At 63.1% G+C, this 55,224-nt stretch carries 54 protein-coding genes, 1 tRNA gene, 1 other RNA gene and 1 pseudogene (1 of these 57 only partly in view); 31 read left to right on the top strand and 26 right to left on the bottom strand.

Annotated features, from left to right (window positions below; genetic code table 11):
• Together ACTJKM_RS14575 and recR are read right to left on the bottom strand one after the other, a co-directional pair.
• Positions 1–623: the 5' portion of a lytic murein transglycosylase gene (locus ACTJKM_RS14575; protein WP_058326184.1), read on the bottom strand. 616 nt of this gene lie to the left of the window's left edge; 623 of the gene's 1,239 nt are visible here — the first part of the coding sequence; the start codon lies at positions 621–623; its stop codon lies off the left edge, out of view.
• A 42-nt stretch (positions 624–665) separates the two neighbouring features.
• Positions 666–1,271, bottom strand: a complete 606-nt coding sequence (gene recR, locus ACTJKM_RS14570; protein ID WP_057247812.1) for a recombination mediator RecR — start codon at positions 1,269–1,271, stop codon at positions 666–668.
• A gap of 140 nt (positions 1,272–1,411) precedes the next feature.
• Here recR and ACTJKM_RS14565 point away from each other — a divergent pair, with 140 nt between their 5' ends.
• Positions 1,412–3,238 (top strand): patatin-like phospholipase family protein, encoded by a 1,827-nt coding sequence (locus ACTJKM_RS14565; protein WP_058326183.1) that lies wholly within the window; start codon positions 1,412–1,414, stop codon positions 3,236–3,238.
• 64 nt (positions 3,239–3,302) lie between these two features.
• On the opposite strand, the gene ACTJKM_RS14560 is transcribed toward ACTJKM_RS14565, so the two are convergent.
• The 3 genes from ACTJKM_RS14560 to ffs form a co-directional block, all read right to left on the bottom strand.
• Positions 3,303–3,626, bottom strand: coding sequence for a YbaB/EbfC family nucleoid-associated protein (locus ACTJKM_RS14560; protein ID WP_057247810.1), 324 nt, complete (start codon positions 3,624–3,626; stop codon positions 3,303–3,305).
• Positions 3,627–3,665: 39 nt separating this feature from the next.
• Positions 3,666–5,534: a DNA polymerase III subunit gamma/tau gene (locus tag ACTJKM_RS14555; RefSeq protein WP_057247809.1), complete on the bottom strand. Its 1,869-nt coding sequence runs from the start codon at positions 5,532–5,534 to the stop codon at positions 3,666–3,668.
• A 45-nt stretch (positions 5,535–5,579) separates the two neighbouring features.
• Positions 5,580–5,677: signal recognition particle sRNA small type (gene ffs, locus ACTJKM_RS14550), an RNA gene on the bottom strand.
• A 64-nt stretch (positions 5,678–5,741) separates the two neighbouring features.
• Here ffs and ACTJKM_RS14545 point away from each other — a divergent pair.
• The 4 genes from ACTJKM_RS14545 to ACTJKM_RS14530 all read left to right on the top strand — a co-directional run bounded on the left by ACTJKM_RS14545 (position 5,742) and on the right by ACTJKM_RS14530 (position 8,353).
• Positions 5,742–6,191, top strand: coding sequence for an HIT family protein (locus ACTJKM_RS14545; protein ID WP_058324514.1), 450 nt, complete (start codon positions 5,742–5,744; stop codon positions 6,189–6,191).
• A gap of 2 nt (positions 6,192–6,193) precedes the next feature.
• Positions 6,194–7,174 carry an NAD(+) diphosphatase gene (gene nudC, locus ACTJKM_RS14540; RefSeq protein ID WP_440637151.1) on the top strand — a complete coding sequence of 327 codons (981 nt, stop codon included), beginning with the start codon at positions 6,194–6,196 and terminating at the stop codon, positions 7,172–7,174.
• A gap of 28 nt (positions 7,175–7,202) precedes the next feature.
• Positions 7,203–7,910 (top strand): helix-turn-helix transcriptional regulator, encoded by a 708-nt coding sequence (locus ACTJKM_RS14535; RefSeq protein WP_058326182.1) that lies wholly within the window; start codon positions 7,203–7,205, stop codon positions 7,908–7,910.
• Between the two features lie 74 nt (positions 7,911–7,984).
• Complete coding sequence (locus ACTJKM_RS14530) at positions 7,985–8,353, top strand: VOC family protein (protein ID WP_058324513.1); 369 nt, start codon at positions 7,985–7,987, stop codon at positions 8,351–8,353.
• 162 nt (positions 8,354–8,515) lie between these two features.
• On the opposite strand, the gene ACTJKM_RS14525 is transcribed toward ACTJKM_RS14530, so the two are convergent.
• The 3 genes from ACTJKM_RS14525 to ACTJKM_RS14515 form a co-directional block, all read right to left on the bottom strand.
• Positions 8,516–8,653 carry a DUF1127 domain-containing protein gene (locus ACTJKM_RS14525; protein ID WP_064817013.1) on the bottom strand — a complete coding sequence of 46 codons (138 nt, stop codon included), beginning with the start codon at positions 8,651–8,653 and terminating at the stop codon, positions 8,516–8,518.
• Positions 8,654–9,137: 484 nt separating this feature from the next.
• Complete coding sequence (locus tag ACTJKM_RS14520) at positions 9,138–9,992, bottom strand: prephenate dehydratase (protein ID WP_057247803.1); 855 nt, start codon at positions 9,990–9,992, stop codon at positions 9,138–9,140.
• Positions 9,993–10,011: 19 nt separating this feature from the next.
• The gene (locus tag ACTJKM_RS14515; RefSeq protein WP_057247802.1) at positions 10,012–10,770 is read right to left on the bottom strand and encodes a 3-deoxy-manno-octulosonate cytidylyltransferase; all 759 of its coding nucleotides are present in this window, start codon (positions 10,768–10,770) and stop codon (positions 10,012–10,014) included.
• Between the two features lie 156 nt (positions 10,771–10,926).
• Between ACTJKM_RS14515 and ACTJKM_RS14510 the strand changes: the two genes are divergently transcribed.
• On the top strand, positions 10,927–11,628 hold the full coding sequence (locus tag ACTJKM_RS14510) for a c-type cytochrome (RefSeq protein ID WP_057247801.1): 702 nt from the start codon (positions 10,927–10,929) through the stop codon (positions 11,626–11,628).
• A 149-nt stretch (positions 11,629–11,777) separates the two neighbouring features.
• Here the strand turns inward: ACTJKM_RS14510 and ACTJKM_RS14505 are convergent, their stop codons facing one another.
• Positions 11,778–12,722: an AEC family transporter gene (locus ACTJKM_RS14505; RefSeq protein ID WP_057247800.1), complete on the bottom strand. Its 945-nt coding sequence runs from the start codon at positions 12,720–12,722 to the stop codon at positions 11,778–11,780.
• Between the two features lie 131 nt (positions 12,723–12,853).
• On the opposite strand from ACTJKM_RS14505, the gene ACTJKM_RS14500 reads away from it, so the two are divergent.
• The 4 genes and pseudogenes from ACTJKM_RS14500 to ACTJKM_RS14485 all read left to right on the top strand — a co-directional run bounded on the left by ACTJKM_RS14500 (position 12,854) and on the right by ACTJKM_RS14485 (position 16,477).
• Entirely contained in the window at positions 12,854–13,135 is a 282-nt protein-coding gene (locus ACTJKM_RS14500) for a BON domain-containing protein (RefSeq protein ID WP_057247799.1), read from the top strand.
• Positions 13,136–13,383: 248 nt separating this feature from the next.
• Positions 13,384–14,567, top strand: a pseudogene (gene cml, locus ACTJKM_RS14495) (CmlA/FloR family chloramphenicol efflux MFS transporter).
• 126 nt (positions 14,568–14,693) lie between these two features.
• On the top strand, positions 14,694–15,500 hold the full coding sequence (locus ACTJKM_RS14490; RefSeq protein WP_058326180.1) for a MerR family transcriptional regulator: 807 nt from the start codon (positions 14,694–14,696) through the stop codon (positions 15,498–15,500).
• Between the two features lie 47 nt (positions 15,501–15,547).
• Complete coding sequence (locus ACTJKM_RS14485) at positions 15,548–16,477, top strand: hypothetical protein (protein ID WP_058326179.1); 930 nt, start codon at positions 15,548–15,550, stop codon at positions 16,475–16,477.
• Positions 16,478–16,594: 117 nt separating this feature from the next.
• On the opposite strand, the gene ACTJKM_RS14480 is transcribed toward ACTJKM_RS14485, so the two are convergent.
• From ACTJKM_RS14480 to ACTJKM_RS14470, 3 genes are read right to left on the bottom strand one after another with little or no spacing between them, the layout of a single operon-like run.
• Positions 16,595–17,218, bottom strand: coding sequence for a dihydrofolate reductase family protein (locus ACTJKM_RS14480; RefSeq protein WP_057247795.1), 624 nt, complete (start codon positions 17,216–17,218; stop codon positions 16,595–16,597).
• Positions 17,219–17,230: 12 nt separating this feature from the next.
• Positions 17,231–17,707, bottom strand: coding sequence for an SRPBCC family protein (locus tag ACTJKM_RS14475; protein ID WP_057247794.1), 477 nt, complete (start codon positions 17,705–17,707; stop codon positions 17,231–17,233).
• Between the two features lies 1 nt (position 17,708).
• Complete coding sequence (locus ACTJKM_RS14470) at positions 17,709–18,041, bottom strand: ArsR/SmtB family transcription factor (protein ID WP_057247793.1); 333 nt, start codon at positions 18,039–18,041, stop codon at positions 17,709–17,711.
• A 198-nt stretch (positions 18,042–18,239) separates the two neighbouring features.
• Between ACTJKM_RS14470 and ACTJKM_RS14465 the strand changes: the two genes are divergently transcribed.
• Positions 18,240–18,662 (top strand): DUF6636 domain-containing protein, encoded by a 423-nt coding sequence (locus ACTJKM_RS14465; protein WP_113399017.1) that lies wholly within the window; start codon positions 18,240–18,242, stop codon positions 18,660–18,662.
• A gap of 150 nt (positions 18,663–18,812) precedes the next feature.
• Here the strand turns inward: ACTJKM_RS14465 and ACTJKM_RS14460 are convergent, their stop codons facing one another.
• Positions 18,813–19,166: a MerR family transcriptional regulator gene (locus tag ACTJKM_RS14460; RefSeq protein WP_057247792.1), complete on the bottom strand. Its 354-nt coding sequence runs from the start codon at positions 19,164–19,166 to the stop codon at positions 18,813–18,815.
• Between the two features lie 92 nt (positions 19,167–19,258).
• On the opposite strand from ACTJKM_RS14460, the gene ACTJKM_RS14455 reads away from it, so the two are divergent.
• Positions 19,259–20,074, top strand: a complete 816-nt coding sequence (locus tag ACTJKM_RS14455; protein ID WP_058326177.1) for an aminotransferase class IV family protein — start codon at positions 19,259–19,261, stop codon at positions 20,072–20,074.
• A gap of 49 nt (positions 20,075–20,123) precedes the next feature.
• Here ACTJKM_RS14455 and ACTJKM_RS14450 read toward each other — a convergent pair whose 3' ends face one another.
• The 4 genes from ACTJKM_RS14450 to ACTJKM_RS14435 all read right to left on the bottom strand — a co-directional run bounded on the left by ACTJKM_RS14450 (position 20,124) and on the right by ACTJKM_RS14435 (position 22,422).
• Positions 20,124–20,762, bottom strand: a complete 639-nt coding sequence (locus ACTJKM_RS14450; RefSeq protein WP_058326176.1) for a class I SAM-dependent methyltransferase — start codon at positions 20,760–20,762, stop codon at positions 20,124–20,126.
• A 140-nt stretch (positions 20,763–20,902) separates the two neighbouring features.
• Positions 20,903–21,760, bottom strand: coding sequence for a sigma-70 family RNA polymerase sigma factor (locus ACTJKM_RS14445; protein WP_113512238.1), 858 nt, complete (start codon positions 21,758–21,760; stop codon positions 20,903–20,905).
• 126 nt (positions 21,761–21,886) lie between these two features.
• A complete protein-coding gene (locus ACTJKM_RS14440; RefSeq protein WP_057247789.1) occupies positions 21,887–22,192 on the bottom strand; it encodes a putative quinol monooxygenase in 306 nt (101 codons plus the stop codon).
• Positions 22,193–22,332: 140 nt separating this feature from the next.
• Positions 22,333–22,422, bottom strand: a tRNA-Ser gene (locus ACTJKM_RS14435).
• Positions 22,423–22,803: 381 nt separating this feature from the next.
• Here ACTJKM_RS14435 and ACTJKM_RS14430 point away from each other — a divergent pair.
• The 3 genes from ACTJKM_RS14430 to ACTJKM_RS14420 all read left to right on the top strand — a co-directional run bounded on the left by ACTJKM_RS14430 (position 22,804) and on the right by ACTJKM_RS14420 (position 25,330).
• Complete coding sequence (locus ACTJKM_RS14430; protein ID WP_057247788.1) at positions 22,804–23,121, top strand: hypothetical protein; 318 nt, start codon at positions 22,804–22,806, stop codon at positions 23,119–23,121.
• A 42-nt stretch (positions 23,122–23,163) separates the two neighbouring features.
• Positions 23,164–23,817 carry a peptide-methionine (S)-S-oxide reductase MsrA gene (gene msrA / locus ACTJKM_RS14425; RefSeq protein WP_058326263.1) on the top strand — a complete coding sequence of 218 codons (654 nt, stop codon included), beginning with the start codon at positions 23,164–23,166 and terminating at the stop codon, positions 23,815–23,817.
• Positions 23,818–24,337: 520 nt separating this feature from the next.
• Entirely contained in the window at positions 24,338–25,330 is a 993-nt protein-coding gene (locus ACTJKM_RS14420) for a BMP family lipoprotein (protein ID WP_057247787.1), read from the top strand.
• 80 nt (positions 25,331–25,410) lie between these two features.
• On the opposite strand, the gene ACTJKM_RS14415 is transcribed toward ACTJKM_RS14420, so the two are convergent.
• Both ACTJKM_RS14415 and ACTJKM_RS14410 read right to left on the bottom strand, forming a co-directional pair.
• Positions 25,411–25,620 (bottom strand): SlyX family protein, encoded by a 210-nt coding sequence (locus ACTJKM_RS14415; protein ID WP_057248228.1) that lies wholly within the window; start codon positions 25,618–25,620, stop codon positions 25,411–25,413.
• A 102-nt stretch (positions 25,621–25,722) separates the two neighbouring features.
• Entirely contained in the window at positions 25,723–26,460 is a 738-nt protein-coding gene (locus tag ACTJKM_RS14410) for a sulfate transporter family protein (RefSeq protein WP_058326173.1), read from the bottom strand.
• A 204-nt stretch (positions 26,461–26,664) separates the two neighbouring features.
• Between ACTJKM_RS14410 and ACTJKM_RS14405 the strand changes: the two genes are divergently transcribed.
• From ACTJKM_RS14405 to ACTJKM_RS14395, 3 genes are read left to right on the top strand one after another with little or no spacing between them, the layout of a single operon-like run.
• On the top strand, positions 26,665–28,026 hold the full coding sequence (locus ACTJKM_RS14405; RefSeq protein WP_058326262.1) for an amidase: 1,362 nt from the start codon (positions 26,665–26,667) through the stop codon (positions 28,024–28,026).
• Entirely contained in the window at positions 28,023–28,934 is a 912-nt protein-coding gene (locus tag ACTJKM_RS14400; protein ID WP_058326172.1) for an ROK family protein, read from the top strand. The genes ACTJKM_RS14405 and ACTJKM_RS14400 overlap by 4 nt, the downstream gene beginning before the upstream one ends.
• On the top strand, positions 28,931–29,656 hold the full coding sequence (locus tag ACTJKM_RS14395) for a copper homeostasis protein CutC (RefSeq protein WP_440660549.1): 726 nt from the start codon (positions 28,931–28,933) through the stop codon (positions 29,654–29,656). Before ACTJKM_RS14400 ends, ACTJKM_RS14395 begins: the two co-directional genes overlap by 4 nt.
• A 73-nt stretch (positions 29,657–29,729) precedes the next feature.
• On the opposite strand, the gene nagA is transcribed toward ACTJKM_RS14395, so the two are convergent.
• Genes nagA through ACTJKM_RS14375 form a run of 4 tightly spaced genes read right to left on the bottom strand, consistent with a single transcriptional unit; the run spans position 29,730 to position 33,583 of the window.
• A complete protein-coding gene (gene nagA, locus ACTJKM_RS14390) occupies positions 29,730–30,890 on the bottom strand; it encodes an N-acetylglucosamine-6-phosphate deacetylase (protein ID WP_058326170.1) in 1,161 nt (386 codons plus the stop codon).
• Positions 30,887–31,909 (bottom strand): SIS domain-containing protein, encoded by a 1,023-nt coding sequence (locus tag ACTJKM_RS14385; RefSeq protein WP_058326169.1) that lies wholly within the window; start codon positions 31,907–31,909, stop codon positions 30,887–30,889. Before ACTJKM_RS14385 ends, nagA begins: the two co-directional genes overlap by 4 nt.
• A 28-nt stretch (positions 31,910–31,937) precedes the next feature.
• The gene (locus ACTJKM_RS14380) at positions 31,938–32,702 is read right to left on the bottom strand and encodes a GntR family transcriptional regulator (RefSeq protein WP_058326168.1); all 765 of its coding nucleotides are present in this window, start codon (positions 32,700–32,702) and stop codon (positions 31,938–31,940) included.
• Positions 32,699–33,583 carry an N-acetylglucosamine kinase gene (locus ACTJKM_RS14375; RefSeq protein WP_058326167.1) on the bottom strand — a complete coding sequence of 295 codons (885 nt, stop codon included), beginning with the start codon at positions 33,581–33,583 and terminating at the stop codon, positions 32,699–32,701. Before ACTJKM_RS14375 ends, ACTJKM_RS14380 begins: the two co-directional genes overlap by 4 nt.
• Before the next feature lie 199 nt (positions 33,584–33,782).
• On the opposite strand from ACTJKM_RS14375, the gene ACTJKM_RS14370 reads away from it, so the two are divergent.
• The 9 genes from ACTJKM_RS14370 (at position 33,783) to ACTJKM_RS14330 (ending at position 45,575) form a co-directional block, all read left to right on the top strand.
• Positions 33,783–34,679 carry an N-acetylmuramic acid 6-phosphate etherase gene (locus tag ACTJKM_RS14370; protein WP_058326166.1) on the top strand — a complete coding sequence of 299 codons (897 nt, stop codon included), beginning with the start codon at positions 33,783–33,785 and terminating at the stop codon, positions 34,677–34,679.
• Between the two features lie 57 nt (positions 34,680–34,736).
• Positions 34,737–35,996, top strand: coding sequence for an ABC transporter substrate-binding protein (locus ACTJKM_RS14365; RefSeq protein ID WP_058324494.1), 1,260 nt, complete (start codon positions 34,737–34,739; stop codon positions 35,994–35,996).
• Positions 35,997–36,362: 366 nt separating this feature from the next.
• Positions 36,363–37,313, top strand: coding sequence for a carbohydrate ABC transporter permease (locus ACTJKM_RS14360; RefSeq protein ID WP_057248225.1), 951 nt, complete (start codon positions 36,363–36,365; stop codon positions 37,311–37,313).
• 11 nt (positions 37,314–37,324) lie between these two features.
• On the top strand, positions 37,325–38,164 hold the full coding sequence (locus ACTJKM_RS14355; protein WP_057247778.1) for a carbohydrate ABC transporter permease: 840 nt from the start codon (positions 37,325–37,327) through the stop codon (positions 38,162–38,164).
• Positions 38,161–39,225, top strand: a complete 1,065-nt coding sequence (locus tag ACTJKM_RS14350; protein ID WP_058326165.1) for a Gfo/Idh/MocA family protein — start codon at positions 38,161–38,163, stop codon at positions 39,223–39,225. Before ACTJKM_RS14355 ends, ACTJKM_RS14350 begins: the two co-directional genes overlap by 4 nt.
• Positions 39,226–39,238: 13 nt before the next feature.
• Positions 39,239–40,240: an ABC transporter ATP-binding protein gene (locus tag ACTJKM_RS14345; RefSeq protein ID WP_058326164.1), complete on the top strand. Its 1,002-nt coding sequence runs from the start codon at positions 39,239–39,241 to the stop codon at positions 40,238–40,240.
• A 258-nt stretch (positions 40,241–40,498) separates the two neighbouring features.
• Complete coding sequence (locus tag ACTJKM_RS14340; protein ID WP_057247775.1) at positions 40,499–41,719, top strand: efflux RND transporter periplasmic adaptor subunit; 1,221 nt, start codon at positions 40,499–40,501, stop codon at positions 41,717–41,719.
• 9 nt (positions 41,720–41,728) lie between these two features.
• On the top strand, positions 41,729–44,869 hold the full coding sequence (locus ACTJKM_RS14335) for an efflux RND transporter permease subunit (RefSeq protein ID WP_058326163.1): 3,141 nt from the start codon (positions 41,729–41,731) through the stop codon (positions 44,867–44,869).
• Between the two features lie 61 nt (positions 44,870–44,930).
• A complete protein-coding gene (locus ACTJKM_RS14330) occupies positions 44,931–45,575 on the top strand; it encodes a TetR family transcriptional regulator (RefSeq protein WP_058324490.1) in 645 nt (214 codons plus the stop codon).
• Positions 45,576–45,627: 52 nt separating this feature from the next.
• Here ACTJKM_RS14330 and purU read toward each other — a convergent pair whose 3' ends face one another.
• Positions 45,628–46,482, bottom strand: a complete 855-nt coding sequence (purU, locus tag ACTJKM_RS14325) for a formyltetrahydrofolate deformylase (RefSeq protein WP_058326162.1) — start codon at positions 46,480–46,482, stop codon at positions 45,628–45,630.
• A gap of 238 nt (positions 46,483–46,720) precedes the next feature.
• Positions 46,721–49,729 (bottom strand): DNA polymerase I, encoded by a 3,009-nt coding sequence (gene polA, locus ACTJKM_RS14320; RefSeq protein ID WP_113512239.1) that lies wholly within the window; start codon positions 49,727–49,729, stop codon positions 46,721–46,723.
• A 91-nt stretch (positions 49,730–49,820) separates the two neighbouring features.
• Here polA and ACTJKM_RS14315 point away from each other — a divergent pair, with 91 nt between their 5' ends.
• From ACTJKM_RS14315 to ACTJKM_RS14300, 4 genes are all read left to right on the top strand, one after another.
• Positions 49,821–50,207, top strand: coding sequence for a hypothetical protein (locus tag ACTJKM_RS14315; RefSeq protein ID WP_058326160.1), 387 nt, complete (start codon positions 49,821–49,823; stop codon positions 50,205–50,207).
• Positions 50,208–50,569: 362 nt separating this feature from the next.
• Entirely contained in the window at positions 50,570–51,013 is a 444-nt protein-coding gene (locus ACTJKM_RS14310; RefSeq protein ID WP_058326159.1) for a MarR family winged helix-turn-helix transcriptional regulator, read from the top strand.
• A 335-nt stretch (positions 51,014–51,348) separates the two neighbouring features.
• The gene (locus ACTJKM_RS14305; protein ID WP_058324486.1) at positions 51,349–52,740 is read left to right on the top strand and encodes a M20/M25/M40 family metallo-hydrolase; all 1,392 of its coding nucleotides are present in this window, start codon (positions 51,349–51,351) and stop codon (positions 52,738–52,740) included.
• A 420-nt stretch (positions 52,741–53,160) separates the two neighbouring features.
• The gene (locus ACTJKM_RS14300; RefSeq protein WP_058324485.1) at positions 53,161–54,120 is read left to right on the top strand and encodes a lysylphosphatidylglycerol synthase transmembrane domain-containing protein; all 960 of its coding nucleotides are present in this window, start codon (positions 53,161–53,163) and stop codon (positions 54,118–54,120) included.
• 14 nt (positions 54,121–54,134) lie between these two features.
• Here the strand turns inward: ACTJKM_RS14300 and ACTJKM_RS14295 are convergent, their stop codons facing one another.
• Positions 54,135–55,070, bottom strand: a complete 936-nt coding sequence (locus ACTJKM_RS14295; RefSeq protein WP_058326157.1) for an IS110 family transposase — start codon at positions 55,068–55,070, stop codon at positions 54,135–54,137.
• Positions 55,071–55,224: the final 154 nt, after the last annotated feature.

Genomic DNA, 55,224 nt, shown 5'->3' with positions numbered 1-55,224 from the left:
TGCAGGAAGCTCGACGGCATGAACTGCGGCTGGCCCATGGCGCCGGCCCAGGAGCCGCGCATCGCCGTCTCGTCGACGTCGCCGCTGTCGAGAATGTGCAGCGCCGAGATCAGCTCGCGTCTGAAAAGGTCGGGCCGCGTCGACATGAAGGCCTTGGTCGCCAGCACGTCGACGACCGGATAGGGGATCTTGGCGCGGCCGAAGCCGGACTCACGGCCCCAGATCGCCACAACCACCGAGGCCGGCACGCCATAGGTGCGCTCGATCTTCTTCAGGGTCGAGGCATGGGTGGAAGCAAGGCTGCGGCCGGTTGCCGCCAGACCTTGCAGGCGCTTCTCCGAGAAGTAGTTGCCGGGCGAGGAAAACTCGGCCTGGCTCTGCTTCTGCTCTTTCGGCTTCGGGAAGCCGGGAGGCGCCAGATCCGGCAGGTCCCAGTTGAGCTTCACGTCGGCGAAGGCGGCCTTGAACGAACCGGCAGAAATGCCCGCCTTCTGCGCTTCCGGCCAGAGATCGTTCTGAAGCCAGGCGCGAAACTCCGCCTCGACATCCGCCTTCGTCGCGGCATGCGCGAACCCCAGCCAGCCACAGAGCAAAAAGGTCGAAAGTGAAAGAAGTCTCAGCATAAGGCTTCCCTGTCGGTTGGATCGCGGGGTTCGAAAATAGCGTCAGATCGACGTGCGGGCGCGAAGGGCGGCTGCCAGCGTGCCTTCGTCGAGATAGTCGAGTTCGCCGCCAACAGGCACGCCATGGGCAAGCCGGGTGATCTTCACTTCCATGCCCTCGAGCTGGTCGGTGATGTAGTGCGCCGTGGTCTGGCCCTCGACCGTCGCATTCACGGCGATGATCAGTTCGCGGACGCCGCCATTGGCGACGCGCTGGACAAGTCCTTTGATGTTGAGGTCTTCAGGACCGACACCGTCGAGCGGGGAGAGCGTGCCGCCAAGCACGTGATAGGCGGCGTTCATCGCGCCGGCGCGCTCCAGCGCCCAGAGGTCGGAAACGTCCTCGACGACGATGATGACCGACTGGTCGCGACGCTCGTCCGAGCAGACGGTGCAGGGATCGATCGTATCGACATTGCCGCAGCAGGAGCAAATGCGGACCTTACGGTGGGCCTCGCCCATCGCGTCGGCGAGCGGCCCCAGCAACTGGTCCTTCTTCTTGACGAGATGGAGGGCGGCGCGCCGTGCCGAACGCGGCCCGAGCCCCGGGACTTTTGCCAGGAGCTGGATGAGTTTTTCGATTTCGGGGCCGGTGACTCGTTTTGCCATGCGGCGCTTTTAGCCCATATCGAGCCCGAACGGAATCGACTTCGCACACTGCAATGGGCCATCGCAAAGGGCGCAGGAGAAATCGGCGTGCATTCGACGAGGGCGCAATCTATTGTTGATCGCAGCAGATGGAGGCTCCGATGACCAATACGCCTTTCCGCTATGCAGCCCCCAGCGATGAATGCGATCTGATCATGAAAGGCGGCATCACTTCGGGTGTCGTCTTCCCGCGCGCCATTACCGAACTCGCGACCCGCTACCGCTTCATGCACATCGGCGGCACATCGGCCGGTGCGATTGCCGCCGTCATGACAGCCGCTGCCGAATACCGACGCCAAAGTGCCGCAACGGCGGACGAAAAGAACGCTGGCTTCGCGCTGATCGATGCGATGCCGAAGGAGCTGGCCGCCAATCTCCCGACCTTCTTCCAGCCATCGGCGGAAACAGCGCCGCTCTTTCGCGTCGGGATGGCGATGGTGCGAACGCAGGGAAGCAAGGTGGCGGCGGCAGGCCTGGAGGCCCTCAGGGTTTTTCACTTGGCGTTGCTTCTTGCCGCCCTCCCCGGCCTCGCGCTGATCGTCGCCGGCATCGCCGCGACCGACTGGGCGCTTGGCATCCTGGGGGCGCTCGTCGTCCTGATCGGCGCGATGGCGATGTTGACCTATCAGCTCTATCGCGCGGTCGCGGTGGTGTTGCCGGCCCACGACTTCGGCCTATGCAGCGGCCTGACCCAACCGGGCGCGAAGAAACCTGCATTCACCAACTGGATTGCCGAGCGGATCGAAGCCATTGCCGGCCCGGTTCGCTCCGACGGAGAAGCGCGGCCTTTGACGATCGGCGATCTCGATCGCTACGAGATCACGTTGAAGAGCGTCACCACCGATCTCTCTTCGCGGCGGCCTTACGAGCTACCCTTTGGCGACCGGGTGCACAATTACCGCAAGTCGGAATTCGAAAGGCTGTTTCCGCCGTCCATCATGAGCTACCTCCTGAAGGAGAGCAAACCACGCGACATCGTAGGGCCGGACGGCGTGCGGGATTACTACCAGCTACCGCCGGCAAGGAAGCTGCCGGTGGCGATCATCGCCCGCATGAGTCTCAGCTTCCCCGGATTGATCCGCGGCGTTCCACTCTATCGCTACGATTATTCCCTGCGCGCGGCAGCCCGGCGCGATCCGTCAACCCATATCCGCTGCCTGTTTTCCGATGGCGGCATCACCAGCAATTTCCCGATCCATTTGTTCGACGGACTGCTGCCCGGTCGCCCGACCTTCGGTATTTCGCTGGCGAGTTACGATCCGAGGCGCCATGGAGAGGATGAGGACGGATCAGGTGGCAGCCGCGTGCACCTGCCGCGCCGTACGGCCGAAGGCAAGGCGACGCCGGTCTATCCGGTCGAGGGACTTTTCGCCTTCGTCGGCGCTATCCTCGACACAGCCCGCAACTGGCAGGACACGCTACAGAGCCAGCTCCATGGCTACAGCGAACGCATTGTCGAGGTGAGGCTCGACGATGCCAAGGAAGGCGGGCTCAATCTCGACATGGATGGAGAAACCGTGAATTTCCTGAGTATGCTCGGCGGCAAGGCCGGCGACGTCGTGCTCAAGAATTTCGACTTCAACGAACATCGATGGCGCCGGGCGATGACGATGCTGCCGACACTTTCCGAGTCGCTGCGCAAGCTGTCCAATCGTTACATGGAACCGGCGACCGAGCGCAGGATCGACTATCCGGCGATCCTGACGGAATACGATCCGACCGGCCTCGTCGGCGTTACAAAGGCTGATCGCCTAGCGCTGAACGAGCTTACCCAGAAGCTCGCAGCCATAGGCGCCGAACTCGATCGGCGCCCGATTCCTCCACCTTCCAGCCAGAAGGTGGATCTCAGGATCACCGCCAGCATGGATACCAATCCACGCGGGGCGAACCCTCCGCGGCCGGACACGCCACCGGCGCCCAATCAATAGAGCGGGATGCGGAATAATGCGTGCGGTTTTCCGAACGCACCGCGCTCCAACTCGTTCAAACCGGTCAGAACGGCAGCTTCATGCCGGGCGGGATCGGCAGGCCGGCGGTCAGTTCGGCGGTCTTTTCCGCCTGGACGGCTTCGGCCTTGTCCTTGGCGTCCTTGTGGGCGGCGACGATCAGGTCTTCGAGGATCTCGACGTCGTCTTCCTTGAAGAGCGAAGGATCGATCTTCAGGCTCTTGAGGGTGCCCTTGCCGTCGAGGCGGACGGTCACCAGACCACCGCCGGACGTGCCGTCGACTTCGAGTGCGGCGATCTCCGCCTGCATCTTCTCCATCTTGGCCTGCATTTCCTTGACCTTGCCCATCATCCCCATGATGTCGCGCATCGTCGTCTCCTGTTTTTCTGTTTCTGCTCGCAGACGGGACTATTCGATGTCGTCGCCAGGGACGATATCGCCGTCGGCGGATTCGGCTGTAGCCGGAGCAACACTCTCGGCCTCTTCCTCGACGGCGCGAATGCGCACGTCGGTGATCTTGGCACCCGGGAAGCGGGCGAGAATGGCCGCGACATCCGGGTCCTGGCGCGCATCGTTGACGCGCTGTTCCTGCGCCCGCTGTTCGGCCTCGATCAGCGTCGGCTCGCCGCGCTCGCGGCTGTAGCTGACGATCCAATGGATGCCGGTCCATTCCTTGAGCTTGACCGCGACTTCACCAAGCAGCGTCTTCGGCGCATCGTCGGAAACATTGACGTCGAGACGACCGGCCTCGATATGCACCAGACGCAGGAAGCCGCGCACCAGCGTCTTCAGCTTGATGTCGCGGTTCTTGGCGCAAAGTTCGGCGATATCTGCGATCGAATTGACCGGAACCGACGGCTGCGGCTTGGCAGCTGGGGCCACCGCGGGTCGCTCCTCGATACGGCCGACGGTGACCGGCTGGGGTGCTGCATCCGGCACGGCGCGCAGCATCGTCGCGCCGTTGCTCGTCGGGCGCTGCACCGGCATCGCCTGCGTTGCCTGCGCCGAAATCGATCCTGAGGCGGAGGCCTGTGCCCCGCCGCCATTGCCGCCAACCGGCCCGGAACGGGCGCCGCCGCCTTCACCGCCGGAAAGCTCAAGCACGCGTCGCGCAGCCTCTTCCGGCGCCGGCAGGTGTGCGGCATGCGCCAGCCGGATCAGCACCATTTCGGCAGCTCCCGCCGGGCGCGACGAGCTTTCCGCTTCCGGAATGCCCTTGAGCAGCATCTGCCAGATACGCGAGAGTGCCGTGACCGCAACGCTTTCGGCGAAGACGGCACCGCGGGTGCGCTCGATCTCGCTCAGCGACTGATCGTTGACCGCCTCCGGCACGTATTTCATGCGGGTGACGAGATGGGTGAAATCGGCAAGGTCGGTCAGAACGACCGTCGGATTGGCTCCGGCCTCGTATTGCGCGGTAAATTCCTGGAGTGCGGCCGCAACATCGCCTTTGACGACATGGTCGAAGAGATCGACGATGCGGGCGCGGTCGGCAAGGCCGAGCATCGAGCGCACGGTCTCGACCTCAACCGCACCGCCGCCGTGCGCAATCGCCTGGTCGAGCAGCGACAGGCCGTCACGCGCCGATCCTTCGGCGGCGCGGGCGACCATGGCGAGCGCTTCCGGATCGAAGGAAACGCCTTCCTTGCCGAGGATCGTCGAAAACAGGCCGACGAGATCAGACGCGCTGATGCGGCGCAGATCGAAGCGCTGGCAGCGCGACAGCACCGTGATCGGAACCTTGCGGATTTCGGTGGTGGCGAAGATGAACTTCACATGTTCCGGCGGCTCTTCGAGCGTTTTCAACAGGCCGTTGAAGGCCTGGGTCGAGAGCATGTGCACTTCGTCGATGATGTAGACTTTATAGCGCGCCGATACCGGGCGGTAGCGAACCTGTTCGATGATCTCTCTGATGTCATCGATGCCGGTATGCGAGGCGGCGTCCATTTCGATGACGTCGACATGGCGGCCATCCATGATCGCCTGGCAGTGTTCGCCCGGCACACGAAGGTCGATCGTCGGCCTGTCGGTCTCAGCGGTCTTGTAGTTCAGCGCACGGGCGAGGATGCGGGCGGTGGTGGTCTTGCCGACCCCGCGCACACCGGTCAGCATATAGGCCTGCGCGATGCGACCCGTTTCAAAAGCGTTGGTGAGCGTGCGCACCATCGGTTCCTGGCCGACCATCAGGTCGGAGAAATCCTTGGGGCGATACTTGCGCGCCAGAACACGGTAGGCGGCCGGTTTCTCAACGGATGAAATGGACGTGTCGTCGCTCATCGACCCTGCCGCTGTTCGAACTCTTGTCCCGACAGGACGGAAAAGGTGGGAGGCTGGCACGATGACCCGTGCCGGGGCTCGTTAGGGCTGCTTCCTTCCGGACCTGACCCGGTTGGCGAGTGGCTCGTCCACCACCAACCTCCCGGCTTCCATATCGGCAATATCGAAAGCAAATGCAAGCCAAGCCATCAAAAAACTGATATCGATATGCAAAACAAGGCGAATCCGTTGTCTTTGCCTGAGGAGAATGACTTGGCGACCTTCACTCTCGACGAGCGGCTCGAACGCGACGGCATCCCGATCGCCTCGATCGGCCTCTGTCAGATGCGGCTGATGAACGACCGCCGCTGGCCCTGGCTCGTGCTCATTCCGCAGCGTGAAGGCATTTCGGAAATCTTCGACCTGACCCCACTCGACCAGACGATGCTGACCTTCGAGACGACCATGGCGGCAACCGCCCTGAAGACGGTCACCGGCGCTCAAAAGATCAATGTCGGCGCATTGGGCAATATCGTTCGGCAACTACATGTGCATATCATCGCCCGCAACGACGGCGACCCGAACTGGCCGGGGCCGGTCTGGGGCTTTGGCAAGCCGGAGCCGTGGGACGAAAAAGAGCATCGAGACTTCGCAGCGCGCATTCTGGAAAACCTCTGAACATGACGAAATCGATCTTTGACCTTCGTAGCCCGCATCCGGAGCCAAGCACTCTCGTCGCCTTTTCCGAAAACCATCTGGACCGCCAGTCGGAGCACCGCAGCGACGATTGCGTCGAGCTGGCGCTCAAGCACCCGGGCGCCCATTTCCTGGCCTTCTCGGGACCGAAGCTGATCGTCAAGCACGACGAGAAGATCATCGACCCGCTGTTTGCCCCTTACGAACTCGAAGGGCTCGAACCGGTGCTCGACGAGACCATCCTGCTCGGCTACCTGCCGAACGGCGAGCCACGGCTTGCCGTGCCGACGGGCTTGACCGAAGAGACGATCACTGAGCCCTTCAAGATCGCCGATGGCCGCACGCTCTACCGGCAGCAGATGCTGCCGGAGGAACTGCTCGGCCAATTCGCCCAGGCCTCGAGCCTCATTACCTGGAACGCCAACAACCGCTTCTGCGGCCGCTGCGCCGGGCCGATGGACGGCACGGCCGGCGGCTATCGCCGGGTCTGCACCGCCTGCGGCCACATGGTCTTTCCGCGAACAGATCCGGTCGTCATCATGATGACGATCGACCTTGAGCGCGACCTCTGCCTGCTTGGCCGCAGCCCACATTTCGCGCCGGGCATGTATTCCTGCCTTGCCGGTTTCGTCGAGCCGGGCGAGACGATCGAAAATGCCGTGCGCCGGGAAACGCACGAGGAGTCCGGCATCCACATCGGCCGGGTGCGCTACCATGCCTCGCAGCCCTGGCCGATGCCGCACACGCTGATGATCGGTTGTTATGCCGAGGCGAAATCGACCGTCATCAAGCGCGACGAGCAGGAGCTGGAAGACGTGCGCTGGTTCACGCGCGAGGAAACGATCGCGATGCTCGAACGCTCGACCGGCGTTGCCAATACCGGCGACGAGCATATTCCGCCGCCGAAGGGCGCGATCGCGCACCAGCTGATGCGCGACTGGCTCGCCTGGGACGAGCGGGCCTGAGGGCGACGGGTTACGAGGAGGGCCGACCGTGTCCCGCTCCGAACGGCTGCTGGATCTTCTGCAGGTGCTCCGGCGCTACCGCCAGCCGGTGAGCGGCCAGCGGCTGGCGGAAGAGACCGGCGTCAGCCTCCGAACGCTCTATCGCGATATCGCGAGCCTGCAGGCGCAGGGCGCCCATATCGAGGGCGAACCGGGGCTCGGCTATGTGCTGAAGCCCGGCTTCATGCTGCCGCCGATGATGTTCTCGGCGGAGGAAATCGAGGCACTGGTGCTCGGATCGCGCTGGGTTTCAAAGCGTACCGACGACGATCTCGCAGGTGCTGCAGCGAACGCCCTTGCCAAGATCGCCGCGGTGCTTCCGGCAGAGCTTCGCGAGGAGCTGGACAGCTCGACCCTGCTCGTCGGGCCGAGCCCGCCGGCCACCAACGGCATCGACATTGCCGCGCTCAGGCGGGCGATCCGCAACGAGCGCAAGGTGGAACTCGACTACGTGGACAACGATGGCAGTGCAACGCAGCGCACGATCTGGCCCTTTGCGCTCGGCTTCTTCGAGAACGTGCGCATGGTCATGGCGTGGTGTGAACTGCGCCTGGATTTCCGGCACTTCCGCGCTGACCGCATGCGCCGGATGACTGTCACCGAAGCGCGTTACCCTCGTCGCCGCCAGATATTGATGAAGGACTGGCGCGCCAGCCAGGACATCGCCGCATCCAAGCGCCAGACGGTCGGCTCCTGACGACTCTCGATGCTGACAGAAGTTGGCAGCCACCACGCCTAGCCTGCAATTCCCCGCAACAAGGAGGAAACAACATGGCCAAGGCAAATCTCATCGTTCTTTATGTCAAGGACCCGCTGGCGAGCGTGGCGTTCTACCGCGATGTCCTCGCGCAGGAACCAAGCGTCACCTACCAGACCTTTTCGTCCTTCGAACTGCCCGGCGGCTTCACCCTCGGGCTCTGGGCCGAACATACGGTCGCGCCGGAGCCGACGGCATCAGGCCATCGCTCGGAACTGGCTTTCATGGTGGAGGATGAGGGCGCAGTGCGCGCGCACTACGAGAAATGGAAGGCGGAAGGGCTGCAGATTGCGCAGGAATTGACCGAGATGGATTTCGGTCCGACCTTCGTCGCGCTCGATCCGGATGGTCACCGGCTGCGTGTCTGCCTCTTCGATTCGTGATCGAGAGGACAGCGGCGCGTATCCCGCCAGCCCTACAGCGCCGCACGTCTTAGCAGACGTGCAAAGGTCGCTGCAGCACTTACATTGCCGCATATTTTTGTCCTTTGATCGGAACGATCAAAGGACACATGCAGACGCAGCGGGATACGCGAATGATGCGGATTAGCGGCCGTAAACGGCGGCCTGGATCTGCGAACGGGACAGACCGATATCGCTCAGTGCGTGATCGTCGAGAGCGTTCAGCTCGCGGATCGCACGGCGGGTCTTCGCATATTCCATGATCTTCTGACGGATCTTCATCTTTAACACTCCTTACGTGAACGAGCGTTAGATAGGCATTTGCCTAAAATTTGTGTACCGCCGCGATTGCAGATTAGGCATGCGCCAGACGCGTAGCCGGTTAACGAATTTTTGCCACTTTCTTACGCCGCGACACGATCGTTAAGCTGATGATTCCCGTTGCAAAACCGCCTTGGATCACGGCCGGAACGAACGGGTGTTGCCACAGCCAATTCTATTAGCCAGGCTTGATAAGCGAAGATGACGACATGCGAATGGGAGAAGATCGCAGCCTTTCAGATGCCGCCGGAATTCGATCGCTTCGAGCGCTGGATGCAGATCAGGTGGGCGCGGGGATCGCCCTGGAGGTCCCGGTGAGGACATCTCGCGCGGGGAGCTTACCGGACGAAAAGTGGTATCGGCACCTTGCGTCCGGTGAGGTGTGGCGGCTCGTCTCGCCCGACTTTCCCTTTCGAGGAACTTTCGAGCAGGTCTGAGCCAAGCGTCAGAGCACGCCGCGCATCGGGTGCGCCTTGTAGGTGCCAAGGATGCGGACCTTCTCGGAGAAGAAACGCAGCTCGTCCATGGCGTGGCGCACGCCGATATCGTCGGGATGGCCTTCGATATCGGCGTAGAACTGCGTCGCCACGAACTTGCCGCCGAGCTGATAGCTCTCGAGCTTGGTCATGTTGATGCCGTTGGTCGCGAAACCGCCCATCGCCTTGTAGAGGGCCGCAGGAATGTTGCGGACATTGAAGACGAAGGTGGTGATGATCAACTCGTCGTCCGCGGAACGCCCTATGCGCTGTTCTTCACGGGAAAGCACGACGAAGCGGGTGACGTTGCTTTCGGTGTCCTCGACGTTCTCGGCGATGATCTCCAGACCATAGAGATCGGCGGCAAGCCGCGGTGCAAGCGCCGCCATCGAGCGGTCGCCCTTTTCGGAAACAAGCTTCGCCGCGCCGGCGGTATCGCCGGCGACGACCGGCTTCCAGCCATTGGAACGCACGATCTTGCGGCACTGGCCGAGCGCGTGGATGTGGCTGTGCACGGTGCGGATTTCGTCACGCGTGACGCCGGGCAGCACCATCAGCTGGAAACGGATCGGCATGAAGTATTCGCCGACGATGTGCAGCCGCGATTCCGGCAGCAGATGATGGATATCGGCGACGCGGCCGGCGATCGTGTTCTCGATCGGGATCATCGCGAGATCGGCGTCACCGTTCTCGACGGCGACGAAGGCATCCTCGAATGTCTGGCAGGGCAGCGGCTCCATCGACGGAAACATGTCGCGGCAGGCCATGTCGGAGTTGGCGCCGTAGTCGCCCTGAAAGGAAATCCTGTTGGTCTTGACGGTCACGGTAGCTTCCTTCTCAGGCTTATTCGGGATGGCGGGCGGAAAGGATACGGCGGGCTTTTTCCAGCTCCACCGGCGTATCGACGCCGAGCGGAACCGAATCGACGATCTCGACGTCGATGCGCATGCCGGCCTCGAGCGCGCGCAGTTGCTCAAGCGATTCGCGGCGTTCGAGCACGGAGGGCTTTAGCGATACGAAGCGCTCCAGCGCCTGGCGGCGATAGGCGTAGAGACCGATGTGATGGTAGAGCGGCCCCTGGCCGTAGGGCGCGGTCGCGCGGGTAAAGTAAAGTGCGCGCAGGCGCGTGTCCGAAAGCGGCGAACCAACGACCTTGACGATGTTCGGATTGGTCTTTTCGCTCTCTTCGGCGATCGCCACCGTCAGCGTCGCGATATCCGTGCTGGCGTTTTCAAGCGGGTTCAGTGCGGCACGGATCGATGCCGGCTCGACCGTCGGCAGATCGCCCTGCACGTTGATGACGATCTCCGCTTCGCCGGTCGGGTCGGCCTTCTGCAGCGCTTCATAGATCCGGTCGGATCCGGACTGGTGATCGATGCGGGTCATGATCGCTTCGAAGCCGGCCTCCCGCACCACGTCGAAGACCTGCTGGTCGTCGACGGCGACGACCACGCGGCCGACGTCCGCTTCCTCGGCGCGTTTCGCCACCTGGACGATCATTGGCAGGCCGCAAATGTCGGCGAGCGGCTTTCCGGGCAGGCGAGTCGAGGCCATGCGCGCCGGAATGAGCACGATGGCTTTACCTGAATTTTCGCGATTCATGATCTGGCCTTCAAAAACCCCGCTGAAAGTGTCAATAAGTCTCAGTTAGGGGCCGATAATCACTGTTGCAACGCAGAGCCAAAAGACATAGGTTCCGCGCGATTTCAAGATAGGCCGGGTTTTTGTTTGCGCCGGTGGCAAAGGGAGCGTTTGCAGATGAATTCATATGTGAACATGGGCGTGGGTGCCTTTCTGGGGACGGTCTTCGTTCTGATGTCCGTGTCCATTGCATCGGAAGGCATTTTCCACTCCGAGGCTCCCGAGAAGGAAGGCTTCGCGATCGTTGCCGAAGAGGGCACGTCTGAAGCCGGCGCCGGCGGCGCCGCAGAAGTCGAAGTCGATATCAAGCCGCTGCTTCTCAAGGCCGATGCTTCTGCCGGTGAAGCCGTGTTCAAGAAGTGCGCAAGCTGTCACACCGCCGACAAGGGCGGCGCAAACAAAGTCGGTCCGAACCTCTGGGGCCTCGTCAACCGTCCGATCGCCTCGCATGAAGGCTTCAGCTATTCGGCCGGCATGAAGACCTTCTCCGAGGGCAGCAAGGTCGTCTGGGATTACGACCACCTGAGCTTCTTCATCGAAGCGCCGAAGAAGCACGTTCCGGGCACCGCCATGGGCTTTGCCGGCGTCAAGAAGCCGGACGAGCGCGCCAACCTGATCGCGTGGCTGCGCGAGCAGGCCGATTCTCCGGCTCCGCTGCCGGATGCGGCTGGCGGCGCTGCCGAAGCGGCACCGGCTGCTGGCGCCGAAGGCGCAAAGCCGGCAGAGGCTCCGGCAACCGAAACCAAGCCGGCTGAGGGCCAGGCCGCTCCGGCGACGGAATCCAAGCCTGCCGAAGGCCAGCCGGCACCGGCGCAATAAGCTTAGCGGTTGGAAACAACCCATTAGAAAGGCCCGGCTCGCGCCGGGCCTTTTGCATTTGCGGGGCACGGTGACGCGACACATCCACGCGAATCGATAGACGGGATTTCGCTCCTCCCGAGGAAACACTTCCCGAAGTTCCGAAGCAGTCACACCAGCAGATAGGCCCAGACCGAAACGCTGACGACGCCGAGCGCGGTCGTCAATGTGATGGTCGAGGAGGCGAGTGCGTGGCCGACGTTGAAATGGTTGGCGATCAGCCAGGCGTTGACGCCGGTTGGAACGGCCGATGTCAGCACCAGCGCCGTCGTCCAGTTGTCGTTGAGGCCAAGCAGGTGGCAACTGGTGAACACGACCCCGGGCATGACGAGGAGCTTCAGCACACTCGTAAAGGAAGCAAGACCGAGATTGCCGGCAAGGCCGTATTTGTCTAGCGCCATGCCGATCGAGATCAGCGCTGCCGGCGCCGCCATCGAGGCAAGCTGATCGACGACAGTCTTCACAGGTCCGCCAAGCGGCTGGCCGACGAGATGAAACGCTGCGCCGCAAGCAAGCCCGATGACCAGCGGATTGCGCACCAGGTTGCGGCCGACGCCGGCGAGAAGATGCAACGGGCTTTGCCCTGGTTTGCCGCTTGCACGGCGCTCGGCACGCTCCATCAGCAGCGTGCCGGCGATCATCATGACCGGCAGATGGACGGACAGCAGGATCGAAATCGCCACTATTCCCTCCTCGCCGACGATGCGTGAAACCAACGGCAAGCCGATGAACACGGTGTTGGCGAAGGCCGAGGAGACGCCGGCAAGAACGCCCATGCGTGGGTCACGCCGGAAGATGAGCGTTGCAGCCAGATGCCCGGCCGCCCAGGTGACGGCAACGCCGGAAAAGTAGGCGACCCAGAGCGGCCAGGGCGAACCGTCCTTGAAATCCGCTTCGGCAATCGTGCGAAATAATAGAACGGGAACGGCAACACGAAAGACGAAGTCGCCGAGCGCTTCGCCGACAGCCGGTTTCAGATAGCCTGACCGAACCAACAGCCAGCCGGCAAGGATCAGGACGAAGATGGGCAGAACGTTCTGGAAGATGTCGGACATGCGCAGGCCTTGGGATGGGACTGCCAGCAATAACCGCGTTCACGCCAGGATCGCAAGCGCGGCGCGGCAGAGCACTTTCAAGGGAACCTTCGCAGACCGCAGGCGTTCGGGAAGAGCATGAGGAACATGCCATGCCGCCAGATAAGCCCATTTATGCCCATGGAGACGACGATCCGCATCTGACGGATGACGCGCTCGCCGACAAGGTGCTGCGCTTCATCCAGTATGCCGCCCTGGTCGACACGAGCCGCATCTCGGTGATGGCGCTTGGCGGGCTCGTCGTTCTTTCCGGTGAGGTCGCGAGCGAAACGGACGTCGCCTGCGCCGGGGATGCGGCGGCATCGGTGATCGGTGTTGCCAGCGTCGAGAACCGGCTGAACGCGAAGCCGGGCGACGCCGACCCGCATGCCTGAGCGGTGATCCGACGGGTTGCCGCGTCAAAAGCCGAATGATAGGACATGCGCCACTATTGATGTCGATATGGGCTTGGCATTGCCGTCAGCCTGCAGGAGCCGCAGATGAGGACCGACGAGTCAGCAACCAGGTAAGCCGCAACAACGGTTTGAAAAAGTTGTTGCGGCGTCTGTCGGCTCACACTCCCAAGATTTGATGAAGTGGCAGATCGCCGCCGAATGTTACCCATTTGCGCGGATGTTTCATCATGCCCGATCATAACTTGCCCACCTGGCCCTATACGCTGCCGGCGGCTCTGCTGCTGATGGCGCCTTTCGATATCCTGGCGTCGCTCGCCATGGACATCTATCTGCCTGTCGTGCCGGAAATGCCCGGCATTCTCGGCACGTCGCCGGCAATCGTCCAGCTGACGCTGAGCCTCTACATGCTCATGCTGGGCTTGGGACAGGTGCTCTTCGGCCCGCTCTCCGACCGGTTCGGCCGCCGTCCGGTGCTTCTCGGAGGCGCGACTTTGTTTGCACTGACGTCATTGCTGCTGGCGGTCACCACCTCAGCGCCGGCTTTCGTGGCACTCCGGCTTGCGCAGGCGGCGGGCGCCTCGGCGGCGCTGGTCGCGACCTTCGCGACGGTGCGGGACCTCTATGGCGCACGTCCGGAAGGCGTCACCATATACGGCCTCTTCAGCGCCATGCTGTCCTTCGTTCCGGCGCTCGGACCGATTGCCGGCGCGCTGATCTCAGGCGCTTTCGGCTGGCAGGCGATCTTCCTGACGCTCGGCGTGCTCGGTCTTACCGCGCTCGGCCAGGCGCTGCTGCGCTGGTCGGAAACCCGGCCAATCCCTTCCGGCAACGGGAAGCCCAGCTTTAAGCCCATTCTCAGGAACGGCGCGTTCTGGACCTATACGCTCGGCTTCACGCGTTCTTCGTGTTCTTCTCGACCGCGCCGCGCCTGCTCATCGATCGCGCCGGCTATTCGCAGTTCGGCTTCAGCCTCGCCTTCGCGACGGCGGCAGTGGTGATGATCCTGACCACGCGCTTCGCCAAGGGTTTCGTCGGCCGCTACGGGATGTCCGGCTGCCTCATGCGCGGCATGGCAGCGCTGATCCTTGGCGGGCTGTTGCTTGCCGCCGGCGAAGTCTTCACGACACCCTCCTTCGCAAGCTTCGTGCTGCCGATGTGGGTGATCGCCGTCGGCATTGTCATGAGCGCCTCGGTGACTGCGAACGGCGCGCTGAAGGCCTTTGACGCGATCGCCGGAACGGCGGTGGCGCTCTACTTCTGCATCCAGAGCCTGATCGTCGCCGTCGTCGGCACCGGCGCCGTGCTGTTTCTGAAGGGCGATACGGCCTGGCCGCTCGTCGGCTACTGCCTGGTGATGGCGACGGTCACGCTCCTGGCGCTGGCGCTCCTGAGCCGACGTGGAAGGCAATAGCTGCCATGTACCTCCCGGAGCGGTTGCCTGCTCCGGGAGGTATTCAGCCAACCGGTCCGGCGGCTGCCAGCAAGACGGCAAGATGCCTCTTGACCTCGCCCCTGGGGCAGGCCCCAGACTTGTCTCATGACCGATTCTTTTTTCCTCGCCGGCCGTTTCGGCGCTGCCACAAGACTGTCGCCGAAGGCGCTCCGGCTCTATGCCGAGCAGGGCCTGCTCGTGCCCGCCCACGTCGATCCGGTGACCGGCTACCGCTACTACGCCGCCGAGCAGGCGGGCCGCGCCCGCTTGATCGCAAGGCTGCGGCAATTGGGCCTGCCGATCGCCCGAATCGCCCGCCTGATCGAGCTTCAGCCCGAAGTGCGCCTCGCCGAACTTCGCGCCTGGCTGGAGGTACAGACCAAACGGCTCGAGGAGCAGAGCGAGCTGGTGCAGGCGATCTTCCGGCAATCGTCCGGCGGCGATGATCCGCTGATCAAAGCCGTCCGCGTCCGCGACACTGCCCCTTCGAAGATCGTCTATCGGCAGGGTCATGTGACGGTCGATGCGCTCGACGCTTTCACGGAAAGCGCCGAAGCGGCGATCCGCAGCTACCTGGCACTATGCGGCAAGGACGACGATGGGCCGATGACGCTGCATTTCCACGAGCCCGTGAACCATGATGGCAAGGGCCTCGTCGAGGTCGCGATCGGCTACACCGGCAGCCTCGAACCGTCAGGTGATCTGCGCATGCGACTTCAGCCGGCTGGGCGCGAAGCATTCCTGCCGGTGTCCGAGACGTTCGAGACCTTTCCGGCGGTGCTGCGTGTCTACGACGCGATCGAGGCCTGGTTCGAGCACAGCAACGATCTCAATTGTTTCGGCAGCCCCTACGAAATCTACCCCGGCAGCGGCGACGCCCGTTTCGATGTCGCCTATCCCATCGTGCCTTAACAAGCCTCCCTTCACATCCCCCCTCAATCGCTCAAGGGTTCCATCCGATGCAGCACGTTCCCTATGTGGGCTCCGGCCCCTATTGCTACGCCAGTTCCTTCGCCATGATGTTCGGCGAGGCGGCGCCCTCGCCCGCCGTCATCGAATTTGCCACAAGCAGCCCGTTCGGAATGCAGCTCATCGGCGGCTCGCTGCCGTTCTTCGACCCCTATGGCTGGGACCCGGAAGCCGGGTTCGACGGCGCGCTTGCTGCGCTCGGCTGGACCTCGGAAGTCAGCAAGGGTGACGATGCCGAGGACGCGCTTTCTCGCCTCCGGTCGACGCTCAAGGATGGCCCGGTCTGGGTCGGCCCGGTGGAAATGGGACATCTCCGCCATCAGCCCGGCATGACCGGGCCGATCGAGGCCGACCACTATGTCGTAGTCCTCGCGCTCGACGAGGAGCGGGTGCTGATGCACGATCCGCAGGGCTACCCCTACGCCTCGCTGCCGATCAGTGATTTCATGGCGGCCTGGAGCGCGAAGACGCTCACCTACGGCGATTCTTTCACGATGCGGTCGGGCTTTTCGCGGGTGGCGGAGGTCTCGGAGGTGGACGGGATCCGGGCCTCGATCCCGGCCGCGATCCACTGGCTGTCGATGGTTACGGATCGAGCGATGCCGCCTAGGAGCCTCGGCAATGCCGAGGCCGCCGAAGCGCTGGCGGCGCGCATCGAGGAACGCTGTGACAAGGGCTTGCGGGCGCACCTGATCCATTTCGCCGTTCGCGTCGGCGCCCGCCGTGCGGCTGACGCCGAAACCTGCCTCGAGCGCGCCGGCTTTGCCAAGTCCGCCGCCGTTGCCGGCGAACAGGCGCGACTCATCGGCGCGCTGCAATATCCGTTGGTCTTGCGCAGAGATGCGGAAGCGGCGGAAGCCCTGCGGCGGCTGGCTCCGACCTACGATCGGCTGCTCTCCGCCCTGCGAGGCGGAGACTGATTCCAGCAACACGCAACTCCGGACGGAAAACCGCTTCGCACTTTTCCTGGAATTGCTTCACTTGGCACGGGCGCAATTCCGGACGGAAAACCGCTTCGCACTTTTCCTGGAATTGCTTTAGGCAATGAGCTCGGAGAAGCTCTTCGGCCGCTCCGACTTGGCGTCGCGTACGGTTGCGTAGTGAAGTCCGACGACACCGTTGTCGTAGTGTTCGCTGCCGATCAGCTGCAGTTCGTTCTTATCCCTCAGCCGGGCGAACCACGGTTCACCCGGCGAGACGACGGGATAGACGAAGAAGTGGTAGCGATCGACCAGCCCAAGGCCGATCACCGTCTGCGCCAGGCTGGCGCCACCCGAGAGATGGATATCGCCGCCGGGCTCAGCCTTCAGCTCCATCAGGTAGCGCGAAAGTGCGGCGTCGTCGGCAGCCACGACCTGTTCGGCATTGTGCCAGGGGCTGATTGCCTGCTCACCGGTGCGGGAGAACACAATCTTGCGGGAGTCGTGCATGCGTTTGGCCATCACGCGATTGGTCTCGCCGTTGACCTCATCGTTCAGCGCGCCGGGCCAATAGCCGACCATCTCCTCGTAGGTGGTGCGCCCGACGAGTACCGTGTCGTAGCCGGCATAGAGGCGGTCGATCGCCCGGTACTGCTCATCGACCACCGTGCCCATCCAGGCAAGCGGATCGTCGAGGCGGCCATCGAGCGTCGTCATCATCTGCAGGACGATGTTGCGCATGTCTTCGCCTCCTTAATGGGTTTGCTCGACGAGCCGGGCCAGTTGCTCCGCCACCGTTCCCCAGCCGTCGTGGAAACCCATCTCCTCGTGCATCTTCCGGTCCGCGCCGTTGCGGTGCATCACGTGGGCGGCGTACTCAGTGCCGGCCGGATGGTCGCTGAGCGTGATGATTGCCGTCATGAAGGCGTTCTCGGCCGGCCGCCAGCCGGCAACGAGCGTATCGGTGAAGACGATGCGCGAGAGTTCGTCGACCGCGAGGAAGCAGGCATTGATATGCGGCACGAACTCGCCGCCGCCTTCGCTGATCCGGGTCACGAAGCCGCCGCCCGGCTTCAGGTCCATATCGATCACCTTGCATATTGCCGGCGCCGGGACCCACCATTGCTCAAGCCGGGTCCGATCGCTCCAGGCGCGCCAGACGGTCGCGCGCGGCGCCTTGATGATGCGTGCCATCGTCAGGTCGAGTTCGGGATCTGGAGAGCGGATCATGTCATTCCTCCTCGTGTTCAGTGACGAATTTTTCCAGCCGGTCGGCACGGCCTTCCCAGAGCGCGCGCTGCGCCGAAAGCCAGGTCTCGACCACGGCGAATTGCGCCTTCTCGATGGCGCAGGTCCGCACCCGGCCCTGCTTGTGCGTGCGGATCAGGCCGCTGCCTTCCAGGAAGTGGATGTGCTTCATGAAGGACGGCAGGGCCATGTCGAAGGGTCTGGCGAGATCGCTGATGCTCGCCGGGCCGCCGCCGAGCCGCGAAAGCACGGCGCGCCGGGTGGGATCGGCGAGCGCCTGAAAGATCACGTCCAATCGGCCTGAATACTGTTCCATAAGGCTAAGTATCATGACCAAACACTTAGCGCAACAGCTAACTATTGAAGTCCTCCCCGACAGGCTCGAGCCACTTTGTCTCACGGCGCCGTGCCGTCGACCGCAGGTCGAGAGCCGAGACCATTTCCCCATTTCCCGCTGATATGTTTTACTTGCTGCACTTTGCGGGATCGACAAAGGTCAGGGGCCAAAGCTCGAATGATGCGCTTTCTTGTGTTCGCGGTCGCCGCGCTCATCGCATTCGACGGGAATGCAGCAGAGCAGAATTTCCCCGCCGATGGCGGTCTGATTTATTTCAACATGCCGACCGGCAACATCGGTTGCCAATACACGCCAGCCGGTGGCTCCGATGTTTATGTCCCGGAGGACGGCGGCCCGGAACTTGGCTGTGACCGCATCGAACCGACCTATCAGAGGTTCATTCTGGGAAAGGCGGGCAAGGCCCGACGATTCCAGAACGCGGGCGATACAGCATGCTGCGACGGCTCCCATATCCTGAGCTACGGCAACAGCTGGAAGAAGGGGCCGTTTAGCTGTCGGTCCAGCAAGACCGGGCTCAGCTGCGAGCGCAGTGACGGCCACGGTTTTTACATCAGTCGATCGAAGACCGACGTCTATTAGAGCGGCAGCAGGAAAGGTGCATACGGTTTGCCGCGCGCCCTGACTTCTGGTTGATGGCCAGAGCGGGTTTGGTCGCAATCCTGTCGCGTTAGCGCTGACGAGGCCAGCAAGGGGTCGCCGCAGCACGCGGTAGCTCGATCCGGCAGAAGATCAGCGCTCGCCTATCTCCTGCAGAAAAGTCTCCAGGACGCTGCGGCTCTGCGCCAGCTTTTCCGTCTTCTCTTCGACAAGCCGGATCTGCTCGTGCAGGGTGACGCGCAGTTCGTCGCAGGGCTCAAAGATCGGACCTTCTCCGCGAACGCACGGCAGGAACTGCAGGATCGTCGGAAGGGTCATGCCGCCGGCGCCCAGGAGTTTGATGCGCTCGACGGTTCTCACCTCCGCCAGATCATAGTCGCGATAGCCGCTTTCGGTGCGTCCAGGCTTCAACAGCCCTTCGGCTTCATAGTAGCGCAGCATCCGAATGCTGACGCCGGTGCGTTTCGACAGCTCGCCTATTTTCATTCCGGTCCCTTCGCCTCGCCCTTGACTCTGACAGCGCTGTCAGACCTTAGACCTATTGGCTCCTTCATGTGAACACACCCAGGAGCAAGACCATGCCGAACGAAACAAGCCTCTATCCCGCAGCGCTCAACGGCCGCCCGGCCAGCGCTGCCGATCTGATCCCCTTGGCTTTTGCCGGCTTCGCCCACTTCACCGCAATTCAGGTCAGGGACTGCAAGATCAGAGGTCTGGACCTGCATCTGAAGCGCCTCAGCAACGCCTCTCTCTCCTTCTTCGGCCGCGCGCTGCCCGACGAAGAGTTGCGCGCCCACATCAAACAGGCAATCGACGCAGGTCCGGCGGACCAGTCGCTGACGGTCACGATCTTTTCGCCGGACGGCGAGTTTACCGCCGACAGCATTCAGGGAGACCTCGCCGTTCTCGTGCGCAGCGGCCCACCCTCCAATGGCCCGAAGGGTCCGCTGCGGCTTGCCGTCATCGAGCACGAGCGACCACACCCCACGATCAAGCACGTCGGCGAATCCGGCAAGACCTATTACCTGCATCAGGCGATCAGGGCGGGTTTCGACGACGCCGCCTTCATGGACCGGCATGGTCGCCTCAGCGAAGCCAGCATCTGGAACCTCGTCTTCTGGGACGGCGAGGCGGTCATCTGGCCCAGGGCCGACATGCTGACCGGCACGATGATGGGTACGATCCAGCGACAACTCGAACGCCTGGCCGTGCCGCAGCGCCGGGAGGAAATTACCCTTAGCCGGCTCAAGGATCTCTCCGGTGCGGCCGTCATGAATTCATGGACGCCAGGCATTGCCGTCAGCGCCATCGGTTCGACGGCAATCCCGGAAGCAAAGGCGTTTCTGGATCTGCTGCACCGTGCGCATGCCGCAGAGCCGGCCGAGTCAGTTTAGGGCAGTTGAGTTTGGCCGAGGCGGACAAACCATGCTGCCGCGGCCTGCCTCAGCGCTTGCGAGCAACGATATAGGGACGGTTGTCGTTGCCTTTGGTCGCGTGGTTTTCGATGTCCAGAATGTCGAAGCCGGCAGCCGTTATCTCCTGGCTCAGCTCGATCAAGCCGAAGGTTCCTGCATAGGGTGCCTTTCCGAACGCGCGCATCGCCGGCAACAGCGCCAAACGGATCAGGGGGCTCATCTCCCCGACGCAGGGCGTCTTGGAGATGAACAGCCCGCTCGATGCGAGCAGGGCATGGATGCTGCCGAGCGTGCCCGAAAGGTCGCGCACCAGATGCAGATAGTTGAAGGCCAGGACCGCATCGTATTGCACGCGCTCGGCGGCCAGCGCTTCGGCCGTTGCGGCGCGGAAGACGAGGTTCGGCACCAGGTCGACGGCGTATCTCTCGCTGGCAATTGCGATCATCTCGCTGGAAAAATCGGTCGCAAGATAGTCCCGGACATCGCCTGCGAGCCGAAACGCCGTTGTCCCCGTGCCGCAACCGAGTTCCAGCACGCCGTCATCGGGCAGAAGCAGAGAGCGGGTACGGTCGAGCGTGCGCTCATATCCGGCCGGGTCCGCGATCGCCCCCTTGGCGTATCGCTGCGACGTCCGGTCCCAGAAACGCGCGTCACTCGCCGTCTTCATGCTGCCTGCTCCCCAGATCGCGACCAGATCTCCTCGGCACGGTCGAGGCCGGAGCCACGCCGGTCAAGGGATTCCGGCTACCGCGCAATCGTCAACAAATGGCGGAGATCGGACGGTCAATCAGCGAAGGCCCCTTCGCGCTAGGCCAGACGAACCCAATCGACGGTTTCAAGCACATAGGGCGCGAAGAGAAAGTCGCGGATCGCAGCGATCTCGTCCTCGCGCCAATCGAGAAGAACGAAATGCGCAGGCATCTCCATGGGCCCGGCGCTGTCGAAAACCAGCATGACCGGACGCCCCTCGATCGCACCGAGCGCGAACCGCCACCTCGTCTCCTCGGCATAGCGGGTGAAGTAGCGGCCAATGCCCTCACGGCCCTCCAGCCTCAGCCTGTTGACGAGCTCGAGCTTGACGTCTTCGGCCAGCATGGCGCGGATCGCATCGAAATCGCCCCCCTGAAACAGGCGCACATAGGTCGCCATCTTCTGCCGGTTGGCATCGGACATCAGCGGCAGCCGCATATCGTCCGGGCGATCCGCCAGTTGCCGGAGCGACGCGCGTCCGCGCTGGAGCGCCGACTTGGCAGCCGCCGGCGTGCAGTCGGCAATATCCGCGATTTCTTCGACCGAATGTCCGAGCACATCCTTGAGAATCACGGCGCAGCGCTGAAGTTCAGGCAGCTGCAGGAAGATGTGAAAGCCGACCGCAACGATGTCCGCTTCGGGCAGCGGTGCGTCCTCCAGATCATCGCGCAGCGGAACGACCCTGTGCCGGGACCGCCGGCGCAGGAAATCGAGGCTGGTATTGTGGGCGATGCGAAGCAACCAGCCCTCGAGATTGTCCACGACCACACCGTCCGCCCGCGCCTGCAGGGCCTTGATCAAGGTATCCTGCAGCACGTCCTCGCCGTCCACGGCCGAGCCGGTCATGCGCGCGCAATAGCGATGCAGCCGCGGCCTGAACTCGCGCAGGCGATCCTCGAAATCTTCCACGTTCATGTATCGAGCTCCATGGGCGCATTTCCAGGCGTCAGCCCATCGGCGACGACGGCACGATAACGCGGGTCCAAAGAAATGTCCGCCGCCTTCCGGCCACTGTCGGCGGGCGTCGGCGGCGGATCGACATCACCTGTTATCGCTGAACACGGCCTCGCCCAGGATCGACTCAAGGCTTGCCAATTCCAGGATCTGCGGGAAGTAGGCCTTCATCCGGGGATCGGCCCGCATCGCCTCAATGGCCGCCGGCGTCTCCCATTCCGAATAGATGATGACGCTGGCGCCGTCCTTGGCGGCGATCAGCCGGCTTGTGTGCCAACCGCCGAGCGTGCTGATCACGGTTTCGATGTTGCGCTTCAGGAGCGCAATCAATTGCGCCTGCTTGCCGGGTTCGACCTTCAGCAGATTGACGAGTGTGACAGGTTCGGTGGTCATCAGCGTGTCTCCTTTGCTACGGACACAGCAAAGACGAACCGGAGAGGCGAAACGGATCGCGCCGAAGAAGATTTTTTGCGGGTTGGCGCCAAGCGGGTTGGCAACGTCTTGATATTGATCGCTGTGGCAAGGGAGAGAAATGGCGGACAGAGAGGGATTCGAACCCTCGATACGCTTTCACGTATACACGCGTTCCAGGCGTGCGCCTTCAACCACTCGGCCACCTGTCCATCCGTCAGCAGCCGATGGTCAATCCGGCTGGATGGGAAGGGCGGGGCCCTTCGGTGTCGACCGGTGTAAACCGGCGGACGCGCGTCTATATACCGATGATTTGCTTGGGATCAACTGCTTTCTGACAGATTGTTGACATCTTGTGAAACGAGCGGCCCGTCGTCCCCATTGTGCATACCAGGCGGCACGCTTATCTCTTGCGCCGGGACGAGTGTCACGTCCCGGCAGCGTCCAGATGCCAGCTCGGCTCTGCTGCGATCCCCGCATAATTTCGCCACTGGGCCTTGTCCGAGACCCCTGCGATCGAAGAAGATGCCGCCGGGGCGTTGCGCTTGACCATGACATGACGCGACCAGTGACATGAAGGGATAATTGGACCGATGCGGTTTCTACTAAGGCTGGCGAGCGCCGTCGTGTTGTTTGCCGCCGTGCTTGCCGGCGCCGTCGACGCGATTCAGTCGGTCGCCGCATCGGAACTGGTGATGACCTCGCTTGGCGACGACCTGGAGGCGCTGGGCGCCGACACGGCGAGCTGGATCCAGTTTGCGCAGCGTTCCGATACGGCGCAGACGATCTGGCATTCGGTGCTGCATTGGCTGCTGATGCAGCCGGCCTTCGCCGTGCTGGCGCTGCTCGCGCTCGTTCTGTGGATGGTCGGTTACAAGAAGCGGCCGGCCGCGGGCCGCTTCGCCGCCTGATTTTTAGCGGAGCCCGTCTCTGCACCGACGAGGAGTATGCTGATGTTCCTGATCGACATGTTCAACAAGAAGACGATCATGCCCGATGCGCAGACAGCGCTGCCGGGTCGCGACGAGGCGATCCCGACGGCCGAGACGCATTTCGTCTCCGGGCGGCCGCTGAATGGCCCCTACCCCGACGGCACGAAGCAGGTCCTGCTTGGCATGGGCTGCTTCTGGGGCGCCGAACGGCTGCTCTGGAAGATCCCCGGTGTCTACGTGACGGCTGTCGGTTACGCTGGCGGGCTGACACGGAACCCGACCTATCAGGAGACGACCACCGGGCTCACAGGCCATGCCGAGGTGGTGCTGGTCGTCTATGATCCAGAGACGGTTCCGCTTGCGACCCTGCTCAAGACTTTCTTCGAGGAGCACGACCCGACCCAGGGCATGCGCCAGGGCAACGATATCGGCACCACCTACCGCTCGGCAATCTACACCTATGACGACGAGCAGCTGGCGGAGGCCAAGGCCGCGCGCACCACTTTCCAGGCGGCGCTGAAGTATTCCAACCATGGCGGCAGGATCACCACCGAGATCGGCGAGGCCGGCCCATTCTACTTCGCCGAGGACTATCACCAGCAATATCTGGCGAAGAACCCAAACGGCTATTGCGGCCTGCGCGGCACCGGGGTGAGTTGCCCGATCGGGTACTAGAGCGCCGTGCGTTCGACTGAACGCACAAAGGACGCCCTAGCACTTTGATTCTAGAGCATCTTTCCGCCTCCGGCGGTTCCACTCGAGAGCGGGATGCTCTAGACAGGCCGATGTGCTTGGCCTCAATCGACCCAAACCTTCACCATGATCGTTTCGTGTAAACAAACGCGGGATGCAGGCGGTAAGCCGCACACACTTTTCCTCATCCCGCTCCGACACCGGGGGGCCGCTTTGGGCCTCTCGAAAGCAAGCGCGATAGCCACAACCCAGAGGTCGCGCCGGATGGGCGCGCACACTTGCCGGCGATCTCAAAAGCGCAACAGAACCGGTGCCTTACGGGTACCGGCATCTGTGGGTTCAATTTTTACCATCTGAAAAATTTTGAGTGTTTTTTTGCCGTGACCGTGCAAGGATGCGCCACCCTAGCCCCAAGGAGAAGGGGGTGGGTTCCGCAGACAGGTTCCGTCAGGGAGCCGGCGGGAGGACCCAATAAGATCAATAGCGACAACAGGGCTGCACGATGAAAAAAACCATTCTCGGTCTCTTTGCCTTTTCGATGATGTCCGCGACGGCACTGGCCGCCGACATCAAGCCAGCGATCATCTACGATCTCGGCGGCAAGTTCGACAAATCCTTCAACGAGGCTGCCTTTAACGGCGCCGAAAAGTTCAAGACGGAATCGGGCGTCGAATACCGCGAGTTCGAAATCGCCAACGATGCCCAGCGCGAACAGGCGCTGCGCCGCTTTGCGAGCGACGGCAACAGCCCGATCGTCATGGCTGGCTTCAACTGGGCGGCTTCGCTCGAGAAGATCGCGCCGGAATATCCTGATATCAAGTTTGCGATCATCGACATGGTCGTCGAGAAGCCGAACGTCAAGTCGGTCGTCTTCAAGGAACAGGAAGGCTCCTACCTCGTCGGCGTTCTCGCCGGCCTCGCTTCGAAGTCGAAGACCGTCAGCTTCATCGGCGGCATGGACGTTCCGCTGATCCACAAGTTCGCCTGTGGCTACGTTGGCGGCGCCAAGTCGACCGGCGCTGACGTCAAGGTTCTGGAAGCCTACACCGGCACGACGCCGGACGCCTGGAACGACCCGGTCAAGGGCGGCGAAATCGCCAAGTCGCAGATCGACCAGGGCTCGGACGTCGTCTACCACGCAGCCGGCGGCACCGGCGTCGGCGTTCTGCAGGCAGCAGCAGATGCCGGCAAGCTCGGCATCGGCGTCGACTCCAACCAGAACGGCCTGCAGCCGGGCAAGGTCCTGACCTCGATGCTGAAGCGCGTCGACGTCGCCGTCTACGAAGCCTTCACGGCGGCCAAGAACGACAAGTTCGAGTTCGGCATTTCCAACCTCGGCCTCAAGGAAGATGGCGTCGGCTATGCGCTCGACGACAACAACAAGGCGCTGATCACGCCTGAGATGCTCGATGCAGTGGAAAAGGTGAAAGCCGAAATCATTGCCGGCAAGGTCGAAGTTCACGACTACATGAGCGACGAATCCTGCCCCTACTAAGAGCAGCACTTATGTAAATAGAAAGGCCGCCGGTTCGTTGGACCGGCGGCCTTTTTATTCCCGTTTGCCGTGGCGCTCGATCAGTAGTGCGGCGGCCGGGTGATCGCCGGCGCATCGAGCGATTGCTCCTCGAGCGACAGGAAACGCTCGGTCAGCCGGTCGAGCTTGGCGCGCGTCTGCTCCACCACCTTCCATTGCTCGGCGAGCTGGTCGGAAAGTTCCTCGATGGTCTTGGCCTGATGGGCCACCGTTTCCTCGAGGTGGGTGATCCGTTCGTCCGTCTTGTTCATGTCCGCCAACTCCGTCCTGCCACGCGCCGGCGCGCCCGCGCAGCACAATGGGATCTTGCCGGCAGATTGGCCATAGCCGGCATCATGTCAAGCAAGAGCCTCTCAGGCCTTCGCCGCCGCACCGCCCGACAGCGAAAATCCGGGATCCTTTGCCGAAAGCCGCTTGTGCAGATGCACCATCAGACCGGCGGCAAAGAGCGGCGTCAAAAGGTTGACGAAGGGCACCGCCAGAAAGGCCGCGAGCAGAAGGCCGGCGAGAAACACGGTGGAGCGGTGCTTCTCGCGGAAGAGCCGCGCCTCCGCCGGTGCACGATAGCGCATTGCCGCGAACTCGAAGAATTCGCGCCCGAGCAGATAGCCGTTGACCAGAAAGAAGGCGACGAGATTGACGCCCGGAACGAGCAGCAGGAAGAGCGCCAGCAGGTTGCCGAGGATGACAACGCCGAGAAACTTCAGCGATCCGGCGATCGCCTCGCCAAGCGGCAGCGGCCGGCCCTGCGGCTCGCTCGGATAGTCCCGCTTCTCGATCACCTCGGCAACATCGTCGAGGAAGAAGCCGGCGATCAGAGCGGTGACGGGGGCCAGAAGCAAAGCCAAGGCGAGCGCCAGCCCGAAGCTCGCGAAGATGCCGACGACGAAGGTCAGCCAACCGGCCCAGACGGGCGTGCCCGGCATCAGCGTATCGATCCACGGCAGCGCCAGCCAGATAAACACTTCGCGCACCGCAAACCAGAGCGCGACGAGCGCCAGTATCGTCAGGCCCAGCACCTTCCAGAAAACCGATCGGGTCTCGGGCGCAAGGAGATTGGCAAGCGAAAGTCGCGCCGCGTCCAAGATCATCTTCGCTCTCCAGTATGGCCCAAGGTTCGATGATGCATGTAGGCAGAGGCACCACCGGCGACAAGACACGCGCGGCGGAAGCCAGTCTTTATGCAAGATTCACGCGCCTCTTCTAAGGGAAGCATGGAAAACGCCAAGGGCGGCGATATTGTAGACGTAGCGGACAGCAGCAGCAGGCAAGAACAGCATTCCGCGGAGGATGACATGACAGAACAAAAGACACTCGCCAGCCTTTCCGTGCTGGTGCAGAGCGGCAAGCTGGACCCCGTGGACCTCGCCAAGCAAACCTATGCGGCGATCGACGCACACGGCGACTATGCCATCTTCGTCGAACTGACACCTGAGCGCGCGACGCGGGATGCCGAGGCCGCCTCGAAACGCCTCAGGGCGGGACGCTCGCTCGGCCTGCTCGACGGCCTGCCGGTCGCGTGGAAGGACCTCTTCGATGTGGCCGGCAGCGTCACGACCGCCGGCTCGAAGGTGCTGCAGACGCACGCCCCGGCCAGGAGCGACGCTCCGGTCGTTGCCGCCGTTGCCGCAGCCGGCATGGTCAGCGTCGGCCGCACCAATATGAGCGAGTTCGCCTTTTCGGGCCTTGGTATCAACCCGCATTACGGCACGCCGAGGAACCCCGCGGCCACCGACGTCGAACGCATTCCCGGCGGCTCGTCGTCAGGCTCGGCGGTCGCGGTCGCGGCCGGCCTGGTGCCGGCGGCGATCGGCACCGATACCGGTGGCTCCGTCCGCATCCCCGCGGCGATGACCGGCATTGTCGGTTACAAAGCAACACGCGGCCGCTACACGATGAAGGGCGTCTTTCCGCTGGCTGAAAGCCTGGATTCGCTTGGGCCCCTTTGCCACACGGTGCAGGACGCCGTGTGGGTGGACGCTGCCATGCACGGGCTGACGGCCCCGACGGTGCGCCGCGCCGACCTCTCCGGCGTCGCGCTGGTGATCCCGGAAACGGTGGTCTTCGACGATGCGGAGACGGAAGTCGTCGAGGCGTTCGAGGATGCCATCAAGCGGCTTGAAAAAGCCGGCGTTGCCGTCAGCCGCCGCGCCTTCCCGACCTTCTCGGCGGTCTTCGGGCTGATGGCCCGCCACGGCGCCCTGGTGACGGCCGAGGCCTATGCGCTTCATCGCGAGCGGCTGGCCGGGCACGAGGCCAATGAGATCGATCCCCGTGTCGTTGCCCGCACCAGGCTCGGCGAGAAGATCACCATGCCCGACTACATTGCCCTGCTCGACGCGCGCGACCAACTGATCCATGAGACGGTCGACAGCCTGAAGCCGAACGAGCTCATCGCCCACCCGACCCTGCCGCATGTAGCGCCGCCGATCGCGCCGCTGATCGAGGACGACGAGCTGTTCTTCAAGACCAACGCCAAGACGCTCCGCAACACGTCGATCGGCAACTTCCTGGATTTCTGCGGCATCTCCATTCCGTGCGGTACCGGTGCGGCGGAAATGCCCGTCGGCTTCCAGCTTGCAACGCCGCATCACCAGGACGATCGGCTGCTCTCCGTCGCGCTCTCGGCCGAAGCAATTATTCGGGGCGAAGCATGATCGTCTGCTTCGACATCGGCGGCTCGGCGATCAAGGGCGCGATCGTGCATTCGCGCGACCGGATCTTTCCGCTACCGCGACGGACGACGCCGCTCAGCAACTTCCGCCAGTTCGTTGAGGTGCTCGAATCGGTCCTGGACGAAGCGGGCGGACACCCGGATTGCGTGGCGATCTCGATCACCGGCGTCATCGATCCTGAGACGCGGCGGATCAAATGCGCCAACATCCCCTGTATCGACGGGCGCGAACTGGTCGCCGAACTCGAGGCGGCGCTGCACCTGCCGGTGAAGATCGCCAATGACGCCGACTGTTTTGCACTGGCCGAGGCCGGCGCGGGTGCGGGACGCGGCCATCGCATTGTCTTCGGCGCCATTCTCGGCACCGGGGTCGGCGGCGGCCTGGTGATCGACGGCCGGCTGATCAATGCCGATGGCGGCTTTGCCGGCGAATGGGGGCACGGCCCGGCGATCGCGGCCGAGGCCGGTAACCCGCCGATCACCATTCCCGCCTATGACTGCGGCTGCGGCCTGAAGCGCTGCGTCGATACCGTTGGCGGCGCGCGCGGGTTGGAGCGGCTGCACCAGACCGCCCATGGCAAGACGCTTTCAAGCCATGAGATCATCGAGGCCTGGAAGGCTGGGGATGCAGAGGCAAAGCGCACGGTCGATCTGCTCGTCGATCTCGTGAGTTCGCCTTTGGCACTCGTCATCAACATCACCGGCGCGACGATCGTGCCTGTCGGCGGGGGACTCTCCAATTCCGAGGAACTACTCGCCGAAATCGACAGGACAGTGCGTAGCCGGATTCTCCGGCAGTTCGACCGGCCGCTGGTGGTGCGTGGTGAATGCCGGGTCGAGCCCGGATTGATCGGCGCGGCGCTGCTTGGCCTCGGCGAGGAGAAGATATGAGCGACATCAAACTCGAAGTCTGCGTCGACGATGCGGACGGGCTTTATGCGGCGATCGAAGGCGGCGCCGACCGGATCGAGCTCTGCGCCGCCCTGTCCGTCGGTGGCCTGACGCCCAACCCCGGATTGATGGCGCTGGCCGGTCCGCCGCCGGTGCCCGTTTACGCAATGATCCGCCCGCGCCCGGGCGACTTCGTGTTTTCAGCCGCGGACCTCGACGTCATGCGTCGCGATATCGACGCGGCACGGGATGCGGGCCTGGCGGGCGTCGTGCTCGGCGCCTCGCTTGCCGACGGGCGCCTCGATACGTCGATGCTGATCAAGCTCACAGGCCATGCGGCCGGACTCAGGATGACGCTGCACCGCGTCTTCGACCTGGTTCCGGATTTCACCGAGGCGATGGAGGTGGCGGTCGAGCTCGGCTTCGAACGCATCCTGACCTCGGGCGGTGCCAGGAGCGCACCGCAGGCGATCGATCGATTGGCCGAAATTGTCGATCTCGCCAAGGGCAGGCTGTCGATCATGCCGGGGTCCGGCGTCACCCTCGATACGGTCGATGCCCTTCTCGACCGGGTGACCGTCAGCGAAGTGCACTCCTCCTGCTCCGTTCGTGAGCCGGCTCAGGATCCGCGATTGGTCGAAATGGGCTTCGTTTCGGCCGACCGGCGCCGCACCGATGCGGAAACGGTCCGGGCGATGAAGGCGAGACTTTCAGCGCGCTGAGACACCGTTGCCCGAAATGAAAAGCCCCGGACAACGTTTGCGCTGTCCGGGGCTTTTGCTTGATGCGTTATGATCAGGCTGCGTAGACCTGCGTGCCGCCGATCCAGGTAGAGCTCATGCCGAGCTCCGGCGTCAAAAGCACGAAATCCGCATCGGCGCCGGGCTTCAGCCGTCCCTTGTGGGTGGCGAGACCCATGGCATCGGCCGGATAGGCGGAGGCCATCCGCAAGGCTTCTTCCACCGGCAGGCCGAGCTTGTCGTGCACGAAACGGACCGACGACAGCATGTCGATGTCGGCGCCGGCGAGCGTACCGTCGGCAAGCGTCAGGCGACCGCCTTCGCGCAGGATCTCGCGGCCGTTCAGCTGGAAGCTGGTCATGTCCGTGCCGATCGGCGACATCGCGTCGGTCACCAGGAAGATCTGGCCCGGGCCGACTTTTGCGCGCAGCGCCACGCCCATCGAGGCCGGCTCGACATGGTAGCCGTCGGCAATCAGGCCCGCATGCAAGGTGCCGGTGGCAAGTGCCGCGCCGACCACGCCAGGCTCGCGATGGCCAAGGCCGCTCATGGCGTTGAAAAGATGGGTCACCGTCCTTGCGCCCGCCTTGGCATAGGCGACGGCAGTTTCGTAACCGACATCGGTGTGGCCGAGGCTGACGACGGCGCCGGCTTCGGCCAGCGCCCGCACCTGTTCCCGGGTGGCGTTTTCCGGGGCGACGGTCACCATCAGCACGCCGAGCGCCTTGGCGCAATCGAGCATTTCGGCGAGATCGGCATCGTCCATCGGGCGGATCAGCTTCGGATCATGGGCGCCCTTGCGTGCGACCGAGAGATGCGGACCTTCGAGATGCAGCCCGAGGAAACCCGGCACGCCAGCGGCCTTGGCGTCGAGACCCGCCTTGATGGTGGCGCTTCTGATTTCGCGTGTGTCGGTGATCAGCGTCGGCAGCAGTGCGGTGGTGCCGAACTTGGCATGCGCCGAACAGATCTGCCGGATACCCTCGACGGACGGTTCTTCGTTCAGAAGCGCACCACCGCCGCCGTTGACCTGCAGGTCGATGAAGCCCGGCACGAGCAGCATGCCATGCGCATCGATTTTTTTGGCATCGGCGGGGACGTCCGCCACTGCCACGATCGCCTTGACGCGGCCGGCCTCGATCACGAGAGCACAGCCGTCATGCCATTCGACGCCGTCGAACAGGCGGGCGCCGGTGATTGCTTTCCTCTCGCTCATCTCGTCTCCGTTACCTTCTTGAGGCTCGCCGGTGCGTCGGGGTTGAGACCGCGCGAGCGCGACCAGGCTTCGACGAAGCCATAGAACGGCAGGATCAAGGTCAGCGCGTCGGTGATCGGGTGGCCCGTCTCGACGAACGGCAGGCGCTTGGCCTTGCCGGCAAGGCTCGATGTAACATGAACCACTGCGCCCTTTTCGGCCATACCGTCGGCAATGCCGGCGACCGAAGTTTCGGCTGCATCACGGGCCGCAAGCGTCAGCACCGGGAACTTGGCGCCGACGAGCGCCACCGGCCCGTGCAGAACTTCGGCCGCGGAATAGGCTTCCGCATGCATGCCGGAGGTTTCCTTGAACTTCAGCGCCGCCTCGCTGGCGATCGCAAGCGCCGGGCCACGGCCGAGCACATAGAGCGATTCCGCCTCGCCGAGATCGTCGGCAAAGGCCTGCCAGTCGAGCTTGACGGCCTTCGCAAACTGGTTCGGCAGATCGGTGACTGCCCGCTTAAGCGCTGCGTCACCGGTCCATTCGCCGAGCACGGCAAGGCCGGCGACGATCGAATTGACGTAGGACTTGGTGGCCGCAACGGCGATTTCCGGACCGGCGAGAATGTCGAGAGGGTTGGTGCAGGCCTCGGAGATCGGCGAGGGCAGCGTGTTGGTGAGCGCGATCGAGACGGCGCCGGCATCGGTCGCGGCCTGGGCCATAGCGACGATATCCGGGCTCTTGCCCGACTGCGAAATCGCGATCGCCGCGGCACCGCCGAGCTTCAGCTTGGCGCCGTAGATCGAGGCGAGCGACGGGCCGAGCGAGGCGACCGGTCGACCGGCCTGCAGCTCGATCGCATATTTGAGGAAAAGCGCGGCATGATCGGAGGAGCCGCGGGCGATCGTGACCAGGAAGGCCGGATCCTTGACGCGGAGTGCCGCGCCGGCGGCCTTGAGCTGATCGGCCGAGCGTTCCAGCAGGCGCTGGGCGGCTTCGGGGATCTCGTCGATTTCTCGGCGCATATTGGTCTGCATGGTCAATTCCTTTCTGCGGGCGGTCGCTTTAGGATTCCGACAGCGTCAGTTCCGCGACAAAGTCATAGGCATCGCCCCGGTAGAGCGAGCGGGTGAATTCGACGACGCGTCCCGATGCGAGATAGGAGACGCGTTCGATGGAAAGGCCGGCCGAGCCAACGGCAACGCCGAGCATCGAGGCATCCGGGTCCTTGATGTTGCAGGCGGAGATGCGCTGAACGGCACGAACCGGACGGGACCGCGTCTTGTCCAGCGCCGAATAGAGCGACGAGGTAACGGCCTGCGGGTCCGGCAGGAACTCCGCGGAGATGCTGGCGCGCTCGATCGCAAGCGGCATGTCGTCGGCGATTCGCAGGCGCCCGAGACGGGCAACCAGCGCGTCAGCGGGAAGGCCAAGCGCCATCATCTCATCCGGCGAAGGATGAAACAGGCCGCGTTCCAGCCAGCGCGCATGGGTGTTCAACCCGCGGCGCGCCATGTCTTCGGTGAACGACGTCAACCGCGACAGAGATTGCTGCACCTTGGAGACCGGCTTGACGACAAAGGTGCCGGAACCGTGGCGGCGAACCAGCAGCCCATCGCGCACCAGATCGTCCACCGCCTTGCGCACGGTCACGCGGCTGATGTTGGCATAGTCGGCAAGGTCGCGCTCTGGCGGCAAGGCGTCGCCATGGTTGAGCTTGCCCGACTGGATTGCGTCTTCGAGCGATTGCCGAAGCTTGAGATAGAGCGGCCCCGATCCTCCGGACAGCAGGCCCTCGAGCGGCAGAATGGAAGCGAGCTGGTGCGTCATGCACTCGCCCTCGCCTGTGAGCCAAACCGTTGCGCGGCCAGAGCGACCGACCCGGTCAGTGCGTCCGCCTCGGCCTCGACGAGCAACGCCTGATGGCGCTCGGCAAGCCAGGGGCGATAGAGCGGCGCCAATCCGCCAAGCAGACACAGCCTCTCGCAGCCTCGTGCAACCACGACATCCAGCGCCTCATCCACCGTAAGTGCGGCGGCCTTCAGGATCCGCACGGCGACGGGATCGCCTGCGGCAGCCCCTTCGAAGACCCGCGGCGCATAGCGGCCGAACTCGCCGGGCTTCGCAAGACGGGCAAAATCGACGACATCGCGCGCGTCGTTGTTGAATTCGGCCAGAACGCTATCCGTGACCGCGGAAGCTGCATGAATACTGTCGAAGGCAAGCAGGCTTTCCTGCAGAAGCGCATGGCCGATGCGGGCTCCGCTGCCATGGTCGCCGATGGTGAAACCCCAGCCGCCGACATAACTGACCGTATCTCCCTGGCGCAAAATATAGATGGTGCCCGTACCGAGGATGGCGACCGCGCCATCCTGGTTGCCGAGCGCACCCTGCAGCGCGATCAAACCGTCGGATTCGATATCCGCGGCGGCGAAGGGCAGACGACGCTTTACGTAATGCACGGCATCGCCGACATTATGTCCGGCCACACCGACGATCGCCTTGGCGGCGGCAATGCCCTCAGGATCGAGGCCCGCCTCTTCAAAGGCTGCGCGGGCGGCTCCGCCGATATTGGCGAGCGCGGTTTCCGGGTCTGTCAGGATATTGGCGGCGCCGGCCTTGCCACGCCCGAGAATGCGCCCATCTGCCGTTGCCACGGCAGCCCGGCAGCTCGTCCCGCCCCCGTCGATTCCTATCAGGTAATTTGTCATGAGTACCTCCGCCCATTGAGGATACCAAAAAAATACCAATAACCAAGTCCGAATCCGCCCACGCTTTCGATTTCGTTGCAATTCATTGAAATTTAAAGACTAATTTAGACGATCGGTTTTTTCGGACGCCAAAAGTTAAATTCTGCTGGACAATTGGTATTTTTTTGGCATTAATTTCAACCGAGAGGAGACATGACCCATGCCGTCAGCAAAGACCGAAGAGCGTCACGACAACGCCAAGGGCCTGGATCTTATGCATCCGGCGCTGGCGCTGCGACTGCTCGCCGCCGGCCAGCAGGCAGCGGCCAAGGCCGTCGATGCGGCGATTGAGTCGATCTCCGCCGCCGCCTCGATTGCCGCCGAAGCGCTCAGCTCCGGGCGGCGTCTTGCCTATGCGGGCGCCGGCAGTTCCGGCCTCATGGCGATGGCCGACGCGCTCGAACTGCCCGGCACCTATGGCATTGCACAGGATCAGATCGTCATCCTGCTTGCCGGCGGCGCTGCCAGCCTCAGCGACCTCGCGGGCGGTTATGAGGACGACATGGACCTCGCCCGAGAGGACGTGCGCAAGGCGGGCATCGGCGCGGGCGACTGTCTCGTTTCCGTTTCCGCAAGCGGTTCCACCCCTTACGCGCTTGCCGCCGCCGACGAGGCCCGCAAGCGCGGCGCCAAGGTAATCGCCGTCGCCAACAATCCGGGTGCGGCGCTCTTCAAGGACGCGGACGTCTCGATCCTCTTGCAGACGCCGCCGGAAGTGGTCTCCGGCTCGACCCGCATGGGCGCCGGCACCGCACAGAAGATCGCCTTCAACATGTTCTCGACACTGGTCGGCATCCATCTCGGCCACGTGCTCGACGGCCACATGGTCAACCTGCGCGCCGACAATATCAAGCTGCACGGCCGCGCGATCCGCATCGTCACCGACATCACCGGCATCAGCGCCACTGAGGCCGGCCGGCTGATCAACGAGGCTTCCGGCTCGGTCAAGGTCGCGATCCTTCTCGCCTCGGGCGCGAAGGACGTCGCAGCCGCGGACGCCGCTCTGAAAGAGGCGAAGCAGAACCTGCGCCGGGCGATCGATATCGTCTCGGCCTGAATCAATTCTGGGATCCAAACCGCGCCAAAGCGGCGCCTATAAAAAGGGAGAACCTGCATGACCCGTACAACAATCAAAGGCCTGCTGCTCGCTTCGAGCATTCTCGGCACGGCCGGGCTGGCGCACGCCGAGGACGTGACGCTGACCATCGAAAGCTGGCGCAACGACGACCTGGCGATCTGGCAGGAAAAACTTATCCCTGCCTTCGAAGCGAAGAACCCGGGCATCAAGGTCAAGTTCGCCCCGATGGCGCCGACCGAATACAATGCGGCGCTGAACGCCAAGCTCGATGCCGGCTCCGCGGGTGACCTCGTTACCTGCCGTCCGTTCGACGTCTCGCTCGAACTCTACAACAAGAAGCACCTTGCCGACCTGACGGCGCTGCCGGGCATGGAAAACTTCTCGCCGGTCGCCAAGTCCGCCTGGACCACCGATGACGGCAAGTCCACCTTCTGCGTGCCGATGGCTTCAGTCATCCACGGCTTCATCTACAACAAGGACGCCTTCGACCAGCTCGGCATCCAGATCCCGACGACGGAAGCGGAATTCTTCGCCGCCCTCGACAAGATCAAGGCCGACGGCAACTACATCCCGATGGCGATGGGCACCAAGGACCTCTGGGAAGCCGCAACCATGGGCTACCAGAACATCGGCCCGAACTACTGGAAGGGCGAAGAAGGCCGCGCTGCGCTGATCAAGGGCGAGCAGAAGCTGACCGACGAACCGTGGGTCGAGCCCTACCGCGTTCTCGCCAAGTGGAAGGACTATCTCGGCGACGGCTTCGAAGCCCAGACCTATCCGGACAGCCAGAACCTCTTCACGCTCGGCCGCGCCGCGATCTATCCGGCCGGCTCGTGGGAAATCGGCCTGTTCAACACCCAGGCACAGTTCAAGATGGGCGCCTTCCCGCCGCCGGTCAAAAACGCCGGCGACACCTGCTACATCTCGGACCACAACGACATCGGCATCGGCCTCAATGCCAAGAGCGCACATGCCGAACAGGCCAAGACCTTCCTGACCTGGGTTGCTTCGCCTGAGTTCGCCGACATCTACGCCAATGCACTGCCGGGCTTCTTCAGCCTCAACTCCACCCCGGTGAAGATGACCGATCCGCTCGCTCAGGAATTCGTCTCCTGGCGCGAAAAGTGCAAGCCGACGATCCGCTCGACCTACCAGATCCTGGCGCGCGGCACGCCGAGCCTCGAAAACGAGACCTGGGTCGAGTCGGCCAACGTAATCAACGGCACGGATACGCCGGAGGTTGCCGCCGAGAAGCTGCAGAAGGGCCTCGACTCCTGGTACAAGCCGGCGAAGTGAGAAGAGACGTAAGCGCAACAGGTTCCCTCCCCTTTTTGGGGAGGGTCGGCCCTACGGCACCCGTGTCCTGTCGGACGCAGAAGGGCGCCGTAGCAGTTTGAATTGCTGCATGTTTTGTCCTTGGGACAGTTGCAGCAAGGCCGGGCGGGGCGACATTGGCCGATGAGGCACTCCCCCAGCCGTCGCGTCACAGGCCTCCCATCGTGGGAGGCCACCGACGCAGTCGTTTGCAAAAGAACGCGATAGACTTAACCTTCGTCATGAGCCCTCGCAAAAAGGGCAGATGGCATGCGGCGAGACCGGCCGTGTGGCGTCGATGCGCATCGTGACTGTCTGGGGACCGGTCTTCTAGAAACGGATGGACCAATGAGTGACGCTCTTTCAGTGCAAGACGGACAGCCGACCGCAAGGCGGCCGAAGCGCTGGCACATCCTCGTTTTCCTGCTGCCGGCCTTCCTGGTCTATTCGGCGGTGATGATCCTGCCGCTGATCGAGACGCTCAGGCTCTCTCTGTACAACACGGTTGACGGACAGCCGGCTTTCGTCGGCCTTGCCAATTTCCAGACGCTGTTTGGGGAAGAGCGCTGGGCCCACGACTTCTGGAACGCGCTGAAGAACAACGTCATCTTCTTCATCATCCACATGTGCGTGCAAAACCCGATCGGCGTCGCCCTCGCCGCCATGCTGTCGATCCCGAAGCTGCGCTTCGTCACCTTCTACCGCACGGCGATCTTCCTGCCGACGCTGCTCTCCTTCGTGATCGTCGGCTTCATCTGGAAGCTGATCCTGTCGCCGATCTGGGGCGTGTCGCCCTGGATACTCGACCTCGTTGGCCTGAAGTCGCTGTTTGCGCCCTGGCTCGGAAAGCCGGGCTCGGCCCTCATCGCCGTGTCGCTGATCTCGGTCTGGCAATATGTCGGCATCCCGATGATGCTGATCTACGCAGCGCTGCTCAACATTCCCGATGAGGTGATCGAGGCTGCCGAATGCGACGGCGTCACCGGCTGGAGCCAGTTCTGGAAGATCAAGCTGCCGCTGATCCTGCCGGCCATCGGCATCATCTCGATCCTGACCTTCGTCGGCAACTTCAACGCCTTCGACCTGGTCTACACGGTGCAGGGCGCGCTCGCCGGGCCTGATGGTTCGACCGACATTCTCGGCACGTTGCTTTACCGCACCTTCTTCGGTTTCCAGCTGCAGCTCGGTGACCGCTCCATGGGCGCGACGATCGCCACGGTGATGTTCCTGATCATCCTCGCCGGCGTGTCGCTCTACCTCTTCGTCATTCAGCGCCGCATGCGCCGCTACCAGTTTTGAGGAGACCGGAGATGTCGAAAGCACGCGATTCTTTCCTCCGCACCGGCTTCGTCCACGTGGCGCTGATCGCCTACACGCTGGTGTCGCTGTTCCCAGTGTTCCTGACGATCATCAACTCGTTCAAGGATCGCAACGCGATCTTCAGGGCGCCGCTGACGATCCCGACGCCGCAGACCTTCAGCCTGATCGGCTATGAAACGGTCCTCGGCCAGGGCGATTTCGCCACCTATTTCCAGAACAGCTTCATCGTCACGATCGTCTCGATCGCACTGGTGCTGCTCTTCGGGGCGATGGCCGCCTTCGCGCTGTCGGAATACCGTTTCCGCGGCAACACGGTGATGGGCCTCTATCTTGCGATCGGCATCATGATCCCGATCCGTCTCGGCACCGTCGCCATTCTCCAGGGCATGGTCGCCGCCAATCTGGTCAACACGCTGACGGCGCTGATCCTGGTCTACACGGCGCAAGGGTTGCCACTCGCGATCTTCATCCTCTCGGAGTTCATGCGCACGGTCTCGGATGACCTGAAGAACGCGGGGCGCATCGACGGGCTTTCGGAATACTCGATCTTCTTCCGCCTGGTTCTGCCGCTGGTGCGGCCGGCCATGGCGACTGTCGCGGTGTTCACGATGATCCCGATCTGGAACGACCTCTGGTTCCCGCTGATCCTGGCCCCGGCGGAGGCGACCAAAACGGTGACGCTCGGCTCGCAGATCTTCATCGGCCAGTTCGTCACCAACTGGAATGCGGTTCTGGCGGCCCTCTCGCTCGCCATCCTTCCGGTCCTCGTTCTCTACGTCATCTTCTCGCGGCAGCTGATCCGCGGCATCACGGCAGGAGCAGTCAAGTGAGTGCAAGCAGCAAACCCGTCCGGGTCCTCGTCGCAGGGCTCGGCAACATGGGGCGCAGCCATGCGCTCGCCTATCACAACAACCCCGGTTTCGAGATCGTCGGCCTCGTCAACCGCTCAAAGGTGCCGCTGCCGGAAGAGCTTGGCAGCTACCAGATCCATCCCGACTTCAAGACGGCACTGACCGAGCTGAAGCCGGATCTCTGCTCGATCTGCACCTATTCGGACAGCCATGCCGACTTTGCTGTCATGGCGTTTGAAGCCGGTGCCGACGTCTTCGTCGAAAAGCCGCTCGCAACCACCGTTGCCGACGCCGAGCGCGTCGTCGCGGCGGCGAAAAAGCACGGTCGCAAGCTGGTGATCGGCTATATCCTGCGCCACCACCCCTCGTGGATCCGGCTGATCGCCGAGGCGCGCAAGCTCGGTGGCCCCTATGTCTTCCGCATGAACCTGAACCAGCAGTCGAGCGGACCGACCTGGGAGACCCACAAGTCGCTGATGAAGACGACGTCGCCGATCGTCGACTGCGGCGTGCACTATGTCGACGTCATGTGCCAGATCACCGACGCAAAGCCGGTGGAAGTGCGCGGCATGGGACTTCGCCTCTCCGACGAGATCGCCCCCGACATGTACAATTACGGCCACCTGCAGGTGATCTTCGAGGACGGTTCGGCCGGCTGGTACGAAGCCGGCTGGGGTCCGATGATCTCGGAAACGGCCTTCTTCGTGAAGGACGTGATGTCACCGAAGGGCTCCGTGTCGATCGTCATGGACCAGAACGCCAAGTCGGACGACATCGACATGCATACCAAGACCGCGGTGATCCGGCTGCACAACGCCGAAACCGGTCCCAATGGTCGCTTCCTGAGGGCCGATGAGGATCTCAAGATGGACGGCGAGCCCGGGCACCAGGAACTCTGCGACCGCGAGCAGGCCTATGTCCTGAAAGCCATTCGCGAAGACATCGACCTCGACCGTCACATGAACGACGCCGTGCAGTCGCTGCGCATCTGCCTTGCCGCAGACGAAAGCGTGCGCACCGGCAGACCAGTCAAACTCTAAAGGGGGCAACCAGGTGGGATCGCTTCAACTCAAATCCATCCGCAAGGCCTATGGCAGCCATGAAGTGCTGAAGGGCATCGACCTCGAGGTGAAGGACGGCGAGTTCGTCATCTTCGTCGGCCCGTCCGGCTGCGGCAAGTCGACCTTGCTGCGCACCATCGCCGGCCTCGAGGACGCGACCTCCGGCAGCGTGCAGATCGACGGCACCGAGGTCGGCCACGTGGCGCCTGCCAAGCGCGGCATCGCCATGGTGTTCCAGTCCTACGCGCTCTATCCGCACCTGACGGTGAAGGACAATATGGGCCTTGGCCTCAAGCAGGCCGGCAAGCCGAAAGCAGAGATCGACGACAAGGTCGGCAAGGCGGCGAACATGCTATCGCTTGATCCCTATCTTGCCCGGCGCCCGGCCGAACTCTCCGGCGGCCAGCGCCAGCGCGTGGCGATCGGCCGTGCGATCGTGCGCGAACCGAAGCTCTTTCTGTTTGACGAGCCGCTCTCCAACCTCGATGCGGCGCTGCGCGTCAACACCCGGCTCGAGATCGCCCGGCTGCACCGCAGCCTGAAGGCGACGATGATCTACGTGACCCACGACCAGGTGGAGGCGATGACGCTCGCCGACAAGATCGTCGTCTTGAACGCCGGCCAGATCGAACAGATCGGCTCGCCGATGGACCTCTACAACCGGCCGGCAAACGTCTTCGTCGCCGGCTTCATCGGCTCGCCGCAGATGAACTTCATCGAGGGCGCACGGCTCGGCGATATCAGCGCCAAGACCATCGGCATCCGTCCCGAGCATATGGCGCTTTCGCGTGAAAGCGGCGACTGGAAGGGCAAGGTGGTCCACGTCGAACATCTTGGTGCAGACACCATCGTCTACATCGATTCCGAACAGGTCGGCACCATCACCGTGCGCCTCTTCGGCGAGCATCGCTATGCACCTGACGATATCGTCTATGCGACGCCGATGGTGGGTAGCATGCACCGTTTCGGCGACGACGATCGCGTTCTCGCCTGAGCCCATTTTAGGGCCGACGCCCCATCACAGCTACGTGAAAACCAGCCGCCACAAGGACTAAATCCCTGTGGCGGCTGAATTATTTTTTGATTCGACGCACCGCATCACGCTGTTGCACTGCAAAGCGAATTAACATACATTTGTGTTTGTATATTAGCTTTCCGGTATTTGCCGAACCTGATACCGGTTCCGCTCCCCTTCACTTCCGGACCGCCCGGGCACCTTGCGAGATGCAGCCGTTGCCTGCGGTCACCGAATATGGACATCGCTATGCGCATGAACCGACCGACACTGGCCGCCGCCTTGGCAACTGTGATTCTTCTTTCCGGTTGCCAGAAAGAGGACGAGCAGCCGGCCGCCGCCGCATTCCCACCGTCCGCGGTCGCGGTCTTCACGACCAAGACCGAAACGCTGCCGATCACCAACGAGCTCCCCGGCCGCATCACCGCGACACGCGTCGCCGAGGTCCGCCCGCGCGTCTCCGGCATCGTCGTCGAGCGCGTCTTCCAGCAGGGCTCCAAGGTCAATGAGGGCGACGTGCTCTACCGCATCGATCCGGCCCCCTTCCGTGTGCAGGTCGAAAAGGCCGAGGCGACGCTGCGGCGCGCCCAGTCCGTGCGCCTGCAGGCCCAGCAGAAAGCTGACCGCCAGGAACAGCTGAAGAAGGCGAACGTCGTCGCCGCGCAGCAGTTGGAAGATGCGGCGGCCCTGCTCGCGACCGCCGACGCCGATGTTGCGATCGCCGAGGCCGGCCTCGCGGCAGCGAAACTCGACCTGCAATATGCCGACGTGACGGCACCGATCAGCGGTCGCATCGGTCGCGCGATGATCACCGAAGGCGCGCTCGTCAGCACCAACAGCTCGGAAAATCTCGCGACGATCCAGCAGCTCGACCCGCTCTATGCCGACTTCACCCAGTCGGCGACCGACCTCATCCGCCTGCGGAAGGCGCTCGAGGACGGCAAGATGCTGAGCGGCGACGAAGAAGCCGAAGTCCAGCTCGTGCTCGACGACGGCACGGCTTACGAGCACAAGGGCAAGCTGCTGTTCTCCGAAGCGGCCGTCGATGCGACGACCGGCCAGGTGACGCTGCGTGGCGAGTTCCCGAACCCCGAAAACGACCTGCTTCCCGGCATGTATGTGCGCGTGCTCGTCCAGCAGGGCGTCGAGAAGGATGCGATCACCGTCCCGCAGCAGGCGGTCCAGCGCAACAATGCCGGCCAATCGCAGGTCTACGTCGTTGCCGCCGACAACAAGGTCGAGTTCCGCAATGTGACGCTCGGCCGAACCATCGGCACCCGCTGGCAGGTGACCTCCGGCCTCAAGGCCGGCGAGAAGGTCATCGTCGAAGGCTTCCAGAAGATCGGCCCCGGCGCCCCGGTCGAGCCGACGGACTGGAACCCGGATGCCAAGCCTGCGGCAGAAGCAGCCCAGACGACGGCCTCTGCCGACGAAAAGCCTGCCGAAGCTACAAAGTGAGTTTGATTGATGCCCAGTTTTTTCATCGACAGGCCTATTTTTGCCTGGGTGGTGGCGATCTTCATCATGGTCGCCGGCGTCATTGCGATCCCGCTTCTGCCGGTATCGCAATATCCTGACGTCGCACCGCCGCAGATCTCTATCAACACGAGCTACCCCGGCGCCTCGTCGCAGGACACCTATCAGAGCGTTACGCGACTGATCGAAGACGAGTTGAACGGCGTCGAAGGCCTGCTCTATTTCGAATCGACCTCCAGCGCCTCCGGTTCGGTCGAAATCAGCGCCACTTTCGCACCCGGCACCGATCCGGGACAGGCAGCGGTCGACATTCAGAACCGCGTTCGCCGCGTCGAGCCGCGCCTGCCCGATTCGGTCAAGCGCCAGGGCGTTCAGGTCGATGAAGCCGGTTCCGGCTTCCTGATGATCGTGGCCCTGACCTCGACCGACGGCTCGATGGATGCCATCGGCCTCGGCGATTATCTCAGCCGCAACGTTCTGAGCGAAATCCAGCGTGTGCCCGGCGTCGGCCGAGCACAGCTTTTTGCCACCGAACGTTCGATGCGCGTCTGGCTCGACCCGGACAAGATGCTGGGTCTGAACCTGACCGCGGCGGACGTGACGAACGCGATCACGGCGCAGAACGCCCAGATTGCCTCCGGTTCGATCGGCGCACAACCGAACCCGATCAGCCAGCAGATCAGCGCGCCCGTTGTCGTCAAGGGCCAGCTGGAAAGCGCCGAAGAGTTCGGCGCGATCGTGCTTCGCGCCAATCCGGATGGTTCGTCCGTTCGCCTGCGCGACGTCGCCCGTATCGAAATCGGCGGCGAAAGCTACGCCTTCTCGACGCGGCTCAACGGCAAGCCGTCCGCGGCCATCGCCGTCCAGCTGTCGCCGAGCGGCAACGCCATGTCGACCTCCGCGGCCATCAAGGAACGCATGGACGAACTGGCGAAGTTCTTCCCGCAGGGCCTCGAATATTCGGTCCCCTACGATACTTCGCCCTTCGTCGCCGTCTCGATCGAGAAGGTGCTTTCGACGCTGGTCGAAGCGGTCGCGCTGGTGTTCATCGTGATGTTCCTGTTCCTGCAGAACATCCGCTACACCATCATCCCGACGCTCGTCGTGCCTGTCGCCCTGCTCGGCACCTGCGCGGTCATGCTGGCGATGGGCTTCTCGATCAACGTTCTGACCATGTTCGGCATGGTGCTGGCGATCGGCATTCTCGTCGACGATGCGATCATCGTCGTCGAAAACGTCGAGCGCATCATGTCCGAGGAAGGACTGACGCCGAAGGAAGCAACCCGCAAGGCGATGAAGCAGATCACCGGCGCCGTCATCGGCATCACGCTGGTTCTCGCCTCCGTGTTCATCCCGATGGCCTTCTTCCCGGGCGCCGTCGGCGTGATCTATCGCCAGTTCTCGCTGACGATGGTCGTCTCGATCCTGTTCTCGGCGCTGCTTGCCCTTTCGCTGACACCGGCGCTCTGCGCGAGCTTCCTGAAGCAGGTGCCGAAGGGCCATCACCACGCCAAGCGCGGCTTCTTCGGCTGGTTCAACCGCAGCTTCGACAAGACCTCGCACGGCTATAGCGGCATCGTGAAGCGCCTTGTCCACCGGACCGGCCGCTACATGATCGTCTACGTGGCCGTGCTGGCCGGTCTCGGCTGGCTGTTCATGAAGCTGCCGTCGTCGTTCCTGCCGGACGAAGACCAGGGCTTCGTGATCGTCATGATGCAGCTGCCGTCGGAAGCGACCGGCAACCGCACGACCGAGGTGGTGGAGCAGGCCGAGAAGATCTTCGGCCAGGAGCCGGCCGTCGAACGCATCATCGCGATCAACGGCTTCTCCTTCTTCGGTACCGGCCAGAACGCGGCACTTGCCTTCGTGACGCTCAAGGACTGGAAGGAGCGCGACGCCAACAACGCCGCACAGTCGATCGCCATGCGCGCGACGATGGCGATGAGCCAGATCAAGGACGCGATCAGCTTCGCGCTGTCGCCGCCGGCGATCCAGGGCCTCGGCACCACGGGCGGCTTCTCGTTCCGCCTGCAGGACCGCGGCGGTCTCGGCCAGGCGGCACTGTCGCAGGCCCGTGACCAGCTGCTCGGCATGGCCGCCGAGAGCAAGGTGCTCACCGGCGTCCGCTTCGAGGGCATGCCGGACGCGGCCCAGGTCAGCGTCACCATCGACCGCGAGAAGGCCAACACCTTCGGTGTGACCTTCGCCGACATCAACTCGACGATCTCGACAAACCTCGGCTCGTCCTACGTCAACGACTTCCCCAATGCCGGGCGCATGCAGCGCGTGACGGTGCAGGCGGATGAAGGTCAGCGCATGCAGACCGCCGACCTCCTGAACCTCAACGTCCGCAACGCCAATGGCGGCATGGTGCCGCTGTCGGCCTTCGCGACCGTGGAATGGGTCAAGGCCTCGACCCAGACGATCGGGTATAACGGCTACCCGTCGGTCCGTATCAGCGGCGAAGCCGCCCACGGCTACTCCTCGGGTGACGCGATCGCAGAGATGCAACGGTTGGCGGGACAATTGCCTGCAGGCTTCGGTTACGAGTGGACAGGGCAGTCCCTGCAGGAAATCCAGTCCGGCACCCAGGCGCCGCTCCTGATCGCGCTGTCGTGCCTTCTGGTGTTCCTGTGCCTGGCCGCACTCTACGAGAGCTGGTCAATCCCGGTGGCGGTGATCATGGTGGTGCCGCTCGGCGTCATCGGTTCCGTGCTCGCCGTGATGATGCGCGACATGCCGAACGACGTGTACTTCAAGGTGGGCCTGATTGCGATCATCGGTCTGTCAGCCAAGAACGCGATCCTGATCATCGAGTTTGCCAAGGAACTGCGCGAGCAGGGCAAGTCGCTGATCGACGCGACGCTGGAGGCGGCACATCTTCGCTTCCGGCCGATCCTGATGACGTCGCTGGCCTTCACGCTCGGCGTTCTGCCGCTGGCGATCGCCACGGGTGCGAGCTCCGGCAGCCAGCGCGCCATCGGCACCGGCGTCATGGGCGGGATGATCTCGGCAACGGTGCTCGCCATCTTCTTCGTTCCGGTCTTCTTCGTGTTCGTCACGAAGCTCTTCGGTCGAAAGAAAGTGGAAAACACACCGGCAGCCGCAGAAAACCCGACGCCCGCCGAGTAAAACGACAACAGACGGCCCGCTGAACACCACTGTCGGCGGGCCGTCTGATGAGGAGGAATGAATGCGCCGAACAAAAGCCGACGCAGAAGTAACCCGACAGAAAATCCTGTGCGCCGCCGAGCGCGTCTTCTACGAAAAGGGCGTCTCGAACACGACGCTGGAAGAAATCGCCAAGGCCGCCGGCGTGACGCGCGGTGCCATCTACTGGCACTTTGCCAACAAGACCGACCTGTTCCTCGCACTGCACGACGCCGTGCCCCTGCCGCAGGAAGACATGGTCGCCCGCGAGATCGAGGCGGAAGCCGCCGATACCCTTTCCATTCTCGAAAGCGCCATGGGCGACTGGCTCGATGTTCTCGCCGCCGACGAGCAGCGCCAGCGCATTCTGACGATCATGCTGCGTACCAATTACGACGGCGACATGAGCGAGGTCCTGACCCGCCAGAAAGAACTCGACGAGCGCCACAACGTTCTGCTTGAGCTCGCCTTTTCGCGAGCGCTCGCCAAGGGGCAGATGCACGAGAGCTGGACGCCGGCCTCGGCGACGCGGACGCTGCACTGGATGATGCTCGGGCTCTGTACGGAATGGCTGCTTTTCGGCCGTCCCTTCGATCTGACGGCCGAGGGACGCGAAGGCCTGAGCCGGCTCTTCGCGAGCTTCCGCGCGCCGGCGATCACGGCAACCGCCGTTGCCGCACGCCCCTGACATCCTTAGCCGGCGCCCGTGCGGGTACCGGCTCAGATGCTTTCGGACCCTGTTAGCTGAACACCACCGTCTTGTGACCGTTGAGCATCACGCGCCGCTCCAGGTGCAGCTTGACGGCCCGGGCAAGCACGCGGCTTTCGATGTCGCGGCCGGTGGCGACGAAGTCCTCGGCCGTCAGCGCATGGCTGACGCGCTCGGTTTCCTGCTCGATGATCGGACCCTCGTCGAGATCGGGCGTGACGTAATGCGCCGTCGCGCCGATCAGCTTCACCCCGCGCTCATGCGCCTGATGATAGGGCTTGGCGCCCTTGAAGCTCGGCAGGAAGGAATGGTGGATGTTGATCGCCTTGCCGTAGAGGCGCTTCGACAGATTGTCCGAAAAGACCTGCATGTAGCGGGCAAGGATGACGAGATCGGCGCCGGTCTCCTGGACCAGGCGCAACAGCCTCTCCTCCTGTTCGGCCTTGTTGTCCTTCGATACCGGCCAACAGTGGTAGGCGAGCCCCTCGGCCTCGGCCGCGCCTCGGCTGTCCTCGTGGTTGGAGACAATGGCAACGACCTCCGCGTTCAGCCAGCCGACACGGATCTGGTAGATGAGATGCAGGAGCGCATGATCGAACCTGGAGACGAGGATGAGGATCTTCGGCTTCACTGTGGCGTCCGCGAGAACGGTCCGCATCTGGAAACGCTCGACGGCCGGGCGCAAGGCCCGCTCGACATCACCAGCCTGAACGCTCGCCGCAACCTGAAATGCGATGCGCATGAAAAAGCTGTTGGTCTTTGTGTCCCAGAACTGGTTGCTTTCGGCGATATTCGCGCCGAGCGCGGCAAGCTCGGTGGTGACGGCCGCGACGATGCCGGGTTTGTCGTCGCAGGAAAGCACAAGAATGAAGGTCTTCGGCGCCATGATCTCCTCCGATTGCGGCGGTTCCGGATGAGGCCTCGAGCCCCCTCCCACCGCTGCCTATGGGGAGTTGAACGCGCCGGCAATCGTTCCGGCTGCGACGGCCGACGCTTTCTATCATCCTGATGGAAAGACGCCCGAGGGCATTAAATGCCCCCGGGCGCTGCAAGATTCATCGCATATGACTTTTGAGGTTTTCTGAGGGAATTCCATCAGAAAACCAGGCACAGGGCCGCTCGGATTAGTGCGCCTCGTCCCAGTTGGTCGCGGCGCGCGCATCGACCTTGAGCGGCACCTTCATGTCGAGCGCCGGCATGGCGGCGTTCTCCATCACCGAGACGACGATCGGAATGGTCTTTTCCACCTCGGCGTCCTCAACCTCGAAGATCAGTTCGTCGTGCACCTGCAGCAACATGCGGGCCGAGAGTTTCGCCTCGGCCAGCGCCGGCTCCATCTTCGCCATGGCGCGGCGGATGATATCGGCGGCCGAGCCCTGGATCGGCGCGTTGATCGCGGCGCGTTCGTTGAAGGCGCGATGCGACGGGATCGACGAGCGGATATCCGGATAATGTGCCCGGCGACCGAAGATGGTCTCGACGTAACCGTGCTCGCGGGCGAACACCTTGGTGCCTTCCATGTAATCGCGAATGCCCGGGAAGCGCTCGAAATAGCGCTTGATGTAGTCGCCGGCCTCGGAGCGTTCGATCGACAGCTGGTTGGCGAGCCCGAAGGCCGAGATGCCGTAGATGATGCCGAAGTTGATCGCCTTGGCGCGGCGGCGGATCTCGCCCGGCATGCCCTCGACCGGAACGCCGAACATTTCCGAGGCCGTCATCGCATGAATGTCGACGCCGTCGGCGAAGGCCTGGCGAAGCTGCGGAATGTCGGCGACATGGGCGAGCACGCGCAGTTCGATCTGGCTATAGTCGGCCGAGACGAGCTTGTGGCCGGGCGTCGCGACAAAGGCAGTGCGGATCTTGCGGCCTTCGGCGGTGCGCACCGGGATGTTCTGCAGGTTCGGATCGGACGACGACAGGCGACCGGTCGTGGTGGCGGCCAGCGCGTAAGACGTGTGAACACGCTTTGTCTCCGGGTGGACGAAGCCCGGAAGCGCATCGGTGTAGGTGGATTTGAGCTTGGTCAGCTGCCGCCAGTCGACGATCTTGCGCGGCAGCTCGTGCCCCTCGGCGGCGAGATCTTCCAGTACCTGCGCCGAGGTCGACCATTGCCCGGTCTTCGTCTTCGACCCGCCGGCAAAGCCCATCTTGCCGAACAGGATGTCGCCGAGCTGCTTCGGCGAACCGATGGTGAAGGTTTCGCCAGCGAGCTTGTAGATCTCGTCCTCCAGAGCCGCCGCACCTTGCGCGAGCTCGCCCGAAAGCCGCGACAGGATCTGGCGATCAATGGTAATGCCGCGATCTTCCATGCGCGCAAGCACGGCGACCAGCGGCCGCTCGAGCCGTTCATAGACGCGCGTCAGCCCCTTGGCGGCCAGCCGCGCCTTCAGGATGTGCCAGAGTCTCAGCGTGACGTCCGCATCCTCGGCGGCATAGGCAGTCGCCCTGTCGATATCGACGAAGTCGAAGGTCACCGACGACTTGCCGGAGCCGGTGATGTCCTTGTAGGCGATCGGCTTGTGGTTCAGCCAGCGCTCGGAAAGCGCATCCATGCCGTGCGTGCCGTTGCCGGCATCGACGACATAGGACATGAGCATCGTGTCGTCGAAACTCTCCACGGTGATGCCGTGCCGCTTCATCACGAGGTAATCGTATTTCAGGTTCTGCGCGACCTTGAGGACGGAGGGGTCCTCGAGCAGGCGCTTCAGCCGGCTCAGCGCCTCCCCGACCGGGATCTGGTTCTCGGCGAGCCCGCCGCCCAGGAGATCGCCGACACCGGTCTTGTGGATCAGCGGAACGTAGGCCGCCCGGATGGCGGTGCCCGTTGGGTCGGCCCGATGGTCGGCGATCGCCACCGAGAAACCGACGAGATCGGCCTGCATGGCATCGAGCGAGTTCGTTTCCGTGTCGAAGCCGACGACGCCGGCATCGTGCGCGGCTGATATCCACTGGTCGAGCGTGGCGACATCACGGATCGTGACATAGGCGCTGTGATCGAACGGTGCCTTGGCGAAGATTTCGGCGCGAGCTGCGGCCAGCGCCTGCGGCGTGGCGTCTGCCGCATCCTTTTCGCCGGCACGTGACAGGACAGCGGCGGCCTCGGCGGCCTCACCGCGGACCGCTGCCTTGGCGGTGGATCCTTCGCTGACAGCCGTCGCCGCGTCTCCCTTGTCGAGGTCCGGGCCGCGCGCATCCGCGCCCCATTCCACCGGCACGCTTGCGGCCTCCACGGCGTCCGCGTCCGTGCCCGTCGCCACGGCGACACGACGCGTCAGGGTGGTGAATTCCATCGCCTTGAGGAAGGCGATCAGCTTCGGCCCGTTCTGCGGCTCCAGGCTCAGCTCTTCCAGCGGGACATCGAGCGGCGTGTCGGTCTTGAGCTCCACGAGCTGGCGCGACAGGCGCGCGAGATCGGCATTGGCGATGATGTTCTCGCGGCGCTTGGCCTGCTTGATCTCGCCGGCACGCGCCAGCAGCGTTTCAAGATCGCCATATTCTTCGAGCAGCTGCGCCGCCGTCTTCGGGCCGATGCCGGGAATGCCGGGAACGTTGTCGGTGGAGTCACCGGTCATCGCCTGGAGGTCGATCATCTTCTCCGGCGGCACGCCCCATTTCTCGATGACCTCGGGGATCGAGATCTGCTTGTCCTTCATGCTGTCGTACATCGACACATTCGACGTGACGAGCTGCATCAGGTCCTTGTCGGACGAGACGATGGTGACACCCGCGCCGGCCGCCTCGGCAAGGCGCGCATAGGTGGCGATCAGATCGTCCGCCTCGTAGCCTTCCTTTTCGATGCAGGGCAGATTGAAGGCGCGGGTCGCGTGACGGATCAGGCCGAACTGCGGAATGAGGTCTTCCGGCGGAGCCGTCCGATTGGCCTTGTACTGATCGTAGAGCGCGTTGCGGAACGTCTTCGAGGAATAATCGAAGATGACGGCGAAATGGGTCGGCGTGACGCCGACCGAGGTGTCGCGCGCATCGGTGAGCAGCTTCCACAACATGTTGCAGAAACCCGATACCGCATTGACCGGGAGGCCATCGGATTTGCGGTTGAGAGGCGGGATGGCATGGAACGCCCGGAAGATGAATCCGGAGCCGTCGACGAGGAAGAGATGATCACCGTTTTTCATGGGCAAATGGATAGCGCGGGGTGAGGCAAAGGTCCATTGCGGTTTTCCCGCCGGGCACTACAATCTCCACTTGCCACAGAGGAGGCCAACCATGCCGCATGACGTGCGCTACGCCCTGCAACAGTATCTCCTTCTTTCAGGCTTTGCCGTCTTTTGCTTCCTTATTTCCTGGCTCCTGTCGGCCAATCCGACATTCCTTATCGTTATCAAGACGGCTTTCGCACCCATCTATCTGCTCGCAATGGCGGGCCTCGATACCCATTTTAAGCGCGCGGACGGCGCTCCCTGGCCGCGTTGGCAGAAGGTGGAATATGCAGCAGCCCGTGCCGCACTCAACGTTGCCTTCATTGTCGTCATATCGATCACGCCAGATCAAACAGCTGGCGAAATGGCGAAGACGGCGATGATGGTTGCAATGGCGATCGGCGTTGGGGAACTCATTTTCGCCTTGCGAAATCGGGCCTCGACGGATCGCTGAGAGGTGCGTGAGCTTTCACGCAAACGTTACGCATTTGTAATGTCGGAATCGCACCGGCTATCCTTGAAAAGCCACATTTGACTCCTCAAATCTTAGTCAACGGCACCGAGTGATGCCGTCTTCTGGTGATTGGCCTGTCCCCCGCCCGCACCAGATGAGGACAAAGGCCTTATCCCCCTCTCCGGGCCTTTGTCCCGTTTTCAAGAAGCCGTCACGGCGCCGCCTCCGCGCCGTGACGGTTTTTTATTTGGCACCAAGGCTTTCGATAAAGTCCGCTCAAATCGAAGTGAGCTCAGCGCTTCCCAAGGTTCATCGCCTGCATTGTAACTTGTCTTCATGACGCTTCGGGCGTACCGATAGGCATGGCCTTCAATCGTATGGAATCTGCGACCTATCTGGCCAGCCTGCTGGCTAAGAGCTTTTCGCGCGCGCTTCACGAGCGCGGCCAGAAGCTTGGTTTCGCACCCGGTCAGTTTCCGATTCTGCTCGAACTTTGGGCCGAGGAAGGCCTGACGCAGAAGCAACTGCTCGATCGCCTCGACATCGAGCAGGCGACGATGGCCAACACGCTCTCCCGCATGGAGCGCGACGGGCTCATCATCAGGCGCAAGCACCCTCAGGACAAGCGCTCGCAGCAGATCTTCCTAACCGAACGGGCAAAGGAGATGGAGGCAGCCGCCAAGGAAGCAGCCCTTGCCGCCGACCAGTCGCTGCTTTCCGGCCTCAGGAATTTCGAGCGCGAGCTGATGCTCGAATATATGCGCATGGCGCTTGCCAGCGTGGCACGTGGCGACGGCCGCGCCTGAAGCTTCGCACCTCCCCTGATCGATCCATCAAAATATTTGGCTTAAAGCGAATGACCTTAGGCTCTAAAACCAGAGCGAGCGCGTCCAGCGCCTTTGCGTGTCTGAAGGCGCAGCGTCGAATGCTCGTCAGTCGCTGCCGCTCTACAGCGCCGCGCGTCTTATCAGACACGCAAAGGTCGCTGCAGAACTTTGATTTGCTGCATGTCTTTGTCCTTAAATCGAAGTCGATTAAAGGAGACATGCAGTGGAACGTCCCCACGGATTTCGTGCGCAAATCGATTTCGATTTGGCGATTGATGCAGTAGGTTCCGGCAAAACTTGAAGCAAGGATATGCATGATGGCAGATATCACCCCCGTTCTCGAACGCGCAGACGCCAACCTGCCTGACAGCCTCGACCGGCTGTTCGATCTCGTTCGGATCAAGTCGATCTCCACCGACCCGGCCTTCAAGGCGGAATGCCGCAAGGCAGCCGAATGGCTGGTGGCGGAACTCAACGGCCTCGGCTTCACCGCCTCGGTGCGCGACACCCCCGGCCATCCCATGGTCGTCGCTCATCACGATGCTGCCAAGCCTGATGCGCCGCATGTGCTGTTCTACGGTCACTACGACGTCCAGCCGGTCGATCCGCTGAACCTCTGGGACACGGACCCGTTCGAGCCGGGCATCAAGGAAATCGAACCCGGCCGCAAGGTGATCACCGGTCGCGGCACAGCTGATGACAAGGGGCAGCTCTTGACCTTCGTCGAAGCGGTACGCGCCTACAAGGACGTCCATGGCGGCCTGCCCTGCCGCGTCACCATTCTGTTCGAGGGCGAAGAGGAATCCGGCTCGCCGTCGCTGAAGCCTTTCCTGGAAGCCAATGCCGCCGAACTCAAGGCCGATTATGCGCTGGTCTGCGATACCAGCATGTGGGACCGCGATACGCCGGCCATCTCCGCGGGCCTGCGCGGCCTCGTCGGCGAAGAGGTCATCGTCAGGGCTGCCGACCGCGATCTACATTCCGGCTATTTTGGCGGCGCTGCAGCCAACCCGATCCGCATCCTCACCACCATTCTCGCCGGCCTTCACGACGAGAACAGCCGCGTAACGCTCCCAGGCTTCTACGAAGGCGTCGAAGAGACCCCGGCCCAGATCAAGGCTGCCTGGGAAACGCTCGGCCAGACGGCCGAGAAGTTCCTCGGCGAAATCGGCCTGTCGATCCCGTCGGGCGAAAAGAACCGCTCGGTGCTGGAACTGACCTGGGCGCGCCCGACCGCCGAAGTCAACGGCATCACCGGCGGCTATACCGGCGAAGGCTTCAAGACGGTGATTGCGGCCGAGGCTTCGGCGAAGGTTTCCTTCCGCCTCGTCGGCAACCAGAACCCGGAGAAGATCCGCGAAGCGTTCCGCGCCTATGTCCGCTCCAAGGTTCCGGCGGATTGCTCGGTCGAGTTCCACGCCCACGGCGGTTCTCCGGCCATCCACCTTCCTTACGAATCGCCGCTGCTCAACACGGCGAAGGTGGCGCTTTCCGACGAGTGGCCGAAGCCGGCCGTCATCATCGGCATGGGTGGCTCGATCCCGATCGTCGGCGACTTCCAGAAGATGCTCGGCATGGAATCGCTGCTGGTCGGCTTCGGCCTTTCCGACGACCGTATCCATTCGCCGAACGAGAAGTACGAGCTGCAGTCCTACCACAAGGGCATCCGCTCCTGGATCCGTATCCTGGACGCGCTCGCCGCTTGACATCATCAGAGCCGCGGCGAAGTGCTTCGCCGCGGCCTTCGACTGCGGTTGCACACACGCCAATCACGCAGCTCTCACGCGCAGTGCATCAACCGACACGCGCGCATTTCCAAACGATCGACGCGGTGTCCGCGCTTTACCGTTTCCCCTTCACCGTTTCCCGGCGGTTTCTCCGGTTTCGGCAGACCCTCAATCCTTGACCTCAGGGGTCTCAGGTGCTTCCTTTTTGTGAAACAAATCACAAAGGGAAATCGGATCATTGGCAAGGGTAAGGACCGAAGCGTCGCGCTGCGGGCGTGACGCTACGACAAAGCAGCTTAGAAAACAGGATGTCTCCGCTCGGAGAACCACTCCGGCAGCTGCAACAGAAGTGTCCTCGGAACGCCTCGCCCACGTCCTCACAACGATCGCGGCGCCTGTATGAAGAGGCTGCAGACCTATTTCTGGCCCGTTGTCGGCCTTCTCGCGATCCTCTTTTCGGTGAATGCGCTTTATCACGAGCTCCGCGGCCTTTCGCTCGACGAGTTCCTCGCAAGCTTCAACGCGATCTCGCTTAAAAGCTGGCTGTTGGCGATCTGCTCGACACTGGTCGCCTATGCGGCGCTTGCGGCTTACGACCGGCTGGCGCTCGACCATCTCGGTCACCGCATCTCGATCTGGTTCATCACGCTCTGCTCGTTCACGACCTACGCGCTGTCGCACAATCTCGGTGCCTCGGTCTTTTCCGGCGCGGTCGTTCGCTACCGGGCCTATCGCTCCAAGGGGCTTTCTCCAGGTGAAGTCGGCGTGCTCGTCGCCTTCTGCTCCTTCACCTTCACGCTCGGCACACTGGTGCTTTCGGCCATCGTCCTCCTGGTGCGACCCGACATCATCGAGCGCTTCGCCGAATTCCTGCCGGTGGAAATGTCGCTGACCACAGGCGTGCTCATCCTCGTCGTTATCGGGCTCTATGTCATCGGCAGCCTCGTCGGGCTGCCATCGTTCCGCACGCGCTGGTTCCACCTTCACTACCCGAAGCCGAGGATCGTCTTCCGGCAATTGGTGATCGCACCCGTGGAACTGATCGGCGCTGCCGGGATCATCTATTTCGCACTGCCGGAAGCCGGAAACCCGGGCTATATCGTCATCCTCGGGATCTTCCTCGCCTCGTTCTCGGCGGCGCTGCTCTCGCATGCACCGGGCGGGCTCGGCGTGCTCGAGCTGATTTTCATCGCAGCCCTGCCGGAAATGGATCCGGCCGACGTTCTGGCGGCGCTGGCCATCTTCCGCCTGCTCTACCTAGTCATCCCGTTTGTCCTGGCATTGGTGGTGATCCTCGTTTTCGAGCGGGCACGCTTCTTGGCACAACGCCCTCCCCCGGGAGGGACCGACCTTCCCTAGAGTATCCGTGTTGGTCAAGTACGGGTTGGTTCCCATATGCGGCCATCCCTGAGCAATGCGTTTGCGATGATGATGAGCTTTCGCATGACGGCGGTAATGGCGAGTTTTGAGGCTTTTCCGGCGGCCTTGAGCCGGTCGTACTTGGCCTTGAGGTCGGGATTGAAGCGGATGGCGACGAGCGCGGGCATGTAGAGTGCTCGTCGGACATTGGCCCGGCCGCCGCGGATGAAGGCGCGGCCGATCCACTGTCCGGACTGGCGAGCGACCGGAGCGAGGCCGGCGAGGGAAGCGACCTGGGCCTGGTCGAGTGTACCGAGTTCGGGCATGTCGATGAGAAGCGCGAAGGCGGTGATTGCTGACACGCCCGGGATCGAGACGAGAATGTCGAAGCGTCGTGCGAGGTCGGGATCGACCTTGATGAGCGCCATGATCTCGTTTTCGAGGGCCGCGATCTGGCGCTCGATCTGCCTGAGCTGTTCGGCGTTGTGGCGCTTGAGGATCGGCAAGGTCAGGTTTTTCGCCCTGTTCCTGGCCGCCGTTCGGTTCTTCACCAATGCCTCGCGGGCCATGTGCAGGTCCTTGAGATCGTTGAGGGTCGGGCCTCGCGCCGGCCGCGCCTCGAGTTCGAGCAACACCCCCATGCGGGCGAGCATCGCAGCATCCAGCCGGTCGGTCTTGGCGAGCCTGCCGGTGGCCTCGGCAAATCGCCGCGCCTGACGCGGATTGACCTTGACCAGCGCGAAGCCCGCCTCTGCCAGCCTGTGCTCAAGGGCCCGATGATAGGGGCCTGTCGGCTCGTAGACGATACGCAGCTCAGGCCGCTCCAACCAGCCGATCAATGTCCTATGGCCACGGCTGTCGTTGGCGAAGCGCCGGCTCACACCGTCGCTCAGCCTGTGGACGTCGAGATGGTCTTTCGAGATGTCGACCCCGATGCTATCGTTCATCATCTTTCGCTTGTCCTGTGCTTGTCATCCGGAGCCGAACTCCGGGTATCCGTTCAGGCCTCAAGGGAAAGACGAGGGCGATCCGACTCTAGCTCGACCCATCAAAAGGTCCGCAATTCCAACGATCCGACCCTCGCCGCTGCGGGAGGGCGGCGAC

The organism is Ensifer sp. 22460 (assembly GCF_052044935.1).
Lineage (GTDB): Bacteria > Pseudomonadota > Alphaproteobacteria > Rhizobiales > Rhizobiaceae > Ensifer.
This window is presented reverse-complemented; position numbering and strand designations above follow the sequence as displayed.

Excerpts from the sequence above, each read along its gene's own strand:
- recR (WP_057247812.1), bottom strand. The coding sequence starts at position 1,271 with ATGGCAAAACGAGTCACCGGCCCCGAAATCGAAAAACTCATCCAGCTC.
- ACTJKM_RS14565 (WP_058326183.1), top strand. The coding sequence starts at position 1,412 with ATGACCAATACGCCTTTCCGCTATGCAGCCCCCAGCGATGAATGCGAT.
- ACTJKM_RS14560 (WP_057247810.1), bottom strand. The coding sequence starts at position 3,626 with ATGCGCGACATCATGGGGATGATGGGCAAGGTCAAGGAAATGCAGGCC.
- ACTJKM_RS14555 (WP_057247809.1), bottom strand. The coding sequence starts at position 5,534 with ATGAGCGACGACACGTCCATTTCATCCGTTGAGAAACCGGCCGCCTAC.
- ACTJKM_RS14545 (WP_058324514.1), top strand. The coding sequence starts at position 5,742 with ATGCAAAACAAGGCGAATCCGTTGTCTTTGCCTGAGGAGAATGACTTG.
- nudC (WP_440637151.1), top strand. The coding sequence starts at position 6,194 with ATGACGAAATCGATCTTTGACCTTCGTAGCCCGCATCCGGAGCCAAGC.
- ACTJKM_RS14530 (WP_058324513.1), top strand. The coding sequence starts at position 7,985 with ATGGCCAAGGCAAATCTCATCGTTCTTTATGTCAAGGACCCGCTGGCG.
- ACTJKM_RS14525 (WP_064817013.1), bottom strand. The coding sequence starts at position 8,653 with ATGAAGATCCGTCAGAAGATCATGGAATATGCGAAGACCCGCCGTGCG.
- ACTJKM_RS14515 (WP_057247802.1), bottom strand. The coding sequence starts at position 10,770 with ATGAATCGCGAAAATTCAGGTAAAGCCATCGTGCTCATTCCGGCGCGC.
- ACTJKM_RS14510 (WP_057247801.1), top strand. The coding sequence starts at position 10,927 with ATGAATTCATATGTGAACATGGGCGTGGGTGCCTTTCTGGGGACGGTC.
- ACTJKM_RS14505 (WP_057247800.1), bottom strand. The coding sequence starts at position 12,722 with ATGTCCGACATCTTCCAGAACGTTCTGCCCATCTTCGTCCTGATCCTT.
- ACTJKM_RS14500 (WP_057247799.1), top strand. The coding sequence starts at position 12,854 with ATGCCGCCAGATAAGCCCATTTATGCCCATGGAGACGACGATCCGCAT.
- ACTJKM_RS14490 (WP_058326180.1), top strand. The coding sequence starts at position 14,694 with ATGACCGATTCTTTTTTCCTCGCCGGCCGTTTCGGCGCTGCCACAAGA.
- ACTJKM_RS14485 (WP_058326179.1), top strand. The coding sequence starts at position 15,548 with ATGCAGCACGTTCCCTATGTGGGCTCCGGCCCCTATTGCTACGCCAGT.
- ACTJKM_RS14480 (WP_057247795.1), bottom strand. The coding sequence starts at position 17,218 with ATGCGCAACATCGTCCTGCAGATGATGACGACGCTCGATGGCCGCCTC.
- ACTJKM_RS14475 (WP_057247794.1), bottom strand. The coding sequence starts at position 17,707 with ATGATCCGCTCTCCAGATCCCGAACTCGACCTGACGATGGCACGCATC.
- ACTJKM_RS14470 (WP_057247793.1), bottom strand. The coding sequence starts at position 18,041 with ATGGAACAGTATTCAGGCCGATTGGACGTGATCTTTCAGGCGCTCGCC.
- ACTJKM_RS14465 (WP_113399017.1), top strand. The coding sequence starts at position 18,240 with ATGATGCGCTTTCTTGTGTTCGCGGTCGCCGCGCTCATCGCATTCGAC.
- ACTJKM_RS14460 (WP_057247792.1), bottom strand. The coding sequence starts at position 19,166 with ATGAAAATAGGCGAGCTGTCGAAACGCACCGGCGTCAGCATTCGGATG.
- ACTJKM_RS14455 (WP_058326177.1), top strand. The coding sequence starts at position 19,259 with ATGCCGAACGAAACAAGCCTCTATCCCGCAGCGCTCAACGGCCGCCCG.
- ACTJKM_RS14450 (WP_058326176.1), bottom strand. The coding sequence starts at position 20,762 with ATGAAGACGGCGAGTGACGCGCGTTTCTGGGACCGGACGTCGCAGCGA.
- ACTJKM_RS14445 (WP_113512238.1), bottom strand. The coding sequence starts at position 21,760 with ATGAACGTGGAAGATTTCGAGGATCGCCTGCGCGAGTTCAGGCCGCGG.
- ACTJKM_RS14440 (WP_057247789.1), bottom strand. The coding sequence starts at position 22,192 with ATGACCACCGAACCTGTCACACTCGTCAATCTGCTGAAGGTCGAACCC.
- ACTJKM_RS14430 (WP_057247788.1), top strand. The coding sequence starts at position 22,804 with ATGCGGTTTCTACTAAGGCTGGCGAGCGCCGTCGTGTTGTTTGCCGCC.
- msrA (WP_058326263.1), top strand. The coding sequence starts at position 23,164 with ATGTTCCTGATCGACATGTTCAACAAGAAGACGATCATGCCCGATGCG.
- ACTJKM_RS14420 (WP_057247787.1), top strand. The coding sequence starts at position 24,338 with ATGAAAAAAACCATTCTCGGTCTCTTTGCCTTTTCGATGATGTCCGCG.
- ACTJKM_RS14415 (WP_057248228.1), bottom strand. The coding sequence starts at position 25,620 with ATGAACAAGACGGACGAACGGATCACCCACCTCGAGGAAACGGTGGCC.
- ACTJKM_RS14410 (WP_058326173.1), bottom strand. The coding sequence starts at position 26,460 with ATGATCTTGGACGCGGCGCGACTTTCGCTTGCCAATCTCCTTGCGCCC.
- ACTJKM_RS14405 (WP_058326262.1), top strand. The coding sequence starts at position 26,665 with ATGACAGAACAAAAGACACTCGCCAGCCTTTCCGTGCTGGTGCAGAGC.
- ACTJKM_RS14400 (WP_058326172.1), top strand. The coding sequence starts at position 28,023 with ATGATCGTCTGCTTCGACATCGGCGGCTCGGCGATCAAGGGCGCGATC.
- ACTJKM_RS14395 (WP_440660549.1), top strand. The coding sequence starts at position 28,931 with ATGAGCGACATCAAACTCGAAGTCTGCGTCGACGATGCGGACGGGCTT.
- nagA (WP_058326170.1), bottom strand. The coding sequence starts at position 30,890 with ATGAGCGAGAGGAAAGCAATCACCGGCGCCCGCCTGTTCGACGGCGTC.
- ACTJKM_RS14385 (WP_058326169.1), bottom strand. The coding sequence starts at position 31,909 with ATGCAGACCAATATGCGCCGAGAAATCGACGAGATCCCCGAAGCCGCC.
- ACTJKM_RS14380 (WP_058326168.1), bottom strand. The coding sequence starts at position 32,702 with ATGACGCACCAGCTCGCTTCCATTCTGCCGCTCGAGGGCCTGCTGTCC.
- ACTJKM_RS14375 (WP_058326167.1), bottom strand. The coding sequence starts at position 33,583 with ATGACAAATTACCTGATAGGAATCGACGGGGGCGGGACGAGCTGCCGG.
- ACTJKM_RS14370 (WP_058326166.1), top strand. The coding sequence starts at position 33,783 with ATGCCGTCAGCAAAGACCGAAGAGCGTCACGACAACGCCAAGGGCCTG.
- ACTJKM_RS14365 (WP_058324494.1), top strand. The coding sequence starts at position 34,737 with ATGACCCGTACAACAATCAAAGGCCTGCTGCTCGCTTCGAGCATTCTC.
- ACTJKM_RS14360 (WP_057248225.1), top strand. The coding sequence starts at position 36,363 with ATGAGTGACGCTCTTTCAGTGCAAGACGGACAGCCGACCGCAAGGCGG.
- ACTJKM_RS14355 (WP_057247778.1), top strand. The coding sequence starts at position 37,325 with ATGTCGAAAGCACGCGATTCTTTCCTCCGCACCGGCTTCGTCCACGTG.
- ACTJKM_RS14340 (WP_057247775.1), top strand. The coding sequence starts at position 40,499 with ATGGACATCGCTATGCGCATGAACCGACCGACACTGGCCGCCGCCTTG.
- ACTJKM_RS14335 (WP_058326163.1), top strand. The coding sequence starts at position 41,729 with ATGCCCAGTTTTTTCATCGACAGGCCTATTTTTGCCTGGGTGGTGGCG.
- ACTJKM_RS14330 (WP_058324490.1), top strand. The coding sequence starts at position 44,931 with ATGCGCCGAACAAAAGCCGACGCAGAAGTAACCCGACAGAAAATCCTG.
- purU (WP_058326162.1), bottom strand. The coding sequence starts at position 46,482 with ATGGCGCCGAAGACCTTCATTCTTGTGCTTTCCTGCGACGACAAACCC.
- polA (WP_113512239.1), bottom strand. The coding sequence starts at position 49,729 with ATGAAAAACGGTGATCATCTCTTCCTCGTCGACGGCTCCGGATTCATC.
- ACTJKM_RS14315 (WP_058326160.1), top strand. The coding sequence starts at position 49,821 with ATGCCGCATGACGTGCGCTACGCCCTGCAACAGTATCTCCTTCTTTCA.
- ACTJKM_RS14310 (WP_058326159.1), top strand. The coding sequence starts at position 50,570 with ATGGCCTTCAATCGTATGGAATCTGCGACCTATCTGGCCAGCCTGCTG.
- ACTJKM_RS14305 (WP_058324486.1), top strand. The coding sequence starts at position 51,349 with ATGATGGCAGATATCACCCCCGTTCTCGAACGCGCAGACGCCAACCTG.
- ACTJKM_RS14300 (WP_058324485.1), top strand. The coding sequence starts at position 53,161 with ATGAAGAGGCTGCAGACCTATTTCTGGCCCGTTGTCGGCCTTCTCGCG.
- ACTJKM_RS14295 (WP_058326157.1), bottom strand. The coding sequence starts at position 55,070 with ATGATGAACGATAGCATCGGGGTCGACATCTCGAAAGACCATCTCGAC.